The sequence below is a fragment of the Helicobacter suis genome (assembly GCF_902196125.1).
GTDB lineage: Bacteria > Campylobacterota > Campylobacteria > Campylobacterales > Helicobacteraceae > Helicobacter > Helicobacter suis_B.
On the sequence record NZ_CABIKG010000013.1, the window covers coordinates 1 to 50,150 of the forward strand.

51 protein-coding genes, 2 tRNA genes and 3 pseudogenes are annotated in these 50,150 nt (G+C 39.8%); 4 read left to right on the plus strand and 52 right to left on the minus strand.

What is annotated here, in order from left to right; all coding sequences use genetic code 11:
• The first annotated feature begins 191 nt into the window (after window positions 1–191).
• Entirely contained in the window at window positions 192–605 is a 414-nt protein-coding gene (locus tag G6Q00_RS05975; protein WP_163532416.1) for a phage virion morphogenesis protein, read from the plus strand.
• Window positions 606–688: 83 nt separating this feature from the next.
• Here G6Q00_RS05975 and G6Q00_RS05980 read toward each other — a convergent pair whose 3' ends face one another.
• The 38 genes and pseudogenes from G6Q00_RS05980 to rplU form a co-directional block, all read right to left on the minus strand.
• Entirely contained in the window at window positions 689–1,222 is a 534-nt protein-coding gene (locus G6Q00_RS05980) for a DUF1804 domain-containing protein (protein WP_163532417.1), read from the minus strand.
• 448 nt (window positions 1,223–1,670) lie between these two features.
• A complete protein-coding gene (locus G6Q00_RS05985; RefSeq protein WP_163532418.1) occupies window positions 1,671–2,573 on the minus strand; it encodes a hypothetical protein in 903 nt (300 codons plus the stop codon).
• Window positions 2,574–2,579: 6 nt separating this feature from the next.
• A complete protein-coding gene (locus G6Q00_RS05990) occupies window positions 2,580–3,140 on the minus strand; it encodes a hypothetical protein (RefSeq protein WP_163532419.1) in 561 nt (186 codons plus the stop codon).
• Between the two features lie 327 nt (window positions 3,141–3,467).
• Window positions 3,468–3,982 (minus strand): annotated as a pseudogene (locus G6Q00_RS05995) (RNA-guided endonuclease TnpB family protein); the annotation flags it as partial.
• Between the two features lie 299 nt (window positions 3,983–4,281).
• A complete protein-coding gene (locus G6Q00_RS06000) occupies window positions 4,282–4,431 on the minus strand; it encodes a hypothetical protein (RefSeq protein WP_163499588.1) in 150 nt (49 codons plus the stop codon).
• Window positions 4,432–4,475: 44 nt separating this feature from the next.
• The gene (locus tag G6Q00_RS06005) at window positions 4,476–5,864 is read right to left on the minus strand and encodes a phosphomannomutase/phosphoglucomutase (protein WP_163532420.1); all 1,389 of its coding nucleotides are present in this window, start codon (window positions 5,862–5,864) and stop codon (window positions 4,476–4,478) included.
• Window positions 5,865–5,872: 8 nt separating this feature from the next.
• Entirely contained in the window at window positions 5,873–8,221 is a 2,349-nt protein-coding gene (locus tag G6Q00_RS06010; protein WP_163532421.1) for a tetratricopeptide repeat protein, read from the minus strand.
• Between the two features lie 3 nt (window positions 8,222–8,224).
• The gene (locus G6Q00_RS06015; protein ID WP_430750794.1) at window positions 8,225–9,709 is read right to left on the minus strand and encodes an NADH-quinone oxidoreductase subunit N; all 1,485 of its coding nucleotides are present in this window, start codon (window positions 9,707–9,709) and stop codon (window positions 8,225–8,227) included.
• Window positions 9,710–9,717: 8 nt separating this feature from the next.
• Window positions 9,718–11,217, minus strand: a complete 1,500-nt coding sequence (locus G6Q00_RS06020) for a complex I subunit 4 family protein (RefSeq protein WP_163532422.1) — start codon at window positions 11,215–11,217, stop codon at window positions 9,718–9,720.
• A gap of 1 nt (window position 11,218) precedes the next feature.
• Entirely contained in the window at window positions 11,219–13,054 is a 1,836-nt protein-coding gene (gene nuoL / locus G6Q00_RS06025; RefSeq protein ID WP_163532423.1) for an NADH-quinone oxidoreductase subunit L, read from the minus strand.
• 4 nt (window positions 13,055–13,058) lie between these two features.
• Window positions 13,059–13,361, minus strand: a complete 303-nt coding sequence (gene nuoK, locus G6Q00_RS06030; protein ID WP_163499593.1) for an NADH-quinone oxidoreductase subunit NuoK — start codon at window positions 13,359–13,361, stop codon at window positions 13,059–13,061.
• Entirely contained in the window at window positions 13,358–13,903 is a 546-nt protein-coding gene (locus tag G6Q00_RS06035; RefSeq protein ID WP_163499594.1) for an NADH-quinone oxidoreductase subunit J, read from the minus strand. The genes nuoK and G6Q00_RS06035 overlap by 4 nt, the downstream gene beginning before the upstream one ends.
• Window positions 13,896–14,546: an NADH-quinone oxidoreductase subunit NuoI gene (nuoI, locus tag G6Q00_RS06040; RefSeq protein ID WP_163499595.1), complete on the minus strand. Its 651-nt coding sequence runs from the start codon at window positions 14,544–14,546 to the stop codon at window positions 13,896–13,898. The genes G6Q00_RS06035 and nuoI overlap by 8 nt, the downstream gene beginning before the upstream one ends.
• 8 nt (window positions 14,547–14,554) lie before the next feature.
• A complete protein-coding gene (nuoH, locus tag G6Q00_RS06045; protein WP_163532424.1) occupies window positions 14,555–15,544 on the minus strand; it encodes an NADH-quinone oxidoreductase subunit NuoH in 990 nt (329 codons plus the stop codon).
• Window positions 15,541–17,925 (minus strand): NADH-quinone oxidoreductase subunit G, encoded by a 2,385-nt coding sequence (locus G6Q00_RS06050; RefSeq protein WP_163532425.1) that lies wholly within the window; start codon window positions 17,923–17,925, stop codon window positions 15,541–15,543. Before G6Q00_RS06050 ends, nuoH begins: the two co-directional genes overlap by 4 nt.
• 2 nt (window positions 17,926–17,927) lie before the next feature.
• Entirely contained in the window at window positions 17,928–18,167 is a 240-nt protein-coding gene (locus tag G6Q00_RS06055; RefSeq protein WP_163532426.1) for an NADH-ubiquinone oxidoreductase subunit E family protein, read from the minus strand.
• On the minus strand, window positions 18,164–19,393 hold the full coding sequence (gene nuoD, locus G6Q00_RS06060) for an NADH dehydrogenase (quinone) subunit D (protein WP_163532427.1): 1,230 nt from the start codon (window positions 19,391–19,393) through the stop codon (window positions 18,164–18,166). Before nuoD ends, G6Q00_RS06055 begins: the two co-directional genes overlap by 4 nt.
• Window positions 19,393–20,190, minus strand: a complete 798-nt coding sequence (locus G6Q00_RS06065) for an NADH-quinone oxidoreductase subunit C (protein ID WP_163532428.1) — start codon at window positions 20,188–20,190, stop codon at window positions 19,393–19,395. The genes nuoD and G6Q00_RS06065 overlap by 1 nt, the downstream gene beginning before the upstream one ends.
• Window positions 20,191–20,201: 11 nt before the next feature.
• Window positions 20,202–20,711 carry a NuoB/complex I 20 kDa subunit family protein gene (locus G6Q00_RS06070; protein ID WP_163499601.1) on the minus strand — a complete coding sequence of 170 codons (510 nt, stop codon included), beginning with the start codon at window positions 20,709–20,711 and terminating at the stop codon, window positions 20,202–20,204.
• Complete coding sequence (locus G6Q00_RS06075; RefSeq protein ID WP_163532429.1) at window positions 20,693–21,082, minus strand: NAD(P)H-quinone oxidoreductase subunit 3; 390 nt, start codon at window positions 21,080–21,082, stop codon at window positions 20,693–20,695. Before G6Q00_RS06075 ends, G6Q00_RS06070 begins: the two co-directional genes overlap by 19 nt.
• A 114-nt stretch (window positions 21,083–21,196) precedes the next feature.
• Window positions 21,197–21,865, minus strand: coding sequence for a 16S rRNA (uracil(1498)-N(3))-methyltransferase (locus G6Q00_RS06080; RefSeq protein ID WP_163532430.1), 669 nt, complete (start codon window positions 21,863–21,865; stop codon window positions 21,197–21,199).
• Window positions 21,865–22,263: a hypothetical protein gene (locus tag G6Q00_RS06085; RefSeq protein ID WP_240331018.1), complete on the minus strand. Its 399-nt coding sequence runs from the start codon at window positions 22,261–22,263 to the stop codon at window positions 21,865–21,867. The genes G6Q00_RS06080 and G6Q00_RS06085 overlap by 1 nt, the downstream gene beginning before the upstream one ends.
• A 20-nt stretch (window positions 22,264–22,283) precedes the next feature.
• On the minus strand, window positions 22,284–23,018 hold the full coding sequence (locus tag G6Q00_RS06090; protein WP_240331019.1) for an outer membrane protein: 735 nt from the start codon (window positions 23,016–23,018) through the stop codon (window positions 22,284–22,286).
• Window positions 23,019–23,093: 75 nt separating this feature from the next.
• Window positions 23,094–24,104: a TerC/Alx family metal homeostasis membrane protein gene (locus G6Q00_RS06095; protein WP_163532431.1), complete on the minus strand. Its 1,011-nt coding sequence runs from the start codon at window positions 24,102–24,104 to the stop codon at window positions 23,094–23,096.
• Window positions 24,104–24,874, minus strand: a complete 771-nt coding sequence (locus G6Q00_RS06100) for a tRNA 2-thiocytidine biosynthesis TtcA family protein (RefSeq protein WP_163532432.1) — start codon at window positions 24,872–24,874, stop codon at window positions 24,104–24,106. Before G6Q00_RS06100 ends, G6Q00_RS06095 begins: the two co-directional genes overlap by 1 nt.
• 261 nt (window positions 24,875–25,135) lie before the next feature.
• A pseudogene (locus tag G6Q00_RS06105) lies at window positions 25,136–25,831 on the minus strand (TdeIII family type II restriction endonuclease); the annotation flags it as partial.
• 29 nt (window positions 25,832–25,860) lie between these two features.
• Window positions 25,861–27,387, minus strand: a complete 1,527-nt coding sequence (locus G6Q00_RS06110; RefSeq protein ID WP_240331020.1) for a DNA methyltransferase — start codon at window positions 27,385–27,387, stop codon at window positions 25,861–25,863.
• 71 nt (window positions 27,388–27,458) lie between these two features.
• Window positions 27,459–27,590 (minus strand): hypothetical protein, encoded by a 132-nt coding sequence (locus tag G6Q00_RS08730; protein WP_275896769.1) that lies wholly within the window; start codon window positions 27,588–27,590, stop codon window positions 27,459–27,461.
• A 23-nt stretch (window positions 27,591–27,613) separates the two neighbouring features.
• A complete protein-coding gene (locus G6Q00_RS08455; RefSeq protein WP_205426545.1) occupies window positions 27,614–28,144 on the minus strand; it encodes an arginase family protein in 531 nt (176 codons plus the stop codon).
• The gene (locus G6Q00_RS08460; protein WP_205426541.1) at window positions 28,145–28,474 is read right to left on the minus strand and encodes a hypothetical protein; all 330 of its coding nucleotides are present in this window, start codon (window positions 28,472–28,474) and stop codon (window positions 28,145–28,147) included.
• A gap of 108 nt (window positions 28,475–28,582) precedes the next feature.
• Window positions 28,583–29,542 carry a GTPase ObgE gene (gene obgE, locus G6Q00_RS06125; RefSeq protein ID WP_163532433.1) on the minus strand — a complete coding sequence of 320 codons (960 nt, stop codon included), beginning with the start codon at window positions 29,540–29,542 and terminating at the stop codon, window positions 28,583–28,585.
• Complete coding sequence (locus G6Q00_RS06130) at window positions 29,543–30,313, minus strand: ATP-binding cassette domain-containing protein (RefSeq protein ID WP_163532434.1); 771 nt, start codon at window positions 30,311–30,313, stop codon at window positions 29,543–29,545.
• Entirely contained in the window at window positions 30,307–31,164 is an 858-nt protein-coding gene (locus tag G6Q00_RS06135) for an ABC transporter ATP-binding protein (protein WP_205426542.1), read from the minus strand. The genes G6Q00_RS06130 and G6Q00_RS06135 overlap by 7 nt, the downstream gene beginning before the upstream one ends.
• Window positions 31,161–32,018 (minus strand): ABC transporter permease, encoded by an 858-nt coding sequence (locus G6Q00_RS06140; protein ID WP_163532435.1) that lies wholly within the window; start codon window positions 32,016–32,018, stop codon window positions 31,161–31,163. The genes G6Q00_RS06135 and G6Q00_RS06140 overlap by 4 nt, the downstream gene beginning before the upstream one ends.
• Window positions 32,018–33,022, minus strand: coding sequence for an ABC transporter permease (locus tag G6Q00_RS06145; RefSeq protein ID WP_163532436.1), 1,005 nt, complete (start codon window positions 33,020–33,022; stop codon window positions 32,018–32,020). Before G6Q00_RS06145 ends, G6Q00_RS06140 begins: the two co-directional genes overlap by 1 nt.
• A 1-nt stretch (window position 33,023) precedes the next feature.
• A complete protein-coding gene (locus tag G6Q00_RS06150) occupies window positions 33,024–34,592 on the minus strand; it encodes an ABC transporter substrate-binding protein (RefSeq protein ID WP_163532437.1) in 1,569 nt (522 codons plus the stop codon).
• Window positions 34,589–34,864 carry a 50S ribosomal protein L27 gene (gene rpmA, locus G6Q00_RS06155; RefSeq protein ID WP_163532438.1) on the minus strand — a complete coding sequence of 92 codons (276 nt, stop codon included), beginning with the start codon at window positions 34,862–34,864 and terminating at the stop codon, window positions 34,589–34,591. Before rpmA ends, G6Q00_RS06150 begins: the two co-directional genes overlap by 4 nt.
• Window positions 34,865–34,873: 9 nt before the next feature.
• On the minus strand, window positions 34,874–35,188 hold the full coding sequence (gene rplU / locus G6Q00_RS06160) for a 50S ribosomal protein L21 (protein WP_163532439.1): 315 nt from the start codon (window positions 35,186–35,188) through the stop codon (window positions 34,874–34,876).
• A 120-nt stretch (window positions 35,189–35,308) separates the two neighbouring features.
• Here rplU and flgL point away from each other — a divergent pair, with 120 nt between their 5' ends.
• A complete protein-coding gene (flgL, locus tag G6Q00_RS06165; protein WP_163532440.1) occupies window positions 35,309–37,840 on the plus strand; it encodes a flagellar hook-associated protein FlgL in 2,532 nt (843 codons plus the stop codon).
• Here flgL and G6Q00_RS06170 read toward each other — a convergent pair.
• The 11 genes from G6Q00_RS06170 to G6Q00_RS06220 form a co-directional block, all read right to left on the minus strand.
• Complete coding sequence (locus G6Q00_RS06170) at window positions 37,827–39,947, minus strand: alkaline phosphatase family protein (protein ID WP_163532441.1); 2,121 nt, start codon at window positions 39,945–39,947, stop codon at window positions 37,827–37,829. The genes flgL and G6Q00_RS06170 overlap by 14 nt on opposite strands.
• Before the next feature lie 3 nt (window positions 39,948–39,950).
• A complete protein-coding gene (locus G6Q00_RS06175) occupies window positions 39,951–40,754 on the minus strand; it encodes an HpaA family protein (protein ID WP_163532454.1) in 804 nt (267 codons plus the stop codon).
• A gap of 17 nt (window positions 40,755–40,771) precedes the next feature.
• Window positions 40,772–41,245: a cyclic pyranopterin monophosphate synthase MoaC gene (gene moaC / locus G6Q00_RS06180; protein WP_163532442.1), complete on the minus strand. Its 474-nt coding sequence runs from the start codon at window positions 41,243–41,245 to the stop codon at window positions 40,772–40,774.
• Entirely contained in the window at window positions 41,245–41,775 is a 531-nt protein-coding gene (gene mog, locus G6Q00_RS06185; protein ID WP_163532443.1) for a molybdopterin adenylyltransferase, read from the minus strand. The genes moaC and mog overlap by 1 nt, the downstream gene beginning before the upstream one ends.
• Window positions 41,772–42,212: a molybdopterin synthase catalytic subunit gene (locus G6Q00_RS06190; RefSeq protein ID WP_163532444.1), complete on the minus strand. Its 441-nt coding sequence runs from the start codon at window positions 42,210–42,212 to the stop codon at window positions 41,772–41,774. The genes mog and G6Q00_RS06190 overlap by 4 nt, the downstream gene beginning before the upstream one ends.
• A complete protein-coding gene (locus G6Q00_RS06195) occupies window positions 42,213–42,434 on the minus strand; it encodes a MoaD/ThiS family protein (RefSeq protein ID WP_163499618.1) in 222 nt (73 codons plus the stop codon).
• A gap of 10 nt (window positions 42,435–42,444) precedes the next feature.
• Window positions 42,445–43,638 (minus strand): molybdopterin molybdotransferase MoeA, encoded by a 1,194-nt coding sequence (locus G6Q00_RS06200; RefSeq protein WP_163532445.1) that lies wholly within the window; start codon window positions 43,636–43,638, stop codon window positions 42,445–42,447.
• 7 nt (window positions 43,639–43,645) lie between these two features.
• On the minus strand, window positions 43,646–44,230 hold the full coding sequence (ribA, locus tag G6Q00_RS06205; protein WP_163532446.1) for a GTP cyclohydrolase II: 585 nt from the start codon (window positions 44,228–44,230) through the stop codon (window positions 43,646–43,648).
• 34 nt (window positions 44,231–44,264) lie between these two features.
• Window positions 44,265–44,948, minus strand: coding sequence for a DUF3943 domain-containing protein (locus tag G6Q00_RS06210; protein ID WP_240329569.1), 684 nt, complete (start codon window positions 44,946–44,948; stop codon window positions 44,265–44,267).
• 18 nt (window positions 44,949–44,966) lie between these two features.
• Window positions 44,967–46,295: a TIGR00366 family protein gene (locus tag G6Q00_RS06215; RefSeq protein ID WP_163532447.1), complete on the minus strand. Its 1,329-nt coding sequence runs from the start codon at window positions 46,293–46,295 to the stop codon at window positions 44,967–44,969.
• Between the two features lie 76 nt (window positions 46,296–46,371).
• A complete protein-coding gene (locus G6Q00_RS06220; protein ID WP_163532448.1) occupies window positions 46,372–47,346 on the minus strand; it encodes an alginate lyase family protein in 975 nt (324 codons plus the stop codon).
• A gap of 117 nt (window positions 47,347–47,463) precedes the next feature.
• Between G6Q00_RS06220 and G6Q00_RS06225 the strand changes: the two genes are divergently transcribed.
• Together G6Q00_RS06225 and G6Q00_RS06230 are read left to right on the plus strand one after the other, a co-directional pair.
• Window positions 47,464–47,540 (plus strand) — tRNA-Ile (locus G6Q00_RS06225).
• A gap of 2 nt (window positions 47,541–47,542) precedes the next feature.
• A tRNA-Ala gene (locus G6Q00_RS06230) sits at window positions 47,543–47,618 on the plus strand.
• Window positions 47,619–47,836: 218 nt separating this feature from the next.
• On the opposite strand, the gene G6Q00_RS08605 is transcribed toward G6Q00_RS06230, so the two are convergent.
• From G6Q00_RS08605 to G6Q00_RS06240, 3 genes and pseudogenes are all read right to left on the minus strand, one after another.
• Window positions 47,837–48,433, minus strand: coding sequence for an HNH endonuclease family protein (locus tag G6Q00_RS08605; RefSeq protein WP_240331022.1), 597 nt, complete (start codon window positions 48,431–48,433; stop codon window positions 47,837–47,839).
• Between the two features lie 78 nt (window positions 48,434–48,511).
• Window positions 48,512–49,591: a DUF262 domain-containing protein gene (locus tag G6Q00_RS08610; RefSeq protein WP_240331023.1), complete on the minus strand. Its 1,080-nt coding sequence runs from the start codon at window positions 49,589–49,591 to the stop codon at window positions 48,512–48,514.
• 296 nt (window positions 49,592–49,887) lie between these two features.
• Window positions 49,888–50,150, minus strand: a pseudogene (locus G6Q00_RS06240) (adenine-specific methyltransferase EcoRI family protein); the annotation flags it as partial.

Below are 50,150 nucleotides of genomic sequence, written 5' to 3' on the forward strand. Positions count from 1 at the left end.
ATAGGCAACTAAAGTATCAATTTTACTTATTCCACTAATGCTAAAAGCTCTTAAATATTCCTCAAATTTAAAATTAGCCCCATTGGGGATTAGCTGGGGCTTTTTGGCTTGTAAACTGGCGATAGCTTCTAAGAATGGCATGGTTAACCTTTGGTATGATTTTAACCTATTTTAAAAAAGGAGGCTTAAGCATGTTTGATACATCTACTATCACAAGAGAGATCGCTAACATCATTGAGGACGAAGTTAGGCAGGCTTTTGAACAACAAAGAGACCCGGTAACTAATCAGGCATGGAAACCGCTAAAGGCTAAAACCTTAAAGTACAAACCTAGAAATAAGCCTATTTTAGAGCGTAGCGGGCTAATGCGTAGCGCGGTGCGTGTAGATATTGAGGGCAATAGCATAACCGCGCGGGTTAATGTGCCTTATGCCCCCTTCCACCAACACGGCACTAGTAAAATGCCACAAAGACGCTTTATGCCTTTTAAGGATAATGGAGAGCCTAGCGATTCATTATTGCAAAAAATAGATGACTATTTAGCCCCAGAGAATAGAGGCGGGCAAGAAGTGATCAATCAAGTTATTAGAATGCTTTTTAATTAATGGCGTTTAGCACCCGTTTAGCACCCATTTAGCACCCATTTAGCGCGCAATTGTTAGGGGTGGGTAGTATGTTAGTATTCTTTTTATGTCTCGTGGCTTGTAGGGCGTTTAAAAACACTTTTTACAATTAAATCAGCTGACTCACTTAAAAAGCTTACAACGGCTTTATTTTGTTGCTTTAATGCTAAATCAGCAATCACCTTAATAACGCGCATTGTATTTGCGTACAATTGCTCTTTATTTCTTAGATCATCTGTGTTTTTAGGTTGTTTTAAAAGATAGTAAAGCTTAGTGTATTTGGCTAAATCCTCTAAAGATAGATCAGGAGTTCTAATTAACTGCGCTTCAAAGCCTTCAATTAATTTAGCCACAAAATAGGCCTCACTCATGGCACTTTCTTGAGTGTTGCGTTTGTTATACATCAATAACGCGTCCCAATCATCGCCACTCTCTAGCGCTTTGTCTCTAGTTTCAATGATCGTTTTAGGTTTAATACCTAAAGTAGTGCAAATATAATTTAAGTCTTTGCCTTGCAAATACAGCGATCGTATATTTTCATGCAAAATTAGAAAATCTCTAAAGCCTAAAGGGTTATTGCGGCGTTTTCTATTTTTCATTGATCACGCTTTCAAACACACTACCTAAACTTTTAAGTAGTTCTAAAAGAAAAAGGCTATTAAAGTGATAATGCAAACAGGAATAAACACATGGAATGATCCTATGCGCTTTTATGACATTTGCTACAACCATTGTATTGTTTTGCATAAAAAGTTGACTATCTGGTGTATATGTTTTAAAACTTGCATGCGATCTTATCCTGCTTTGTGAGGTAGTGTGCAAAAACACGGGAGAAATTCCTTAAAGATGTTAGGGCAATCTTTTAAGAAAGCAAGGATATTTACTTACTTTGTGTAACTATTTTATTTCTCATATTTTTAGCTTTTGCTGACTTGGCTTATCCCAGAGGCAGTTGGAGAGTTGGATAAACAGGGTAACATAGAAATCTATTTTTTAATTTTCTGTACCTAAACTGTCTTATACCTTTAGATATTTTACATAAGTAAATTAGTCTTTAGGACTATTTTTTTCAAAAGCTGTAGCGATCCGTTGTTCTTTTTCCCCTATTTCTGTGGTGTAATAAGATTGCTGCATCACATAGTAGAGGGCATCTAAACCAGATACTTTGCGAATAACGAGTTTTCCATCTTCAATCATTTGGGGCTTATATTTTTTAGCATATTTTAAATATGCACCCCGTTTACTTTGATCGGCATCATCTTTGAATAACTCTAAATACCCCTTTTGAAGCAAAAAATCTATTCTCATTAGTTTTATTTTTGCCATAGTAGATTTAATGTCATCTAAATTCAAGTCTAAACGTAAATATTGGTAGCTAAGGTTCTCTTTGATGCTTTTAAGTTTTTGTTTAGCCTCTTGAACTTTACGTTCAAAGAAATCAGGGAATACACGCTCTAAATCCTCAATTTTTTTGAAATAAAACCTATTCGTCTCTTGACTCCAATAAACATCAGTATGATCTTGGATTAAAATGATCGGTCTATTTCCAATATACACTTTATCGTTAAAAGATATAAATTTTCTCTTAATGATAGAGCCCTGTCTGATCGCTTGGAAATATATTTTGATTTTGTTCCTCTCTCCTACACAAACAAACAGCACTTTAGGTGTATTCTCTTTGCTCTCTTTGTTTTTTATTAAAATATCCTCACTAGCAGTGTTGATGCTAGTTGTATCACCATGTATCACAAGGTTATAAGCTTTGAGAGTCTCAGGAGGGGCTTGGATACAAAACACCTCTCCTTTTTCCAGACTTTTCTCGTCCGTATTGGGCGTATAATTTATTTCTTTGCAATTATCATACACCTTAAAGTCCCATACTCCCTCTGGAAGTTCGCTAACCTTATAGATTTTTCCCTGCATCTGACAATAGAGCATTAAGTGTGGCATTGGGTATTATTCCTTTTTCTTATCTAAAAAAACAAAATCATTGAGTCTAATTAACTCTTTGAAATGCGTTTCTATTTTAAGCATTCCTCTTTTTGAAATTAAAAATACCTTAAACTTTGCATATGTATGTGGATCACTTCCTCCTTCTATTTTGCTAGGATCAATGGAAACCTCATAAAAATGGTAGCGAAAAAACAAAAGGTAGGGGTTAAAGTAGGAAAATTTACCCTTGAGAATTAAAAAATAAATAAGTAAAAACACCACCATAAACACTTTCCAATCCTCAATACTGACTGCAATCACAAAATAGGCAATATAAACAGGAATGTATTTTGGTTCAGCTATTTCTACCATTTCCACAGCGGACATTTTATCAGAGGGTTTTATATACCTTTCAATGAGATATATATAGACGTAAGACAACATGGCACAGACTATAGATCCCAGCACGACATAGGCAAGATTTAAGAAAGTGAACGCAACGACATGCAGAGTAAAAATCACCAATGCAGGAGTGAGTGCTATAAACACATAGACAAAATAAAATAAGCATAAAACTACCTCCACGTTGCACTCTCCTAATTCATACAAAAAATTAGCTCATATAACCCTAGTGTATAGATGTGAAACACCCCTCCCTGAAGGGAGCGGCTTTCTAACTGAAGCGTCCCAGCGGACACTAACACGAAAGGCTTTGTATTTAACGCCCACAAGGTCATTTCCTGACGGCGAATACGGCGATCTTAGCACAACTAAAATTAACAAGTGCTTACATCTTACGCCCTAAAGGACAGAGTTTTACGCGCAATCTGGATAAATATTTTGCTTATCCATAGATCATGATGGAGTTATGTATGCCGGATTTGCATGCCATTTTAGACGATACAAGGATTATTATACCACTCCTGCAACCCCATTGTTCACAGATTTAAGGAATAAGATTTTTATTGTATTCTTAGTTTCTACCATGCTAGTTACTAACTGATTTGTTTTTAAAACAGCTAATAGAGCCGTCATGTCCGCTAGGCTAATTCGGTAAGAGCTTTACCTACTAAATGTTTCACTAGATTTAAACTAGCATTATAATCTCTATCAAGAACTAAGCCACAATGAGAGCAAGAATACACACGATCACTCAAGCTTAGATCTGTTTTTAAATGCCCACAACCAGAACACGCCTTAGAGCTTGGATAAAAAGAATCAGCTCTTTTAATCTCTTTGCTAAAATACTTAGCCTTATACTCTAGCAAGGTGTTAAACGTAGAAATACTCACATCTGCTAAAGACTTAGCTAATTTATGGTTTTTAAGCATGTTATCCACTCTTAAGCTCTCAAGACAAAAAAGATCAAAATGAGACACTAAGACACTGGTCAATTTGTGTAGAAAATCTAAACGGATATTAGAGATGCGCTGGCGAAAGTTTGTAGGGGTATCTGTAGCCGTGTAGTTTAACATGTGCAAAGTGGTATCAAAAACGCTAAAAAAGATAATTAAACTCTTTCGTATAAATTGAGTCAATAGTTTTTATTCTTATTCTTTGCTAACTTTATTATTTTTAATACGGGCTGATTTAGTGCACCCGCTGGGCTAAAATAAGGGTTTAAAAGTTTATTTTTTGAGGCTTTATCCTGTTTTATCTCTATGTTTACTAAAGTAAACAGAACTTACGCTAAACTAGCCCCACGAAAACTTCCTAGGGCTTGGCTCTAGGGGTTTTCAAATCTTGATGAAAGGAGATTGTTATGAGCAGCAACAGCAACAACAGCAACAATAACAGGAACAACAGCAACAATAGCAATAACAGCAACCGCAATAACAGCAACAACAATAACAATAGCAATAACAGCAACAACCAAGACTAGTTATGCTATTCCCCCCTTGCTGGGGGGGCTTTAATCCCTTATTCTTTTTGTTTTTCTAGTAGGTTTAATACAGCCCTCTTATAGTTTTGCGCGCATTCTTTATCTTTGCCCTCAAAACGCGTTACTAGCGTAGGTGTGGTGTTACTTGCCCGCACAAGAGCAAAGCCATGTTCAAAGACCACCCGTACCCCATCAATTTCTATAATCTGTACAATAGGCGGAAAGTCCGGATCTAGTTTTGTTTTTAGCGCACTTTTGAGTTTTTCAATAATATTAAATTTTTCCTCTTCTTTGATACTAATTTTTTCCTCAGGGGTTTTATAAGAATAAGGTAGGGCGTTAATGATCTCTTCTAACTCCGTAGGCGTGGTGCGCACAAACAACTCTAAAAGGCGCAAACAAGCATAAAGCGCATCATCATAGCCAAAATAACGATCGTTAAAGAATAAATGCCCGCTCATTTCAGCGGCAAAATGGGCGTTTGTCTCTTTTAACTTAACTTTTAAATTGCTATGCCCGGTTTTATACATAATGGCCTGCCCTAGCGCATTGATCGTATCATACATCACCTGCGAACATTTCACCTCGCCAATGACAATGGGTTTAATCCCCTTTTTTACTAGGTCTTTAGCAAATAAAATAGCTAATTCATCGCCGGTATAAATGTGATTAGGGGTGAGTAAAGCGATGCGATCGCCATCTCCATCAAAGCCAAACCCTATAGAGATATTTTGTGTTTGCATATGCTGTTTTAAATCCTCTAAATTTTTAGCCTCGCTTGGATCGGGGTGGTGGTTAGGAAAAGTCCCATCGGGCTTAGCATACAAACTATCAAAGCAAATATTAAGGGCTTGTAATACAGGTATAAGCCCTAAAGCCCCTACACCATTACCAAAATCTAGCGCAATTTTATAGGGAAAGTTTTTTAAAGAGGTAAAGGCACTAATTAAATAGGCATGATATGCTTCTTTAGCCGGCAGTATGCGCGTTTTGCTTGAATGTGGTTTAAATGCTAGCGGTTTATACATGTGCTCTTTGAGTTCTTGAATAGCTTGCCCATAAAAGGGTTTTTGGTTGATCGTAATTTTAAAGCCATTGTAATTAGGTGGGTTATGCGAGCCGGTGATCATGATAGAATTTTTAAGGCATGTATCTTGAATAGGATAAAAGGTAGCAAAGTAAGCAATAGGGGTGGGGATAAGCCCTAAATCATAAACTTCTATAAAATTTTCTAACCCGCTTTTAAGCCATTTAAAAAGAGTAGGCGAGTGGGTGCGCGCATCATAGCCTACAGCTACAGAGTCGCCATCTTTAGCCATTAAAGCGCCTAAATGTAAACCTAATTGGTATACCACTTCCTGCGTGAGGTTGTAATCAAAAATGCCGCGAATGTCATATTCTCTAAAAATGCTAGAATCAAGTTGCATAAAAATCCTTAGGGTTTTAATAGATTAAGTGCCTGAGAACAGAGGTCTTTCCAAGGCGAATTAGTAGAGATCGCCACACAGGCTTTAAAAGTATCTTGTGCTTGTACTAATTGGTTATTTTGTTTTAAAATCGTGCCTTTGCTATAAAGTACATGTTGTCTATCCTTAGGGTCTAAAGATTTGTTTAATAATAAATCGCTTTGCTTTAAAGCTTCTTTGAGTTTGCCTTGCCGTATTAAGGCACTGATGAGTTGATTTTGGGCATAGGGGGTGTAGGTGTTATTTTGATATTTATCTTGCAAGGCAATGAGATTTTTAGCGTAGAGTTCTAAAGTTGTGGGGTTATTAGTACTCTTGGCTTCATTTTGCAAAAGCAAAGCATACACCTCAATCATGCGTACATCTTCTTTAAACCATTTTGCTAAATTAGCATAGACTTTAAATGCCTCTTGTGGGTTATTTGTTTGCATGTAATCTAAAAACACCGTAAAGGCAATATCATAGTGCTTTTTGCTTTGAGCGAGCATAGCCAAAGAAAGCGCATCTTTAGCGGCTAGTAAAGAATTTTGATAATCATTAAGCGCGTAGAGATTGCGCCCCTGTCTATATAACCAAGCTAGTTTATCCGTGGATTTATCTTTAAGAGCGCTTTGAGAAAAGATAGCCGCCTTTTGATAAAGCGCTGCTTGATAAAGGCAATCAAAGGCTTGTATTTGTTCATCAGCATTAAAGACATTGGGATTAAAGCCAGTAACGCGTACTAAGAAAGAATTAAAGCTTTTACAATCTGCATCTTTAAGCGCTCTTTTGCCTAATTCAATTAAAGCGCCTTGTACATAGGGGGAGTTTTGTTTGAGTTTGAGTTCTAAAACTTGACTGTAATACCGGTGTTCTAAAAGCAAAGCTGCCTTATACTCTAAAGCCTTTTGGTGTTCATCAGAACCTGCAGGATAATCTTTAAGCACTTGGTTATAACGGGCTAATTTTTCCTCATAATTGCCATGCATTAAAAAGAGTATCTTTTTATCGCGGGCTTTGACTAAAGCGATATGGATAGCGTTATTGTAATTGTCTATGTATTCTGAGTTAGCTAGGTGGGCTTCATTGGGTTGGTTATTTTTCTCATAGAGTAAGCCTAATTCAAAGGTGGCTTTTTCTTGGACATTAAAATCATTGCTTTGGTGGGAGAGAAGGGTGGCAATTTTAATTGCCGGTTTAAAAATGGCGCGATCTTTAAGCATAATGAGTAGTTCATAAGATTTAATCGGGTGTTTCATAAAGTATTCAGGATTACCATAAATGATTTTAGCCAAAATTAAAGCGGCATTTTTAGCACTTCCGGTTAGATCAAATAAACTCCAATTAAAAGCAATTTCGCTTGCGCTATCAATATCCTTAGCTTCTTGATAGGCCTTTTCAAACCCCATTAAAGCCCCGCTACGGTTACCCTCATTGGCGGCTTGTTGTGCTAAACGCATTTGTGAGAGAGGGGAGTAGCGACTTTTAGGGTATTCCTCCATAATGCGTTTAAAAGTTGAAATTGCTTGGGGCATGTAATTAATTTGGCTATAAGCATCGCCTAAAGCATACAAAACAGAGGGGACTTGGGGGTCTGAAGGGTAGAGTTTGATCCACTGGCTAGCTACTTGAATCACTAAATCTTGTTTTTTCTTAAGATGGCTTAGCGCTATGATTTCATAAAAATAGAGGTCTTTTCTAAAAAGCGTATCTGGATAGAGTTTTAAAATATTAACAATGGATTCTAAAGCCTCCATATAATAGCCATTATCAATTAAGCGTTTGACATTAAGATATTCTGCAAAACCTTGATCTTTGGTATGCATGATAGGCTGGTTATCCACATCTAATTCTGGAATTAAGGGCGTTTGGGCATTTTCAATGAGGATAGGAAAATTCAAACCCTCCGGATACACCGCTGTAGGGTCTTTTGTAGTTAAAAAGGGAATGGTGTGTACAAAACCCACAATTTGCCATGTTTTAGAAGATTCTAAGGATAGTCTTTGAATGGGGATACTTTGTTTATAATCATAGGGGAGTGCAAAGAGTTTTTGTTTGTATTGGGGCTGGATATGCAAATAAAAGACAAAATTTTTCATCTCATAAAAGACTTTAAAAAACTCTGTTTGGAAAGGCATAAAACCCATTGAAGGGATTGAGGCAATGGTGCAGATAATTTCTTGCATAGGGTATTTGACTTCTTTGCATTTGAAGGATTTATCATGGGTTAGAGTGAGGGTTGCAAAATTCTCCCCTTTTTGCTTACCATTTGTGATTGTAAGGCTGAGTGCGGGCAATAGCGCGCATGCTAGCATTAAAAGCCCTAAAATGCGTAGCATAGACTAAACTCTATTAGAACCCATATACGCTTGTAAAACAAAGATAGAAAAGACACATAAAAAAGCCATAGCAGTGGTAAGGGTATAAAGGGTGGTGTTTGCATTGCTTGAAAGAGGCGTATTAGATTTAACCGGTTCTTTAAAAAACATCGCCACTAAAAGGCGCAAATAATAGAGCGCGCCCACTGCGCTATTTAATATCATCACAATAGGCAAAAAGATTTGATGCTGGCTAATAACTTGTTGCAAGATAAGCACCTTACCCCAAAACATAGAAAAGGGAGGGATACCAGCTAGAGAGCATAAAAAGATCGCGCTTAATAAAGCTAAAAAGGGTTTAGTTTGAATCAAACCATTAAAGCGCTCATAGGGGTAGTTATAGGTGTGGGCCTTTGCATCATCTTGATTACTCACTATCCAAAGTACAGCAAATGCCCCGATGTTAGTGAATAAAAATAAAAGCCAATAGACAAAAAGAGCCGACGATCCAACAAAAGCGCAGGCAAGCGCAAAACCAGTATGAGAAATAGAGCTATAAGCCATCATGCGCTTAACATCTTTTTGTAAAAGTGCCATTGCATTAGGGATTGTAATTGTAAGGGCAATAAGAGTTATATAAAGGGCGGTATAAAGATGTCCGCTAGCCTCTGTAGCAGTAAAAACTGCAGAGTAGGCAAAGACATACAGTACCCGCAAAATCACGACAAACCCGGCTATTTTAGGCACAATAGAGATAAAACCAGCAAAGACCGGGTTATTGCCCTCATAAATATCAGGCATCCAAGTGTGGAAAGGTACAAGCGAGACTTTAAAACCAATAGCTCCTAGCATGCATGCAAGTGCTAAAAGGAAAATAGGTAGGGTTAGTGGTGTGGCTTTATTAAAAAGCGTACTTCTAAGGCCATCGCTAATTCCGGCTAAATCTAAACTACCGGTGAGAAAATAAAGTAAAGCCGTGCCCATTGTAAAAAATACGCTAGCCAAAACCCCCATGCTAAAATATTTAATCGCCGCTTCAATACCGGTATTTTTATAATTTAGTGCCATTAGCACACACATAGATAAAGAGGCGGTTTCTAGGCCTAAAAGAATAAGTAATAAGTGATCAGAAGAAACCATGAGTTCAAAACCGGCACTCATAAATAGATAAAGAGAGTAAAACTCTGGGGTTTGAAACTCAGTAAAGCGCTCTTGGCTTTGTACTAAAAGCAGCAATAAAAAACTAGCTAAGACTAATAATAATTGCCCATTGAGGGCAAAATTATCATTAAGAATAACCCCTACATTTTCTATAGGGGGTTTGTAAGTGTAGATAACCACCAGACTAAAGGCTAAAAATACAGATACTAAGGATACATTTAGCCCGCGTGAAAAACGCATAAAGGCATTAATTAATAAAAGACAAATACCCCCGCCTACGCTAATTAACATGGGCAAGAGGGCTTGTATATCTAACTCAGGGGATAAAGAAGAGAGGATAGAATTCATTATTATCCTTAGGAAATTAATCGCCCTTGCAGGGTTTGTAATAACACTTGTACGCTTCGCTCAATAGGAGATAAAAGAGGTTTAGGATAAATGCCTAAAAATAAAATAACAGCCACTAAACACGCCATAATGCTTTTCTCACGCCAGCACACATCTTTAAACGCCAGTACACGCTTATTTGGCAAACCAAAAAAGACCTTTTTATACAGCACTAGCATATAAATAGCAGATAAAATAATGGTAGTTCCAGCTAAAAGCGCAAAAAGAGGGGAAATTTTAAAAAAGCCTAGTAAACTTAAAAATTCGCCTACAAAACCGCTAGTTAAAGGCATGCCCACATTGGCTAGGAGAATAACCATAAAAAAGGACGCATAAGTAGGCATGGTTTGGGCTAATCCTTTAAAGGCCACTATTTTAGTAGAATGGCTGCGATCATAAAGCATGCCAATGAGCATAAAAAGCCCGGCGCTAACTAAGCCGTGTGAAAACATCGTAAAGATAGCCCCGCCAACACCCTCTGTATTAAGCGCATATAACCCTAAAAGCGCTACGCCCATATGCGACATAGAACTATAAGCAACTAGCCGTTTCATCTCTCTTTGGGCACAGGCTAAAATCCCCGCATAAATCACCATGAATAAGGATAAAGTACTCAAGGGTAATAAGAGATAAAGTACGGCATTGGGGAATAAGGGGAGTAAAAAGCGCACCATTGCATAAGTGCCCATTTTAAGAAGCAAAGCAGAAAGCAAGGCTGATCCGACAACAGGGGCGTTACCATAGGCATAAGGTAGCCAGCTATGGAAGGGAAAGATAGGGATTTTAACCGCAATGCCTAAGAAAAGCGCGCCAAAGACCCATAAAGGTGCATTACCGGGTAGGGCTTGGGGTAGTATCACTTGTGAGAAAGTGTTTAGATCAAAATCCCAGAAAGGATTACCTAAAAAAGTGAGGCAACTATAGGCATAATAGATAATCCCTAAAAGCATGATTAAAGAGGCAAAAAAAGTATAAAGAAAGAATTTAAGCGCAGAATAGATTTTATCCTTGACTCCAAAACGCCCGATTAAATAGAGTGCGGGTAAAAGCGAGGCTTCCCAAAACACATAAAAAAAGATGAGGTTAAGCGCGCTAAACACACCCATTAAAATCCCCTCTAAGAGAAGAAAGCAGATGAGCATATCTCTAGCATGTTCTGTAACATACAAGGATAGTAAAAAGATTACAAAGGCGGTAAGCAAGATTAAAAAAAGTGAAATCCCATCTACGCCTACATGGTAGTTAATGCCCATTTGTTTGAGTAATTCTACAGATTCTTCAAATTGCATCATGCCCGTGTGTTTATCAAACACCACCCATAACCCTAAGACTAAAAGCAACTCTAAAGAAGAAATCACTACGCCATAAATCTTAGCCTGTTTATCTTGCAAACCAAAGAGGGGCAAAGACGCTAAGATAGGCAAAAAGATCAAAACACTTAAAAAATGGTGTGGCAATAGGGCATCCATATTAACTCCAGAAACTTAACATCATTAAAAATGTGATAGCTAGCACGCCAAATGCCATCCATCTTAAAGCGCTGCTTAAATTTCCACTCTGCATAGGGCGCAAAGACGAACCCAACAAAACAGGGATTTTAGCCACAATATCTACAAGAGGATCTAAAACGCGTATCTCTACTTTACGCCACAAGATATAGGCAAACTGGAGGAAAAATTGGCTAATCTTAGCATAAAGCTTGGGGATATAATACTGGTTAAAGAGCAAATGATAGAAAAACCCGCCCTCTTTAGCGCTAATGCCTTTTTGGTATTTTTTAACAGCATAAACAATAGAGGCTAGTACGCCTAAAGTAGTGAGGATAAGTAATAATCCTTTTGGTACAGGATATTCTGCAAAGGAGGGTACAGAAATAGCCTTAGAAACAAAATGTAAAAAAGAGTGCTCAAAAAGACCGGCTATGATAGCTAAAATCCCTAAGGGTAACATGGCTAATAACATGAAATTAGGCGCTTCATGGGGGTGATCTAGCTGGTGTTTTTGAGGGGCAAAAAAGACAAGCATTAAGAGTCTAAAACTATAAAAGGCGGTAAAAAACGCCCCGATTAATAAAGCCAAAAATAGCCCATGGTGGCCGGTGGCAAAGGCCACTTCTAAGATTTTATCTTTAGAAAAAAAGCCAGCAAAGGGATAAATCCCACACAAAGCTAGCGAGGCTAGCCCCATTAAAATAGCTGTCATTTTTAAGGGTTGGTATAATTTGCCCATTTTAGTGATATTAAGCTCATCATGCATGGCATGCATGACATTACCCGCACCTAAAAATAAAAGCGCTTTAAAAAAGGCGTGGGTAAAGAGGTGAAATAGTGCCACCCAGTAAGCCCCAAGCCCCGCCCCTACAAACATATAGCCTAGTTGGGAGAGGGTGGAGTAGGCCACAATGCGCTTTAAGTCTTGATTAACTAGTGCCATGCTTGCTCCAAAAAGCGCCACAAACGCCCCTAAACAGGCAATGGCATAACTTACTTGTGCAATTACATGGTAGAGTGGATGGGCGCGTACAACTAAATAAACCCCAGCAGTAACCATAGTAGCCGCATGGATAAGTGCAGAAACCGGAGTAGGCCCCTCCATAGCATTAGCTAGCCAAGTGTGCAAGGGAAATTGTGCGCTTTTGCCCACCGCCCCAATAAAGAGTAAAACCCCAATCCAAAAGAGCAAATTAGAATCAGTATGCGCGATATTAGCAAAGACAACAGAGTATTGTAGCGAGCCAAAAGTCCAGTAAATAAGCAAAATTCCCATAAGCATGCCTAAATCGGCGATGCGATTCATCACAAAGGCTTCAATAGAGGCGTTGTTAGCACTCTTTCTTTGATACCAAAAGCCAATGAGTAAATAAGAGCATAACCCCACACCCTCCCAGCCTACAAAGAGACCTAAAAAATTATCGCTAAGTACCAGCACTAACATAGAAAATACAAAGCCAGAGAGATAACTAAAATAGCGATTAAATCCCCTATCCTCTTGCATGTAGCCTATAGAATAGACATGTACTAAAAAAGAAACAAGTGTTACCACTACGATCATGATTGCACTAATGGGATCAAGTGCAAAGGAAAAATTAACATGTAAACCGCCTAGATTGATCCAATCTAACAACTTTAGTTGTACTAGCTGCCCATGCAAAGCCCCTACCAGTAAACATATAGCCTCTATACAAGCAAAACCTAGTAAAGTTGAGTTAATCACCCCTACATGCAATCTCTTTGCATGCCCACCCCAAAAGCCCGCATAAAGCGCTCCGATTAAAGGCGCAAATAACACAACAAGCAGACTTTGCATTTTTCTAGCCTTTCATGCGATTAAGTGAGTCAATGTCTAGGGTTTTATGCTTTTTATACCACAAGATCACCAAACCTAGCCCCACAGCTACCTCAGAGGCGGCTAGAGCAATCAGAAATAGCGCAAAAACTTGCCCGTCCATGTTTTTAAGGCTATGAGAAATGGCTACAAAGCCAACATTGATTGCATTAAGCATGATCTCTGTAGAGAAAAAAAGCATTAAAATATTTTTCCGTCTAAGCATGCCAACTAGTCCCACACAAAAAAGTAAGCCCGCAAAAACCAAGTAATGCCCCAGAGTGATCACGCATTTTCCTTTTTGCTAAGATAACTTTTTCTAAGCGCTGTGGTGATTCCACCTATCAGTGCGGCTAAAAGCATTACTCCCCCGGCTTCAAAAGCAATAAGGTATTTAGTAAAAATTAAATAACCCATTGAGTTAACATTAGTGGTGGCTAGATTGGGTGTAATAATTTGTGGATTTTCAGCGCTAAGACTATGGGCATAGCTACTTAGTGCGGGCGCGCCTAGTACAACTACTAAGAGTAATGCAAAAATTCCGCCTAGCAAGTAAACTAACCAAGGTTTATGCGATCTCTCAACCACTTCTTCAGAGGCGTTAAAAAACATCATGCCAAAGGCATACATCACAATCACCGCCCCTACATAAACTAAAATCTGCACCACGCCTAAAAACTCCGCACCTAGCAAAAAGAAGAAACCCGAAATAAAAACCATGCTAGCAGCTAATGCACTCATGGCATATAAAATATTACTCGTACTCACCACGATTAAAGCCATGCTTAAAGTGAGGATTGCAAAGAAATAAAAGGCGATGGCCTCAAACATGGGTATCCTTAGGGGCTTCTGCCTTTTTATCCGGCTTTTCCTCTGTTTTTTCCTCTGTAGCATAATCTAGCGGGGTTTGTTGCATTCTTTGGCTAGCATGTTCACTAGGCGATCCAAAGCCGGCAAATTCTTTATGGCTGTGATCCTTAGCGCTTGCAATATCGGTTAAAAACTCCGCTTTGCCCCCAAACTGCGATCGCTGTACACTGCTATTTTCAAAGCGCTGTCCCATGACAATGGCTAGTTCTGGGCACACTTCTGCACACAACCCGCAATAAATGCAACGACCTAAATTAATCGTATAACTATCAATATATTTACGCTCATCAGGGGCTTTATGGGTGATAATTCTAATACAATTACTCGTACAAATCTTTTCACATAGCCCACACCCAATACAGCGCTCATTACCCGAATCTAAGAGTCTTTGGAGGTGGTGTACAGCACGGTAACGCGGGCTTAAGGGGAGTACTTCCATCGGGTAGTGAATGGTAACCTCTTTACTAAAAAACTCTTTGATAGTGAGCCCCAAACCTTTAAATAAATCCAAACCAAAGCTAGATTTAAGCGTACCGATGAGTTTAGCACTAGGGCTATTTTCTTGGGGGGCTTTGGTGAGCCATTTATAGGTTTGTTTTGCCATGTATTCTCCTAAATTAAAATAACAAGCCCGGTGATTAAAAGATTAATTAAAGATAAGGGCAACATGATTTTCCAGCACATTCTCATGAGTTGATCGGGGCGGACATGGGGAAAGGTCGCGCGTGCCCACATGGATAAAAAGACAAAAAAACACACCTTGATTAAAATCGCAATGCCACCCGGGATAAAGCCCCAAGCGTTATAACCCCCAAAGAAAATCAAAGAGATCACAAAACAGAAAGCAAAGAGATGGGCATACTCAGCTAAAAAGAACATTCCCCACTTAAGCCCGCTATACTCCGTACAAAACCCGGCCACAATTTCAGCTTCATGTTCGAGTAAGTCAAAGGGGGTACGGTTTAATTCGGCATAGCTAGCAATTAAGAATAAGAAAAAGGCTAAAGGCTGTTTAAAAACAAGCCAGTGAATCATACTGCCCTCTTGGTAGTGGTTGATTTCTACTAAAGAGAGCGAACCTACAACCATGATAGGGGCTAAAATGGTAAGCGTACTCACCACTTCAAAGCTAAGCAGTTGGATCGCTGCGCGCGCAGAGCCTAGTAAAGAATATTTGCTATTGGAGGCTAGGCCGGCTAAAAGGGGGGCATAAATGCCTGCTGAACCTACGGCTAGAAAGAAAAGCAAACCTACATTGATGTCTGAGATAATAGGCTTAATGGTATGCCCATAGAGGGTAAAATCGCCAAAAAAGGGAATGGGCGCCATAGAAACAAAGGCACTTACCATAGCAATAACTGGGGCTATAGCAAAGATAAAGCGGTTGGCATGCTGGGGGATTACATCTTCTTTAGTAAAGAGTTTGATCGCATCGGCGATAACTTGTAAAAGCCCAAAAGGACCCACATAAGTAGGCCCAAGTCGCCTTTGAAAATAGGCTAAAACCTTGCGCTCTAAATAAGTCCCAAAACCTCCCAAAGCAGAAAAAACCAACACCACAACCAAAATTTTTACCAAAGTTTCTATAATCTCAGCGCTCATGCTAACTCCCACTCTAGTTGTGCAAATAAAGCGCCATTAAACACGCCCTCAATATCTAGGCTAGGGCTTATCATAAAAACATCTTGATCAAGCCCATAATCTACATAAATCGCGCCTTTGATCTTGCGCCCCTCTTTGTGCAAACAGATCAAACTCCCCTCTTTTAAGCCTAAACTTTCTAAATATTTGGGTGAAGTGTAAATACCTTCTTTAAGTTGGAGATTTTGGCTAGTGAGGGTATGGGTGTTAAACTGGGTTTCGGCAAATTTTAAATAGCTATTAAAAGGCATGCTTTCTAGTGTAGCAATAGGCTCACTGGGTGTACTCTCTTGTATCTCTTGAGGCTTAAGTTTATAACCTCTGTGGTTGCTTTTATCATTGGCATAGAAGTTTTTAAAATCATCATAGGCAATAGGTAAAAAGCCCTTTTCTTGGGGCAAAAGGTGGGTGTACTCCACCAAACTTTCCCCATAAAGCCCAAAATGCTGGGCAATATCGGCTAAATCTAAACCTGTGTAGGCTAGGGCGGGTCTAATAGGCAAAACACGCCCCTCAAAGTTTGTGGTGGTGGCCTCTATTTGGTTGGGACTGGGCAAAATAAAATCCACGCGTTGCAAACTTTCTTGATTACATACACAATCTGAATCAAGCACAAAATCCCCCCGTGCGCGTACGCCTACGCTAGGGTGCTCCCCTTGATCTTTTCCTAGTTGGCAAATAGAGACAATGCCTAGCGCATTAGCCGTCGGTGGGATCAAAATGATTTTAACTTTAGGGTGTTGGCTAGCCTCTTTAAGCATTCTAGCGATATTACTTGATCGTTTATGTGTGTAGATTTCCTGACCTATGAGAAGTACAATACTGGGCGCTTTTTCTAAAGCGGTGGTGATTTTCTCATAAGTAGCACTATCTAGTTTAATATCCTCTAGCATTTGATAAACCGGCTTAGGTGGAGCTTTTTCTTTAACCTCAGTTTTTTCTTGATTTTCTTCTGCGCTCTGCTCTGTATTTTCTTGAGGTATCTCTATAGGTTTTTGGCTTGCTAATATACTTTCTAAACTAGGGCTTTGTACACCTAGCGCGAGTAAGATAGCCCCTAAAAAAATTTCCTCAGCATGGCAAGGATAGTTCACAGAAATAACACTACGACTCATTTTGTTAATCGCCTTGTCCGTGAGCGGGTGGCCATAGATAAGGGTTGTACCCTTATTGACTTTAAGCGCATTAGCAAGGGCGTATTTGATCAGCGGATTTTCATTGCGGATTTTAGAACCCACACTCACCACACAGCCCGCGTTTTTAATCTCTGAAATATCAGGGAAATTTGTAGGCTTAAATTCTTTTAAAAATTCCTGAAAGGCGTAGAGCTCCTCATTATGCAAACTAAAACCACAATGTTTACGCAAATACTCTAATAAATAGGCCTCCTCATTATTTACATCTCCGCCCACATAAACCGCCTTAGCTTCTTTAAATTTTTGCACGGCTTGATCAATGTTACTACTGCCCTCTTTGGAGGCATGTATATCAAAGGCAAAGCGCCCCGCCCCACAAATAGGGTTATGGTAAAAATCATTGCCCACTCTAAAGATTTTTTTCTCCTCGCCTAGAGTATCAAAGTGGCGTACATGATAATCTAGCAAACAACCCGCCGCACAGTGCATGCAAGTTGAATCAATATGGGTGAGTTCCCAAGCATTCGCGCTATAGCTAAAATCTTTATAAACGATCGCGCCCACAGGACAAACCGCGATACACTCTCCACAATCAAAGCAAGGTACTTCGCCTACAAAACTAATCATGCCCTTTTGTTTGCGACTCCACACGCTAAAAGGGTCTTTGGGCATGCTTTCTTTGAATTTGTCAGGGGCGTGTAAATTGGCTTTAGTGGCTTTAAGATTGCTATCGCCGATATTATCGCTACAAGTGGTAACACAACGCTCACACATGATGCATAAATTAGGATCATAAGAAGCCTGTGCCCAGAAAGCAAAGGGTTTAGCATCATCGCGCACGGCAAAGGGTTGGGTGTCTACTTGCATGCGCATAGTCATGTCTTGTAATTCACACTCCCCGCTTTTATCACACACCCCACACTCTAGCGGGTGGTTAACATCATAAGTTTGCATGATCATCTGGCGCTCGGCTTTAAGGGCGGGGGTGTTGGTGAGTATATTAGTGTTGGGTTTAGGTTTAGTATTACAGCTATAAACGCGTTTACCCTCCACCTCTACCATGCACATCTTGCAAGCCACGGTGGGCGAGCAACCACTCAAATAACAAATCGCAGGGATATATACCCCCGCACTTCTAGCCGCCTCTAAAATAGTTTGCCCTTCTTTGTACTCTACTTTGTATCCGTCTATGTTGATATGTGGCATGCCTACCTCTTTTTGACTACTAAAGTCCAATCTACACGGTTAAAGCGCAAAGAATTCATCAAAGTATCCCCCCTTTGCTTGACATACTCTGCGCTTTGCTCTACGATGTTAAAATCCACAACCTCTAGCATGAAAATCACCACCTCACCGTCCCTTACGCTACGATCTAAAATGCCTCCCATGTGTTTTAAAACTGCTTCATTTGGCTGATCTTTTAAGGGGCGCAGATCAAAGCGCTTCATCGATCTACCTCGCCAAAAACCGCATTACTTGAGCCAATTACGGTTACTGCGTCGGCTAGATACTGCCCTATTAAAATATCTTGTAAAGCGCCAATATGATAAAAACTAGGCGCGCGGATTTTAAGGCGGTAAGGGTAAGGATCGCCCTCAGAGTGGATAAAAAAACCTAATTCTCCCTTAGGCGATTCAGTGGGGGCGTATACCTCGCCTTTTGGGGGGCGCATGCCTTGAGTTACGAGTACAAAATGTTGCATTAAAGCGTAATTTTGCGTCATGATGTCCTCTTTAGGGGCAGAAAAATAATGCGGGTTATGTGCCATGATAGCCTTATCTGTGGGAGCGTGCATGGGAATGAGTTGTTCTAAGATAGACAAAGATTGTTCGATCTCTAGCATATACAGCTGGTAGCGATCATAAGAATCTCCATTATTACCCACCGGAATATCAAAGTCTAATTCGGGATAAAGCTCGTAAGGTTCCTCTTTACGCACATCATAGGCAATACCGGTGCCTCTAAGCATAATTCCACTAGCCCCCCATGACTTGGCTTGTTCTTGTGTGATCGTACCTACATTTTCTAAGCGCGCTCTCCAAATGCGGTTACTATCTAATAAACCACCTATAAGTTTATGCGTCTCTCTGACCTCTTTTATAAAAGCCTTTAAACTCTCTAGCCAGTTTGGCGGCAAATCTAAAGGTACGCCCCCGATACGAATAGCATTATGGGTTAATCTAGCCCCACAATAATCCTCCATTAAATCTAACCCGTATTCGCGGGTTTTAAAGCAGTAAAGAAAAACCGACATCGCCCCCACATCTAGGGCATGCACGCTTAAAAAAAAGATATGTGAGATCACGCGGTTTAATTCTAATAAAAGGGTGCGAATCACCTGAGCGCGCCTAGGAACTTCTACCCCTAATAAAGTCTCAACAGCGTGGGCATAGGCGTAATTATTGCTAGTAGAGGAGGTGTAATCTAGTCTATCGGTGGTGGGCATATACTCATTATAAGTCATGTTTTCGCCTAGTTTTTCACAACCCCTATGTAGATAGCCAATCTCAGGTGTGGCTTTGGTGATCTTTTCTCCATCAAGTTCTAAAATCAAGCGTAATTGCCCGTGTGAGGAGGGGTGTTGAGGCCCAAAGTTAATCACCATTTGGTTATCATCTCTCTCAAAAAGGACATTTTCAAACTGGGGTTTGAGTTTATTAAAGATCTGTGCCATTAGGGACGCTCTTTAAGTTCTGAGGGGTCTTTAGTGTGTAAGTCTTTAACAAATAGGGATTTTTGGAAAGTGTGTTTTTGGGGTTGATCTTCAAGTGGGAGGCCTTTAGATTGTTCATGCCCAATTTTAGAGAAGTTAAAGGTATCTTTTTCATTGACCCGTGCGCTATCTCTTTGCTCAGGCCCAATAATTTCGCGGTACTCTTTACCAAAAATCTTATCCACCTCATACCACGCAGCATGTTCATCACCCTTTAGCGGGTAGGATTTTAAAAGCGGATGGCCCACCCAATCCTCTGGCATTAAAATACGGATTAAATGCGGGTGGCGCTCAAAAACAATCCCAAACATATCATAGGCTTCTCGCTCACTCCACAGAGCCGATCTAAAAAGATGACTCAAAGTAGGGGCTTTAGCGCCTTGTTTAAGAGTGGCTTTTAAGCGTAGGCGTCTTTTTTGGGTAAAGTTAGGTAGATAAGAGACAAATTGATAAAAAAGTTCAAACTCGCCCCTTTGCTCTAAAAAATCTATCGCACTCATTTCACTCAAAGTTTCATAACCTAGATTTTTAAGTCTCTTGGTAATTTCTGCTACCTCTGCCACCTCCACTACAAATACAGCTGTATGTGTTTCTATGAAATGATCTAAAATTTTATGGTAGTAGCTAAGGTGGTTATAAATCACTTCATAAGCCGTACCGATAAGAGAAGTTCTAGGCGTATTTGCAATAACATGGAAGCGATCGGAGTAGTGGACATGTTTTTGGACATCAGCATTAGGGCGTTGTTTTCTAACCATTTTTTAATCCTTTAAACGAGTCGTTTAGGCGCTTCTTCGGGTAATGCTTTTTGGCGGCGGATTTTATCTTGTAAAACCATTAAGGCATACTGCAAAGTTTCAGGGCGGGGCGCACAGCCGGGCAAATAAATATCTACCGGAATCACGCGATCCACCCCCTGCACGGTGGCATAAGTGTTAAACATGCCGCCCGTGTTAGCACAAGAGCCCATAGAGATCACCCATTTAGGTTCAGGCATTTGATCATAAAGGCGGCGGGTAAATTCGGCGTGTTTTTTAGTAAGAGTGCCCGCGATAATCATCACATCAGATTGGCGCGGGGAGGCTCTAAAGATTGTACCAAAGCGATCAAAATCAAAGCGCGATCCACCCGTAGCCATCATTTCAATCGCACAACATGCTAGCCCATAAGTAAGGGGCCAAAGCGAGTTACTGCGCCCCCAGTTTAAAAGCTTATCTAAAGTGCTTAAAGCGATAGGAAGTCCGCCATTTTTTAAATAACTCACTGCATGGTCTGCCATTCTAGTGCTCCTCTTTTTAATGCATAGATAAACCCAATAACAAGCAAGCCAAGAAAACTTAACATCTCAAAAAAGCCAAATAAACCTAGTTCTCTAAAATCTAGTGCCCATGGGAACATAAACACAATATCTACATCAAAGAGAATAAAGAGCATCGCCATTACATAAAACTGGTGGCTTACACGGTTTTGTTGCTTTAAAGCAATGGGACCACATTCATAAGGGGCTAACTTGAGCTTTTCATTTTTCTTTTTGGCAAGCAACCGGCTTAAAAAGCGCTGGATACGCAAAGTCCAGTTAAAGACTAAAAAACTAAAGACTAGTAAGAAAAACGCCCCAAAATAAGGGTGTTCAAAACCACTCACTCCCACCGCTAGCTCCTTAGCAATTTCAACCCTATTAAAGCATAAATTAATTAATCAAAACTTTTATTAAAGTAGAAATAGGGTATCAGAAATTTATTAACATTTTGCCAGCAGAGTAAATTACCTATGTGCGGCTAAAAATAGCGCTGCTCCCTCACTTGTAAGGATAATAGAAGAGGGGCTATAAATTTCTCTTCTTTTAAAAAGTTGGCGCTCCTGGTTACAAAACCCTCCCTCAGGGCCTATAAAAATTCCATGTTCTAGGCTAACTGGCCCTTGAGTTTGATCATAAAAATCAAAGATACAGGCAGCAGGGTAGCACTCTAGGGCTACTTTTGTATTTTCTAAAACTTCTAATTGCATACATGCGCTACGGCCACATTGTTCACAAGATGCAATGAGAATTCTTTTAAAACGCGCTAATTTGGAGGCATCAATTTTTTCATTCTTTTGGCTAAAGTGGGCGTAGAAAAAGCTAATCTTTCCTACACCCATTTGGTTAAGATAGGGTAAAACTTTTTCAATATTTTTAGACGCAATGACAGCCCAGATTAAATGAGAAGGGCGTTTAGGACAAATGGGGCGTAATTCTTGGCCTAGTAGGGATAAATGCGCGTGGTGTTTTTTAACCTCTAAGGGTTTGTAAAAATAAAGAAAGTGATCGACTAGGTTTCTAAAAACAAGAATTTCTTGGGCATGCATGCGGCGACTCAAATAAACATGCCTATAACTCTGTGCGGTTAAAAGTAACTCTTGGCTACCAGCCTCTTTGTGATAAATAAATTGCATTAGAGGATATAAACAAGTAGGCACAATAGTAAATCTAGCCCATATAAGCCTTTAGACCATTTAATGTAGGCTAGCATTAACGATTCTTTTGTGCGAGCTAGTTTGAGTTTATATACCCGCATGATTTCGCCTAACATAACAACCCCTACCACAAGCCCCATAAAAGCAACTTTACCTGAGAGTGCAAAACTTTGCATGGCAAGTAAAAAAATACCGCTAAAAAAAGCCATAGCCACCCACGCAAAAACCATAGGCATCATGAAATATAGGCACTTATTAAGAGTGGCATAATTTTTAACTAGCCCTAAAAAAGCCAGATTGATCCCAAAAACCATGGGACCTAGAGCCATTAAAATAGCATGGAAACTACGGGCATCTTGCCACGCCTCAGCGACCATTTAGTGGCGTTTAGAAAAGATTAGAAGTTATAAACATAGTTGGCATAAAAGGCAATCACCCGCCTAAAAGAATAGGTGATGGTTTGGCTATTACTAGTTTGCGTGTAATAGGGGGTGTTAATCACAGGGACTCTAAAGCCCACTTCTAGGCCGTTGTGTGCTCCAAGATTAGCCCGAATCCCAAAGTTAAACATCCATTGTACAAATGTAGGTGAGTAATTGATATTATCATTGCCAATAGATTGTTTAAGGTAATAATGATCGGTGCTCACGCAATTAGTGTTAGCCACCATCGTAGTACACACACCATTAGATTTTCCCGCCCCTAAAGCCCAGCTACTCCCCCCCACTGCCATACCGACAAATGCCCCAACATCATATCCCTTATTGCGATAAAAATCCCAAAGCCCATCAATTCCCACACCATAGAAGAAATTACCCATAGAGCCCTGTGTGGGGTATTTATCGCCTGTTTTTTGTGAAAAAGCACCCCCCTCTAAACTAACAAGGCCATAGTAGCGCAAACCCCACCGCTTAGCTTTACCAAAGAATTGTTTATAACCCCCCACAAAATCCGCACCACCCATATTTGCTAAAAAAGGCTGTTGTGTAGTGGAATTTAAAGTCCTATCCGCATAAGATCCGGCTCCATGGGCGTACTGTAACCCGGCTTCTACATACCAACCATTTTTAGCCGCCCCTAGTGGCAAAGAACCCAAGAGTACACACAATCCTGCTTGATACCATTTACGCATGCTAAACTCCTTTCTTAAAAAGTGCCATTTTAGCAAATTTTACTCTTATGGATATTAAAAAAAACATTAAGATTTTTAATTAGCTGCAGGGTTTTTAAACACACTTAATAACACCCCAGCACCCAAAATTGCCAACACGATATAAAGGCTAGTAGTTGGGCTAATGCTTATACCTAAACCAAATAAATGAGAAGTGGCATCTAAAATGAGTTTTAAACTAATAAAGGCTAGTACCACAATCACACTTTTTTCTAAATAGATTAGATAGCGTTTTAAAACCTCTAGTACAAAATAAAGGCTACGCAAACCTAAGATCGCAAACATCATCGCGCTATAAATAATTAAAGGCTCTTTACTCACCGCAATCACAGCTGGAACACTATCAAAGGCAAACATCACATCGCTAAGCTCCATCACAGCTAGGCATAAAAAAAGCGGGGTAGCGATGATTTTAGCTTTGCTAAAGGCGCTTTGGTGGTGTAAAGCGTCTTTTTCTGTGCCCTCTAAAGAGTTTTCTAAAGTCTCTAAGCGCTCTTTACTAAGGAAAAAATCATGACCAACTAGTTTTGGATAAACCGGGAAGAATTTATAAACTAGGCGGTAGGCTAGATGTTTGGAGTAATCCTCCTGTGCTTCTTCTTCCTCTTTATCTTGGTTTTGAATCATCACCACACAGCTATAACCCACCAAAAGACCAAAGAGAATTTCTACATAAACTGAAAGGTGTAATAACCCGGTTCCTATCAAAACAAAGATCAGTCTAAAAACAATCGCCCCGATAATGCCATAATATAGCACGCGGTGGCGATAAACATCTGGGATTTTAAACCATGCAAAAACAGCCATCATCACAAAAAGATTATCTACAGAAAGGGCTTTTTCTAGCACATACCCAGTAAGAAATAAAGACATGTTAGTAGGGCCATCATGTACATAAAGATAAAGGGCAAATAAAAGTGCGGTAGTGATCCAAAAAAGCGACCATAAAGTCGCGCTTTTAAGAGTGATAACTTGATCTTGGCTATGGGCTTTAAAGTCAATCCATAAAGCAAGAGCCATAAAGATTAAAAATACCAGTAGATCCATTAAGCCCCCTGTGAATCTAAAAACACACCATCACTAAAGCTATTGGCATGTACATTACAAAAGGCATTTTTAAGAGAAGTAAAAAGGGTGGGGTTGTTGCGCTCCATTTCTTGTAAAAAATTTTTAGTCGCTGATCTAGCAATGGGGGGTTTATCTGAATCGGGTTGTTTGGCCGGACAATTACAATCAGGGGCGGTAGGGATATTTTGGGATTTAACAAAATCAATGCTTTGTCGTTCGCGGATATGAATAAGGGGGCGAATCACAAAGAGTCCATTTTCTGCTTTGTAAATAGGGGGCATGCTGCGCAAACTCCCATTGTAGGTAAAATTCATAAAAAAGCTTTCTACGGCATCATCAAGGTGGTGTGCTAAGGCAAGTTTGTTATAGCCATGTTCTAATGCGTAATTATAAAGCACCCCACGGCGCATACGCGAACAAAAACTACAATAAGAACTCTGTTCACGGCGCTTTTCACGGATTGTCTGGGCAATATTAGTATAAAGAATGGTATGGGGGATATTTTGCTCTGTGCATAAATCACTTAGCCATGCTAAGTCCTCTTTTAAGCCATAGTGCACAGTAGCGGCTTGAAATGTAAAATTAAAGGGGGCGTGTGCTTGCATGCGCGCAAGCAAACAAGAAAGCAAAATAGAATCCTTACCCCCACTCAAACCTATAAGGATACGATCGCCCTCACTAATTAAATTATAGGTAGCATTAGTCCTACCTACAACATTTAGAATTTTCTTACTGATGTTATAAGCCATGTATGATCCTTTAAATAAGTTGAGTAATTGTTAAAATTAATAGCATACCCTAAAAATCTCTTGTCTAATACTAACATAAAGGATCTGAATAAATCCGCATAGAGTGTTGTTGTATTTAAAATTAATAATTTTTGGTTAAAGATATTGGATAAAGAAAATTAAGTCTTAGAAAGGAAATTTTTAAAACGCTTATAAATTTTTTCAGCACGATTTTCAATATTTTCCTTTTCCCATGTTTTTCTGCTATCTAAGCTCATTTAGTTAATGTATAAATTTAGCAAAATATCTATCTATTTCTTCGCGTAGTTCTATACCTGCTTGCTCAAAAGCATTTAACAGTAGCTCATAACTCCCCTCTCCTCCTAAAAAATCCCAAAATTCTTTTGCAACTTTTAGCTCATATTTTAGATCTAACATACCTGCAATTGTCCACCTAGCATAAGGCTTTGGTTCATAAGGATTATATGGGATAGCTATCAGGCTATTTATTTTGCAGTCTTTAAAATCTAACATGGCAAGAGCAGACCATGTAAGTAGTGTGCGCTTAAATTCTTTAAAACTACCCTTATTTGGCTTTGCCGTTTTTAGATCTATTAAAAATATTTCCCTATCTCTTTTTAAAAATAAATCTACTTTTGTAGGTTTTATAGTGGATAAATCCCCACCTTGAGAGTTTGAAATAGCTTTTAGTTCATTTATTTTATCTGGCTTTGCATTTGCACTTTCTAGATTATCTATGATTTGCTGTATTGTTATTTGGCAATTTTTATATATTTTATTGCCCATATCATGCTGTTTTTGCACGACTTCAAAATTATTCTTTGCTAGTTCTTTTGCGACTGGTTCAAAACTCGTACCAAAATTTGTATTTAAACTCTGAATAAAACTAAAAAGCGCCATTCTATCACTTCCTAAAAGACGCGTGTGAAAAGGCATGTAAGATGTTTCCGGATTATAAGATTCAAACTTAAATCACAGGGCTTTAATTAATAAATCTTTGACATTTTGCATTGTTTTTCTTTTAATAAAAATATGCTTTCGTTGTAGCTTTTATTATCTTTTTGAGCACGATTAAGCACGGGTCTATCAAAGCGCTTAGCTATTTTCATCTCTGCTAGCTCTGCAATACTTGGGTATAGATTAAATTTATCATTTGCCACTATGAAAATATTGTAATCTTTTGCTAAAAGTGGCTTTACATTTCTTAGCGCTTTGGCGATGTTTTCTACATAGTTTTTTTGCGCACTCTTGCCTTGTCCCTCTTTAAGACTTCCTATTTCTAAACTATCAAATCTTGCTAGATTAAAAAGATCGTAAGCATAAGCATGTTGCTCGTGATAATCAATTAATCCAACATAGGGTGGAGATGTGAAAATACCTGCTATTTTCTGTGTTTTGATTAAGCGTTTTAAGTTTGTATCTTGTAGTTCTTTGAGTACATTACAATTTGTAGCATCTGTATTGATACAGATTTGTAAAGTGGGTGTTTTAAGCTCTTTAAATTCTTTTAATCTTTTAAGCGTATCTAGCGCATATCTTTTAAAATGCTTCTTAACACTAAAAAGAGGTTTACAAATACGCCCATGCTTTTTACAATAATAAGGCCAAGTGATAGCATGCTTTAGCGTAGCTAAATCACTGTGAGTAGTTGCGCGTACGCTCCTAGCTGTGCGGCTTAGAATAATTTTAAAAATATCATCTAGTGGAGATATTAAATCTCTTATAAAAAAGAGTTCTTCTTTTATGCAGGGTAAATACCATTTATCTAAAAAACTACCGGTTTGTTTGGTGTTTAAATCAAAACCTTTTACAATCTCGTTATAAATAACTAAAAATTCAGCCTCTTTTTTAAGCCCAAAATCTAGCTCGTTGATTTCTTTTAAAAAAACCTTTCTTTTAAAATCATGTAAGAAATTAGCCTTATTAAACTCACTTAATTTTTGATTTAATATTGCTTCAAGTGGGTGTGTTTGTTTATTTTCTAAATGATTTATAAGTTTTTTTATCTCGTTTTCTAAAGCAACAAGATCATAATCTTTAATCTTGGCATTTGAAAGCATTACATTAAAGCTTGAAAGCTCAATACCCAATGCGTGCATACCTAGTTCATTAGCTACAGCTAGAGTTGTACCAGACCCACAAAATAAATCCAAAACAATATCACCCTTTTTAAAGAATGGCTCTTTTAAAAAACGCTCTACAAGTTGGGGGATAAATTTACCCCTGTAAGGGTGGAGGCGGTGGACATGTTTTGTTGTTTCTGACTCTTTAAAATTAGCAAAAGAGAGAGGATTATCTAGTTCTATTTTTGTATCATAATAATTTTTAAGCTCAAGCAAAGAGATCAATTTTTTATTCTTGCTTTGGCTATGATTAACGATGCGTCCATAATTTAAAAGATAATTAAGATTATTTATCGTTACCTTTTTGCCCAAATATTTAGTGGCCCACAAACTCGCATCTTTTAAATTTAGTAATTTCATCTCATCTAAAATCAATGTGGTATTCCTCACAATTACCCTCTTTTTTCATCTCATCTTATGTTTATAAGTGTTTTAAAATTTTTCCTAAAGACTAGAGTAGATTATTTTTGTACATCAAAGGTACTATCTAAAACAAAAAGCAAAAAATACGCCCGCTCTAAATGGTACAAAAAATCTAAACCTAAACCCTTGCCCCTATATTCTTGGATAATTTCAGGGTATAGATTTGCCATTTTGCAAGGGAACTAATGGATTACTACACACTTTGTTCTCTTAAAAGATCTATCTCTGCTAGCATGTTCTGTAGTCTATACGCATCAAAGGGGAGATATTCAGTAATGCTTAGACCGACCACATCAGCCTCTTTAAAAATCACCCCTAAAATCTGGCTTAATTGATCCATTTGCATTTTGCCTCCCGGGCTCCCATCTCCGATTAAATCTTTATTAGCAAAGTAAGTGGAAAAAAACAAGCTAGCATCTAGTACATCTACATCTAAATGGATTAAAATATGTTCAAATTGGTTGGTGAATTCTAAAATTTCTTGTTGAGATAAAAACTCTTTGTCCTGGACCTTAAAATTGACCCCTCTTTGTTTAAGAAACATTTCTTGATCGGGAAATAAAGTTTGCAGACCTACAAAGAGAATTTCATGGGGTAAAAATTTTTGATTGCGCATTAAATGGGTGATACCCGTGTCTTTTTTTCCTAACAAAGAGCCCAATACAAAGGCATGTGCATAGGGATAATTCCCATGTATGGTAGCAACATCTGGATGCGCATCGATTCAAACAATGCCTAAATTTTTATATTTTCCATGCAGATAATCAAAGGGTGCTTGGGATACAAGACAATTCCCGCCCAGAGTGATGATCTTATCAGGATTAACCTCTCTTAAGATTTCTTCTACCTTTTGAATGCCCGCAAAAACAATCTCTTTAGCATATATCCCCTCCGTGGTTTTATAGGTTTCTTTAGAGGGTGGGGCAATATCTACCTTGTAAACCTTTTGGCTAGCATTTTCTGGCAAAAGGTGGGCGAGTAAATGGGCTCCTAAATAATAAGTCTCAAGCCCACCGCCTACAAAATCAGGGTATAAGAGACGAATCGTTTTCATGCAAACTCTTTTAAAATTTTTAAAATTTAAGCTAGAGGTTAGTTATGCAACAAATTGCTTAATTGTAATCTTATGAGGTTTTCTAAAAAGCAGGAATGCGGATAATTTTCATGTATTCTCTTTTAGAATTTGAGCTAGAGATTGGATTAACTTTTGCGTATTTTGCCCCGTAACTGCTGAGATTGGCAGAATAAAGCGCGCCTCTTTTAGCTCTAAAAAAACAGGGGATATAGCATCTATTTTATTAAGAACCACGCCAAATTCTTTTTGGGCAAGTTCTTTAGAAAAATGCACCAATTCATGGCGTAGCTTTTTATATTGCTCTTGTACATCAAAGGTACTATCTAGTACAAAGAGCAAAAAGCGCGTCCGCTCTAAATGGCGCAAAAAATCTAAACCTAAACCCTTGCCCTCACTAGCCCCCTCTATAATCCCGGGAATATCTGCTATAACAAACTCTTTAAAATCCCCCACACGCACCACCCCTAAATGGGGAATCAGCGTGGTAAAAGCATAGGGCGCGATTTTGGGTTTAGCATTAGAAATGGCGCTAATTAAGCTAGATTTGCCCGCATTTGGAAAGCCCACCAAACCCACATGGGCAATAAGTTTAAGTTCTAAGCGCAAAGAAAGCGTTTTGCCTGCTAGCCCCTTTTGGGCATAAGTAGGCCGTTGTTTGATCGCATTTTTAAAGCGCACATTACCTAGCCCGCCCTTGCCCCCTTTGAGCAAAACTACATTTCCCGGCTCTATTAAATCACAAAGAAGTTTTTCTCCCTCAAAAATCTGGGTCCCGGGAGGTACAAATAAAATTAAATCCTCCCCCCTTTTGCCACTGCAATTTTTAGGCCCTCCGGGGGCGCCATTTTGTGCCTTGTAGTGTTTTTTGCCCCTAAAGGCGCTAAGAGTGTCGCTATTAAAATCTACACTAAAGATCACATCGCCTCCATCGCCTCCATCGCCTCCATCAGGCCCTCCTTGCATGACAAACTTTTCCCGCCTAAAGCTTACACAGCCCGCGCCCCCCTTGCCTGAGGATATGCTAATTTCAACGCAATCTACAAACATTTAACCTTCTTGGAAGCGTTGGGTTTTTTCTAAATGGGGGATAGCGCTTAAAAGTTTTTGTGTGTAGGGGTGTTTGGGTGTATCAATTATAGCTTGTACCGTCCCCTCCTCTACAATAAGCCCTTTTTCCATCACTAAAATTCGATCGCTAATATGCTCCACCACCCCTAAATCATGGCTAATAAAAAGATAACTCAGGCCAAAATGTACCTGTAAATCTAAAAGCAAATTAAGAATTTGTGCTTGAATGGAAACATCTAAAGCCGAAACAGGTTCATCACAAATTAAAATACGCGGTTTAAGCATGAGAGCCCTAGCAATGCCTATACGCTGTCTTTGCCCCCCTGAAAACTGATGCGGGTAGCGCTTAGCCCACTCAGGTTTAAGCCCGGTTTGATTCATCATCTCTAAAACCTGCTTTTGTCGCTCTGTTTTATTTAGTTTGGTATTTAATAGCAAAGGTTCGGCAATAATATCCTCAACTTTCCAGCGCGGATTAAGGCTTGAATAGGGGTCTTGAAAGATCATCTGCACACTTTGGCGATAGGCTTTCCAATCTTTAGCGCTAAATTTTTGCATGTTATTCTTTTCAAAAAGTACCTCTCCCTTGCTAGGTTTTTCTATGCCCACTAAAATTTTAGCCACCGTGCTTTTGCCACAGCCACTTTCTCCTACTAAACTTAAAATCTCTTGAGGCTGGATCGTAAAGCTCACCCCTTTAAGCACAGCAAGTTGCCCATAAGATTTATAAAGATTTTTAACCTCTAGCAACGGATTTCCTTAGCAAAATCTAAATAATTCGTGTTTTCATCTACACTTTTAAGGCGTATTTTGCGTTTGCCCGGTTTAGGGATAGCCTCTAATAGCGCCTGTGTGTAGGGGTGTTTGGGGTTGTTAAAGAGATCAGAGGCGCGCGCTTTTTCCACCACCTCGCCTTTATAAAGCACCACGACTATATCAGCAAGCTGTGCGACTACGCCTAAATCATGGGTGATAAAAAGCATAGCCATGTGCTGTTGTTTTTGTAAAGTTTGCATTAACTCTAAAATCTGTGCTTGAATGGTTACATCTAGCGCGGTGGTGGGTTCATCTGCAATTAACAAGGAAGGTTTACAAGCCATCGCCATAGCAATTACCACCCGCTGGCGCTGGCCTCCACTGAGTTTAAAAGGATAGGCATCATACTTGCTTGCATCAAGCCCCACACTGCTTAAAAGTTCTAGGCTTTTTTGTTTGATCTGTGCGCTGTTAAGTTTACTTTGATGGATTTTAAACACCTCGCTGATTTGAAAACCAACTGTATAGCTAGGATTAAGGCTTGTCATGGGCTCTTGAAAGACCATGCCTATTTCTCTACCCCGCAGTTTTTGCATTTCTTTATCTGAATAGGCCAGCAGATTTTGCCCTTTAAAAAGAATTTCACCGCCTACAATTTTACCCGGAGGCCTAATTAAGCCCATAATAGACCACGCGCTCATGCTCTTTCCACTCCCACTTTCTCCAACTAGACACACAGTTTGGCCTATTTGAATGCTAAAACTCACCCCATCTACAGCCTTAATCAGACCGGTGCGGCTAGAAAAGTAAGTTTTTAAATCCTTAACTTCTAAAAGCGCATTCATGTAGATTTTTTGGGGTCTAAAGCGTCCATGATCCCATCTCCTAATAAATTAAAGCCCATCACCGTAAAAAAGATCGCACAGCCCGGGAAAAGCAAAGCCCAAGGGGAGGTGGTGATGTATTGTAAAGCGTCCATGAGCATCGCGCCCCATTCAGGGGTGGGTGGTTGTGCCCCTAAACCTAAAAAACTTAAGCCCGCCGCCTCTAAAATTGCCCCCGCAAAGCCCATAGTGGCCTGCACAATAAGCGGGGCGGTGCAATTTGGCAAAATCACAATAAACATGAGGCGCAAGTGGGAAGCGCCATTAAGTATAGAGGCTAGGGTGTATTCTTTTTCTTTTTCAAGGAGTACACTACCTCGCACAATACGAGCAAAACTTGGAATTCCCACAATGCCAATGGCTAGCATGGCATTTGTCAGAGAGGGGCCCAAAATTGCCACCACGATAATGATGAGTAAAATAGAGGGCAAGGAGAGCATTAAATCCATAAAGCGCATGATAATCATGTCTGTTAATCCGCCTAAATAACCCGCTACAAGCCCAAAGATCACCCCAAAGACAAGGGCAATCCCTACAGATACCACCCCGATAATCAGCGAAATACGCGCCCCAAAGATCAAACGAGAAAGAATATCACGGCCTAGATCGTCTGTGCCTAGATAGTGTGCTTTACTCCCACTTGCGCTAAAAAAAGGTTCTAAAAGCCGTGCTTGGGGGTTTTGTAGAGTTGGATCGTAGGGGGCTAAAGCAGGTGCAAAGATCGCACAAAACACAAGCACAACCAACAAAACAAGCCCAAAAAGAGCGGCCTTATTTTGCCTAAAATTTTCCCAAAAGATAAAAAAGCGTTCCATTAAGCCAGCCGGATTTTAGGATTAATAAACCCATAAAGAATATCTACAATCAAATTTGTCCCTATAAAGATCACCGCCACAATAAGGCTTGAAGATTGGATAATAGGAAAATCGCGTTGGTTAAGAGCATTAACCATCCAGCGCCCTACTCCGGGCCATGAAAAAGTTGTCTCTGTTAAGATACTTCCGGCTAAAAGGCCGGCTAACATCAGGCCAATAATGGTAGTAACTGGGATAAGGGCATTTCTTAGAGCATGGACAAACACCACCCGCAGAGCTGAGCAACCTTTAGCTTGCGCGGTGCGGATATAGTCCTCTTGTAAAACCTCTAGCATACTTGATCGTGTCATGCGCGCAATAATAGCAGTGGGGATAGTGGCTAGGGCGATGCTTGGCAAGACTAAGTGGCGCAGGGCATCTAAAAAGGCGGGAAAATTAAGCGCTAGCAAGCTATCAATCAGATAAAACCCAGTGGGGCCCTCTAAATCGTAGGCGTCATTGAGTCTTCCAAAAACAGGAAACCAACCTAATTTCACGCTAAAGACATAAATGAGCATTAAACCTAACCAAAAAACAGGCATGGAAACCCCGGCTAAGGCTGCACCCATGCTTACATGATCAAAGAGGCTATAACGCTTAGTGGCTGCGATCACGCCCACACAAATCCCCATAACAATAGAAAGCAACAAAGCGCTTAAAGAAAGCTCTAAAGTTGCCGGAAAGCGCTCTAAAAAGGCTTCTAGTACACTTTCACCAGAGACTAAAGAAGTACCTAAATCCCCATGTAAAATATGCCCCATGTAGCTAAAATACTGCTCTAAGAGCGGTTTATTAAGCCCCATTTGCTCACGCAAGGCCTCTAGCGCTTCTTTATTAGCATGTTCGCCTAAAATCATTAAAGCTGGATCACCGGGTACCAAGTGCACCATAGAAAAAACCAAGATTGAAACCCCAAATAAAGTGGGGATAGTCCATAAAATCCGTTTGAGTAAAAAAGCTAGCATATTATTTCCCAAAATACACATAAGCAAAGCGGTTGTTTTGCACCCCTTCTACATGGTAGCCTAAAACATTAGAAAGTCTTGCCACCACATTATAAGGGTAGGCAAGGGGTACCCAAGGGGCATCGTTGTGGAAAATCTCTTGGGCTTTTTCATATAAAGCCGCGCGCTTGGCTTGATCAGAAAGGTGTTTAGCTTCAGTAACTAACTTGGAGTAAGTTTCACTCTTATAAAAACAGCTGTTGCGGGTAGGAATTTCAGAGGCTGCCTCTTTGCTCCATAAGATATAAAGAAAATTATCTGGATCGGGAGTGTCTGCCATCCAGCCACTAAAGGCCATTAAATGCTCTCCCATTGCTATCTTTTTTAAATAAGTCCCCCACTCAAAAAATTCAATTTTAACTTGGATACCAATTTTAGCTAGCTGGGATTGTACAAATTCAGCGGCTTTTTTATTGTATTTAGAGGCTGTAAAAAGCGTCGTGCTAAACCCGTTTGGATAACCCGCTTTTGTGAGCAATTCTCTAGCTTTTTTAAGATCGTAGCCATAGGGTTTGATCTTTGTGTTATAGCTCCACATTTCAGGGGGGATAGGATTAATCGCCACTTTAGCGTAATTTTCATACACGATTTTAATGTAATCTTTGGTGTTAATTGCATGGTTGATAGCCAAACGCACCAGACGGTTATCAAAGGGCTTTTTTTGCATGTTTAAGCTCATCCAAGTTACAAAGAGGGCGGGTTTTTTATCTACAGAGACATTGGGCAGACTCTCTAAACGGGGGATTTCATTACGATGGGGCATGTTAATTAAAGACACTTCGCCTCTTTGCAAAGCTAAGGCACGCACAGAAGGATTAGCAATTACGCGCAACACCACGCGATCTAAATGCGCGGGTGTGCCCCAATATTCTTTATTTTTGAGTAAAACAATTTTATCATCTCTAAACCAAGTAGCTAGCTTAAAAGGTCCCGTGCCTATAGGTTTGCGGGTAAGCGCGTCCTCTTTATGCAGGCTTTTTAAATGGGCGGCATAATCAGCGCTAAGTATGCTTAAAAAATCCATGCCCAAATCTGCTAAAAAAGGCGCTTCGGGGTGTTTAAGAGTAAAGCGAATTGTATATTTATCAGGCGCTTCTATTTTATCAATGATAGAAGACATGCCCATACTTGCCCAGTAGCCATAAGACTTACCCCCCTTGTAATAGGGGATAGTACCCATTTGGCGCTCAAAGGAAAAGATCACATCTTTAGCGCTTAATTCTACTTTTTGATTCCAGTATTTAGTGGTGTGGAAATAAACCCCCTTGCGCAGATGAAAAGTATAAACAAGCCCGTCTTTAGAAATCTCCCAGCTACTAGCTAAAGATGGTTCGATCTCCGTACTACCATATTTAAAGCGTACCAGAGTTTCATAGATATTAGCAGTGGCGGCATAACTCTCGCCATCTACTACTAAAGCCGGATCCATTCCTGAGCTATCCGCCCCCCTAGCATAAATTAAAGTCCCGCCTTCTACCCCAAAAAGAAACGATACAGCTAGAAACAAACAGGGAAGAAGGCGCGTTTTCAAGGCGTAAAAACCTCTTTAACTTCAGGAAGTACAGAAACTTTTTTACGGTATTTGTCTTTGTGTTGGAAGTGCACGATGCCATCAACTAAAGCAAAAAGAGTGTGATCTTTACCCATGCCCACATTTTTACCCGGGTGTACCTTAGTGCCTCTTTGGCGTACTAAAATATTGCCGGCGCGTACAAATTCTGAGCCAAATTTTTTAACCCCTAAACGGCGGCCTGCAGAGTCGCGGTTATTCTGGGTACTGCCCTGACCTTTCTTGTGTGCCATTTTGATCCTTTATGCAAAAATTTTAGTGATTTTAAGTCGGGTGAAGTCTCTGCGAAAACCGCGTTTGGTTTTGCTATCCTTGCGGCGGCGTTTTTTAAAGATCACCACCTTTTTACCCCGCCCCTCATTAATCACTTCTGCCTCAATGTGTGCCCCCTCTATAAAAGGTGCGCCATAAACCATACCCCCCTCTTTACACACAGCCAAAACTTCCTCTAGCTTAATCTCTGTTTTAGATTCTAGACTCATTTTATCTAGCAAAACAATATCGCCCTCTTGTACTTTATACTGCTTGCCTCCATTCTTAAAAACTGCATAAACCATAAACCCACCTAAAAATTTGAGATGAAAAAGGGCATTTTAACATAGTAAACCTAAAAGTTAGCCCTAATGTAGTGGTATACATCTTGCATGTAATCTTAGTAGATTTTTTAAGGGGGTTTAATGCGCATTACTGATAGTAACCGCTATAACCAGATTAATTATTACCAAAACGCGCTCCAAAATAAACTCAACACGGCAAATAATAAGATCGCCTCGGGGTTAAAATCGGAGTATGGTTATCAAAATAGCCAAGTGAATAACCAAAATCTTAAATATGGCTTTGAAACCAACACCCTTGATCAAGCCCATGATGTTGCCAAAAGTGCTTACACCTCAACGCTTAACACCGATAAAGCTTTAGGTGAGCTCTCTAGCACAATGGAGCAATTTAAAGTTAAGCTTATCCAAGCAGCTAGTGATGTACACTCCACCACCTCCAGACAAGCCATTGCCCTAGATTTAGAAAAACTTAAAAATCATATGATCAATGTGGCTAATACCTCCATTGGGGGGGAATATCTCTTTGGAGGTAGCAAGGTCGATCGCCCTCCCTTTGATGCAGCGGGCAATTATTATGGCAATAATGAAAACCTTAACGCTTTAGTCGGCTCGCATAATCTTGTTCCTTACAATATCAGTGGGGCTAATCTCTTTTTAGGCAAAGATGCAGATAAACAAAAAAGCATTATCACTAATATTAAAAAATTTAACCAAAGCAAGCTACACCCCGATGTGATGGATTCTTTTAATAAAACCCAAAACCCCCAAGAAGTCTACATTACCGCTCAGGATACTTTGCGCGATCTAATCGGCGATGATGATAACAACCCAAGCAATGACAAACCCGAGTATTTCTATTTGCAAGGGGTACGCCCCGATGGATCGGCTTTCAAGGCCAAATTTTCTTTGGATAAGGCTTATTCTAATAAAGATAGCGCTACCAAAGTCCAAGACTTACTCGATCAAATCGGGCGGGCTTATGGCAACACTTCTATGAATAAAGTAGTTGATGTCTCTTTAAATGCTTGGGGAGAAATACAGATTCGCGATCTCACTCCGGGAAATGCCACCCTAGATTTTCACATGCTCTCTAGTGAGCAAAATGTAGATAACTTAGATGATTTGCGTAAAAGTAATGCCCGCGTTAGTAAATACGTTAAAAGTGCCTTTGTTACAGATAGAGGACTCTCTGAAATTCAAGGCGTACCAAATCTTTATGATCACCGCATGCTTGATTTTAAAAGCGCTTTTATCACGCAAGATAATATCCCCGCTACCCGTAACACCCCCTTAAGTGCGATCCTAGACCCCTCTGCTGTGGTTTTAAAAATAGAGGGGACACGGCCTAATAAAGAAGATGGCAGTGTGGATAATACCCCGCTAGAACCTTTCTTTTTGCCGGTTAAGGGATCAAGTATGCAGGATTTAATGGATGGAATCAAATCTCATTTTGGCGGAAAATTAGATGTAGAACTCTCCAATGATGGGCATTTACGCCTTATTGATCGCAATGTGCATAATAAAACCCATGATAGCCAAACCCCCCCCTTTGATGGGCAAAGAGGCCTAAGCATGAAAATTACAAGTCTAGATGATAAAGGCCTACCCACAAAAGCCCTACCCACAGATTATGCTAGCGCTTATCAAAAAACCTATTTTGCCAAACAAGGCGCGCTTTTATACAGCAATGTTTCTCAAATTGTGCCAAAGAGTATGGATTATGCCACAGGTTCTACCACCCTTGCCTCTGTAATGGGCGCTAACATCTCTGATCAAACTTATATAATGCAGATACAAGATAATAATGGCATTCCTCTTATGGCTAAATTACACCTAAGCCCACAGGGAGCGTTTTTAGAATTGCCTAATAAAGAAGGGGGGCCAGCCTATCAAATTGCGCTTTATGATCGCACCCAAAAAACCCCTACCTTGACTAAGCCCAATGATTTTACCTACCGCCAATTAATGGATGCCATTAGTCTAGCTCTTAATTATAGTAACGCTAATCCACAAGAATACACACAAGCACAAAGCAACACCCCCTCACAGGAGAGCAAACAAGCCTTTCTTTCTCTTTTAAAACAAGCCGATGAAAGGGTAGATGTTAAGTTTAATGATAGAGGACAAATTAATATCCATGATAAAATCCACGCCACTACCCCCATGCAATTTATGTTTTTTGATTCAAAGGCCAATGACTTTAGCCCTGAAAGCCTTAAAAAAGACACCCCAAATATCCGCCTTAATGCTAATAACGCCCTCACCATAGATACCCCCCATATCCACTTTTTCAAACAATTAGATAGCGTGATTGAAGCGGTGAGTCAGGGCATTGATCGCCCCGATGCTTTGCCCGGTTATGGCAAAGAAATACGCAATATTGGCATGCAAAATGGAATTGCATTAGTTGATCATTTAAGCGATCACATTGAAAAGATCATCGCATCTAATGGGGCTCATAGCCGCAGTTTTTCTAATGTAATGCGCCGCAATGAAGTACTTAAAACCCAAGTAGACTCGATTCGTGCAGATACAGTGGGTACAGATGTAGCACAGACTTATAATAAATTTGCCCAGTTACGCAACAACTACAACGCCTCTTTGGCCTCTGCTAGCAAGATTAACCAAATGAGTTTAACTAATTACCTTTAATATCTTGCAAAATAGGGCCTTTGAATAAAAAGTACCAACTTAGGCCATTGGCAATTTTATCTTTTTCCATGAGATTTTTAGCCCGTCTTAGATCCACTGGCAAGGGCGATTTTTTAACGCGCTGGTTGTTTGAAAGATAAAACAAAGGCCTGCCCTCTTGGTAGACAAAATCAAGCCCGGGGCTTATTGAAGGTGCGGCAATGGATTCAAAACCTAGCGCAAAATTAGAATCAGAGTTACAATTTAAAGAAGTGGGATTATTGCTAAAAAGAGGTTTACCAAAGCTCACATAAGAGTAGCCCTTAGGTGCGACAAGTTCCATAATAGTAGGCGCGATGTCTATATGCGAGCCAATGCAAGCGATCTCTTTGGGGGTGAGGTTTGGGGCATAAAGAATGAGGGGTACGCTTTTTGTCCAGTAAATATTATCTTTAGCGTATTCAAAACTGCGATCAAAGTGATCGCCGGTGATAATAAAAAGCGAATTGGGGAATTTAGCGCTAGCTTTTTTAATAAAGAGTCCAAGGATTTTATCATACCAATAGACATGGCCTAAAAAATTGGCATCAGGCATGTTAGTTTGTTTAGGGAATTTTTTAACAAAATGCTCAATTTGAAACACAGGTACCATAAAAGCTTTAAGGTTGACATTACGAGTAGGGTGGTTACTTAAGGTCATCACCATACTAAAGGTTTTTTGATTAACCGGGGTTTTCTCTAAGATGTAATCAAAGAGGATATTATCATGTACACCCCAGTTGCTCTCAATTGGCTCAGGATAGGCTTTAGAATCATAAGGCTTGCCTTTATTAGGATCGTCTCTAACATATTCAAGTAGCGGGGTGTTAAAAATCAGCTTGTCAAAGCCTTGTGTTTTAGTAAAACTATCTAGGCGATTCCAAATCCCACTACCTCCATAGTAAAACACATTATGAAAACCTAGCGCTTTCATTTGATTACCAATAGCAGTAGGCAAAGGGGGGATTTTCACACCCATTCTAACAAAATTTGTATCATTGATGTTAAAAAGCCCGGTGATTTGTACATCTAAACTTTTCACCGTACGCCTGCCATTTTCTAAAAAGAGCGGTAAAATAAAGCCATGTTTGCCATCTTGGAGTTTTTTTAAACTACTAACTAAATCAATGGCATCAAATTGGGGATCAAAATGCCAGCTAGAAAGCGATTCAGAAACAATATAAAAAACATGGGTGATGCTAGGTTTTAAGGGGTTTTGGCTGGTGTGTTTGAGAAGTTGGCGCAAATCTAGGGGAAATTTTGTGTCTTTGGGTAAATGGAAATAATCAATACTTGCCTGTAAAAGGGTTTTAGAGGTGAAATCAGAGAAGTGAATGGATTGGCTTTTTCTATAATCGCGAAAAACTAAATAGAGGTTGCGAAAGGCCCCGGGGGTGATTTTGCGTAAAAAAGGATTTTCTACGGGTTTGATGTGTAAATCAAGGGAGATGGCTGTGAGGGCTAGGCGGGCGTTGATGCCATAAAGAATCCAAAGAGAAAAGCCTAAAAAAACAGAGGTTAAAGTGGGCTTGATAGGCATGTCTTGCAGGATTTTAAAGAAAATACTAGCCCCTCTCATGGTTTTTAAATAAAGATAGTAGCAAAGAGCGCTACATAAAAGCCAGATACAAATTTTGCTGCCTATGCTGTACTCCCCGCTAATAGCCATGCTCCAAAGAACTTGAAAGGTTTGGTTGAAAGCATCTAATAAATTAGCGTCAAAAGTATCTCCATAAATGCCATAAAAGGTAATATTAGCCACTTGTAAAAACAAAGAGAGAGTGATAGCAAAGAGCGCATAGAGGTTTGGGGTGGATTTAGATCGCAAAAGTTGTAAGATCAAAAAGATCAAAGAAAAGGCGGCCACCACGCGGTTATCGTATTTAAAACCATCTAAAAAGACCTGTTTTACTTGATCCCAGGGGATTTTACCCACCAAAGCGTCTTTATAAACCCCCATGTACAGAAAAAACCCTAAACGCATGCCTACAAATAGCAAACTTAAAAAGAGACTAAAAAAAAGAGAGTTTAGCAAGAGGCGTAAAAACCTCTGACCTAAAGAGAGTTTAGAGGAAAAAGGAGAAAACACGAACTAATACTTGTGTTGTGCCTTTAAATCTGCAATGTCTCTAGCATAGGAGCGGATTTTTTCCCGGGTTATTTTAGTGTCAATTTCTTGCATAACCTCTGCAAAAATCTTATTAAGAGATGTTTTTACCGCATCATTAGAGTCGTCTTTGCCCTTATATAAAGAACCTAAAAGCCCTCCTGTATGCTCAGATCTGCTAGAGCGGATAAAGGGCTGTCTGATGTCTAATTCACTCAAATCTATCATAAATGAATCAATAGCCTCCCCGCTACTTGGTTCAATAAACACAACTTTAATATAGCCCATAGAGAGGAGAACACCCTTTGTAACATCCATGCCAGTAGAAAAAATCAACCCCGGACTAGATTTTTTCTGTTCGGTGTTTTTAGGATCGGGTCGCAAAACAATTTCCCCGCTTAACTCCAACCCTAAATAGCTTTCTTTTTTCTGAGCAAAGGAGAGATCATCTTTATCGCTCACATCTAAGATAGAAGTTTTATAACCCCGATTATTAAGTATCGCTTGGATTTTGAGCATGATTTGTTTTTTAAACTGGTTTGCATACTCTTTAGCAATGTTATCGCTATAGCGCAATGTGGGTTTGAGTAAAATGATCTCTTGATTAGTGGCTCTAGCTTGGGGGGATTTAGATTGATAGGCCAAGCGCAAGGGGACATTATTAGTTGTGATAATATTTGGCCCACAGCCTGCAAAAAGAGTGATAATAGCCATTCCTATTAGCCATGTTTTAAGTTGCACGATTCTCCTTTTATTTGAATACACCTGAAAACTCTTAGCATACTTGATCTTAAATTAGAAAGCTTTTAAGATCGCAAATACGATCCGCTCTTGCCTCCCTCTTTGCTTAAAAGCTTGATAGAACCTATTTCCATGCTTTTATCTAGGGCTTTAGCCATGTCATAAATGGTTAAAAGCCCGATAGAAACCCCTACTAAAGCCTCCATTTCTACCCCCGTTTGCCCTTTGTATTTGACCTCTACCTCTAATACAAAAGCACATTCTCTTTCACACTCTATAACCCTCACCTCTACATTGCTAAGATTAAGGGGGTGGCAAAGAGGAATGAGATGGCTGGTTTGCTTAGCTCCCATGATCGCTGCAATGATAGCGGTTTGTAAAACAGGGCCCTTAGCGATGTTTTTTTGCACAATGGCCTCATAAGCCTGTGCTTGCATGCTAATTTTCCCGCTAGCTATGGCTTTGCGCTCTGTAATTTGCTTACCCCCCACATCTACCATAGTGGGGTGGTTGTGTGGATCTAAATGGCTAAGGGGCATCACTTCTTAGGGCGGAAAACTTGGATATTTTGCGTGTTAGCCTCTAAAAAGGGGCCACCGATTAAATCAATGCAGTAAGGAATAGCCGGAAAAACTGCCTCTAAACATTCGCGGATACTCTTTGGTTTTCCGGGTAAATTAAGAATGAGGCTAGAGCCTCTAATCCCTGCGCTTTGTCTGGATAAAATAGCTGTGGGGACATATTTTAAACTAGTAGTGCGCATAAGCTCTCCAAATCCGGGTAACATCTTAGAACAAATAGCCTCTGTAGCCTCAGGGGTTACATCGCGCAGAGCCGGACCCGTGCCCCCCGTTGTTACAATGAGCGCACAATTTGCCACATCGCTTAATTCTATCAAGGTTTGCTCTAATAAATCTTGTTCATCTGGTAGAAGGCGGTAGACAAACTCTAGCGGGTTTAAAAGATATTCGCTTAAAACTTGCTCAATGGCTTTCCCGCTCTCATCTGCATACAACCCAGCAGAAGCCCTATCGCTAGCCACCACCACCCCGATTTTTATAGAAGTCATGCTAAAAGCCCACTGCCTTTAAGCGGGTGGCTTCTTTGCCCGGCATAAATGCGCTCCTTGCCTATGAGATCGTATTTCCAAATGGGGGCGTTGTGTTTGAAATCCTCTATAAAATCTGCATAAAGCTCTAAGGCATTTTTGCGATGCGGACTAATCAAACCGGCCATATAAGAACTTTGCCCTATGAGTACATCTCCGCTAGAGTGTGCCATGCATAGCTGCACGCCTAAAGAGCTAGCCTTTTTCTCCCATGCTTTAAACCAGTTAGCTAACAGGGGCGGATAAATATCAAAGCTTAAACCTTTAAAATTTTCCCCCTCAGCGCGTACCACTCCCGTAAAAACACATAGCGCCCCGCAGTTTTGCTTAGAACACAAAGACTGCCAGCTTTTATAAAGCGCTTCTGTATTTAAAGCCCCTGTTATAATTTCTAACATTTAGCCCCCACAAACAGGTGGGAGAAACACCACTTCATCGCCTGCTTTTAAGGGGGTGTGGATATCCTCTATAAGCTCTCCATTGATAGCAACCGCGCTCACAGAAAGCCAAGAGTGCAGATTTTGTTTTTCGTGTAAAATCTGTCTTAAACCCTCTAAATTACTTGCTTCTACTTCAAACGATTCTTCTTTAATTGGGCCTAAAAATTTCACATAAACCATGTTAACTCCTTTAAAAGATATGGTGCAATAAGAGGGGTACAACCTCGCCTTGCTTGTATAAGCGACCCCCTTCTTCTAAAACCAAAAGCGCGCTTTCACTCTCATGCAAGTGGGAGCGTTTGGGTATGCTAGCGTAATAGACCCCCTCTTTTAAACGCACATGGCAGGTTTTAAATTCCATGCGTAACTCCTTTTTCTCTAAATCCTGCTCTAAAATGGCCTGCACAAAGGGGGGAGTGTAGGGCTTTTCAAAGAAATGTGCCCAGATTGCATGCCCAAAGAGATAGAAAGTTAGGGCTACTGCGGGGGGATTGCCCGGTAGGGCCAAAAGAGGCTTATGTGTGCCGTCTTTGGCATAAATACCATAAGCCACAGGTTTACCCGGTTTGATCCTTGCATATTTAAAGGCTATTTCGCTGATATTAGCGATGGCATGTTGGGTGTGATCTAAATCGCCCTTACTCATTCCTCCGGTGGTTATGACCATGTCACAATCTCTAAAGGCGTTGCAAATAGCCTGCTCTATACTCTCTTGATTATCTGGTAATAGCGCATAAAGTACCCCCTCCCCTCCCATTTTCTCTACCATAGCCTTAACCATGTGGTTATTCACACTGCGTACCCCCTCACCCGATGCCCCCACCTCTATAATTTCCTCCCCCCCGCTTAAAATCCCCACTCTAGGCTTTTTATACGCCTCTATAAAAACTCGGTTGATGTCTGCAAGCAAGCCTAAAGCATAAGGATTAATCACAGAGCCCTTTTTAAGCAGAAGTTCTCCTTTTTGCTGGTGAAAACCTACAGGTCTAATCCAATCATAAAACCCGCTTTGCTCTTTTAGAAAAACCCGATCGCCCTTAACTTCTACTTCCTCCACAATCACTAAAGAATCGCTATTAAAGGGCATTTTAGCCCCTGTGAAAGTTTTGATTGTGTAGTTAGGTTGTAGCGTTAAAGGGGGCTCTAAATTAGCCGGGTTAATGGCTTGTAAGATCAAACCTTGACTTTGTAGGGTGGAGAAATCTGCTTTTCTGAAAGCATAGCCGTCCATGCTAGATGTAGGGTGATTAGGGTTGTTTGTGGGGGCGTAAATATCTGTGGCTAAGACTCGCCCTAAAGCTTCTGAGAAAAAGACTTTTTCAGTGCCCAGTGGGCTTAAAAAAGCCGTTTGGATTGCCTCAAGTGCTTCGGCAAAACTTAGCATACACACCTCATAGCAAATGCCCCATTTTATTTTTCTTGGTTTGTAAATACTGGTGGTTGTAGCAATTGCTTTCTACTAAAATACTACATCTTTGTACTTGTACAAAAGCCCCAATAGCTTCTACTTTTTTAGGGTTATTGGTGAGTAGTTGGATCTTGTGGATGCCATAGTACTGCAAAATGTCTTGCACAATGCCATAATCGCGCTCATCATCTTTAAAGCCAATAGCCTCGTTAGCCTCTATGGTGTCATAGCCTTGATCTTGCAAAGCGTAGGCATTGATTTTATTAAATAGACCAATGCCCCGCCCTTCTTGGCGTAGATAAATGATCATGCCCCCTTGTTTGCCACTTTTGGCAATGCGCTCCATAGCCATTTTAAGCTCGCCCCCGCAATCACATTTTTGTGAAGAGAACACATCACCGGTTAAACATTCTGAATGTACGCGTACAAGAGGCATTTCAGAAAGTGTGGGTGTGAAGAGTACTAAATGATCAACAGCAGATCCATTTTTATTTTCTCTAAAAGACTGGATACAAAACTTCCCAAAAGGTGTTGGAAGCTTAGCTTGACTAGAAACTTGAAGATGCATAGACACCTCGCTTATATAAAAATAGGGACTTATTTTAGCATTCTGCGGTGGTATTATGGTAAACAGCAGGGGCGTTTTTATTATAGATTCCACAGGCCTTTGCCAAGCCAAAATTGCGAATCACAAACCCGATAAAATCCATTGCAAATAGGGCTAGCCCTGTTAAAAATTTTGTGATTAAATATTTTCTTTCTTGATTTTGTAGGCGCTTGCTGGTGTGGTAGAAAATTTCTCCAACTAGTGGACCTAGTGTTGGCGTGCAGATGAGGTCTTGAATACTAGGGATTTCAACAAAAGCCTCTAGGCCAAATTCCCAAAAAAAGGTAGAGACTAAAAAAGTAAAGAAAACTCCAGTTGGGAAGCGATAGCCGGCTGTGCGCGCTTGCATGTAATAAATGCCCCCAAAATAAGGGTGCATAACCCAATTAAAGATAAAGAGATCGTCATCAAAATGGGGCCCCAGACTGACATTTTCAAGCCAACTTAAAAAGCCAAATTTTTCCTTAGTCCAGTGGGTAACACTCTCTGGCATTAAATACATTCCTATAATGCCTAGCACAAAAGCAACCCCCAAAAGCCCCACACTTAAAGCCAGATAACGCAAACGGCTACTAGGCACAAAAAAATGAATGTCTTGATCCATTAGATAACAGGGCGGTAACACAAATAACTTAGCGCTCGCATAAAATCCTCCATTGCAAAAAGGCAATTCTTGCACAAAAAAACTTAAGTCAAGCTATGTTAAAAAGTACAAACTGCCCATGCTAACAAGCCCTGCATACACAAATCCCACCAATAAATACCCGATAATGCTACGGACATCTAAACCAGCCAATCCTAAAAGAGGCAGAGCAAAGAAGGGTTGAATCATATTTGTCCATGCATCTCCCCAAGCAATGGCCATGCTAGTAACAGCCGGATTTACCCCCAAAGCCACCCCACTAGGGATTAAAATAGGGCCTTGTACCGCAAATTGCCCGCCCCCACTGGGGATAAAAATATTAAGTAACCCTGCGCTTAAATAACTTAAGAGGGCAAAGTTTTCTTTAGAAGCAAAGTGGGCTAAAGAGTTAGCTAAAGTGCTAGCAAAACTCACACCTGCGCCATTTTTCACGCCCATAATCCCGATAATGCCTGCATAAAGCGGGAAGAGTAAAACAATACCGGTTGTGGCTTTAAGATCTTGCTCCATGGTTTTAAAATAGCGCTGCGGGCTAGCATGGGCTAATAATCCTAGAAATAAAAAGAGCAAGATTAGGGTATTAAGATTAAGAGAAAAGCCCTTGTTAATAAAGCTGATGATCAGATAAATTACACCTAAAAAGCCTAAAAATAAACCCAAAAGAGGGCTATCATCTAGGCGATCTGCAAAAGAAGTAGGCAGAGACAAAGAGGGGGGTTGCTCTTTAAGAAGGTTTGGATCAATAGTAGTGGGGTTTTTAGGATGCATGGACATATTAATTAAAGGCAAGCCTATAAGTAAGAGAATTACCATTGTTAAATTGAAAGGCGCAAAAAGGGTATGGCTAAGAGGAATGGGAGCATGGAGAATTCCTGCGCTTAATTTTTCTAAGTCTCCGTCATTTGTGGCTAGTTTAAGAGGAATGCTCCCTGATAGCCCTCCATGCCAAATTAAAAAGCCTGAGTAAGCACTAGCCACTAGTAGGGGATAATCTACGCCTCTAACCTGCCGGGCTAAAGCCTTAGACAAAATTGCCCCCACAATTAGCCCAAACCCCCAACTCAAATAACAGCATAAAAGCGAAATAAAAGTAATGCTCCAAATGGCCATTTTAGGGGTTTTAATGCCAGAGATAAGAAAGTTAAGGCCCTTTTTAATCCAAGGAGATTGGGCTAAAGCAATACCGGTTGCTAGTAATAAAAGCATTTGCATAGAAAATTTAAGCAGCAAAAACAAACTCTCTCCCCATTTATCTAGCAATAATGCAAGACTTAGCCCCGTACTCAAAAAGGCCCCTAAAATCGCAATAGCGGTTAAAAGAATGGCAAAAATAAAAGGAGAGGGGAAGTAGTTTTGTAGCGCCATAACCAGCCATTTAACCATTAAAATCCCTTTGAACAATTCATCTACATAACCGGTAGCTTTAAACCCTAAGCGCTCTTTTAAGCTTTTATTTTACTCAAGGCGCTCTAAGTTTAAGTCTAAAACCATCGGCGTGTAAATCCCCTTGCTTTAAAAGTGTGTTAGCGCTAGGGCTATTGTAATGTCTGGCTAAAATAATGAAATAGGCGTTGTTATGAACACCCACTAAATTAGGTTGGAAATAGGGGAAGGTTTGGGGGTTTAGTATCCATGTTGCTATTTTATTGTAAGCAATGGCTAATCTATGGCCCGCCTGACTTTGCCATAAATCTATCCCATTTTCAAAGAGTAATTCAGCCGCAACACTAATAGGGAGCAGAGCAAAATTACTATAGGCAATGCCCTTAATACCCTTTGTGGGTCCGCCATGGTAGTTGTTTGTATCGCTCCTAGTAATTGCATTTTCAATCACTCCATTATTATCTATGGCTGTTAACACCCACTCTTGCCACCTGCGCGCACTTCTTTGTAAGAGTGTATGATCGCCTAATGTAAGTGCAGAACTCACATCAAATAAAATTCCCCATGCGCCATGGTTAGTGTTCAAATTAGATTGTGAATAATTTAACATCTCTCTTACAAACTCTTCATACTGGGGGCTAGGCAATTCTTTTTTGATAAACAAATAGGCCATGTTCATATAGGGCATGTAAAAGTTAATGTTATCTTGGCCTTGTAGTGTATCTGCACTTTTAAGTTCTTGAGCCCAGCTTTGCAAAAACTCCCTAGCTTTTAAACCATATTCTTTATTTTGAGTTACCAAAAAGCCAAGCGCTAAATCATAAGAAAGCGTGGCTGATTTTTTAAATTCTTTAGTACATTTATCCGGCTCTCTAACTCCGGTTGCTGTGTAATGAGACTTGGCTTTTAAATGCGCACAAGGGTGTGGATTTTCTGTAAGTTTTGAGGCTAAGTTGAGTTTTTGGGCTAAATTTGTCGCTTTAAAATCTTTAAAAAATCCCGGTTGTGCGTGGATATAGCCTAGTAATAGAAGTAAAATAAGTTTTCTCACTAACTGCCTTTCGTGCTTTTCAAGTGAAAATCACTGGGGTTATGTTACTTGATTCAAATTTAAAAAGCAAACTTTTAGAAATAACAAAGTAGAATTCTAGCTTTTATGGGCTTATACGGGCTTATAGCTCAGATGGTTAGAGCGCACCCCTGATAAGGGTGAGGTCAGAGGTTCAAGTCCTCTTAAGCCCACCATTGGGGGATTAGCTCAGTTGGGAGAGCGCCTGCTTTGCACGCAGGAGGCCAGCGGTTCGAACCCGCTATCCTCCACCAAATCCAAAGCTTATTGTTGGTATTTTTCTTACCAAAATTAGAGATTTTATTAGAAGTGACTCAAAGTTGTCCAAAGAATAATCAATAAATTTTAAAAAAACGCGCCAACTAGAAAAACTGGCGTAATATAAATCTTAAAAAAATTTAATACACACCACCTCAAAACACACACACAACCCCATATACACGCTAATTTATGCTGTTGTAAGGTTTAATACTTAAACAGCATACTCTTTGAAAAACGCATACAAACGCTTATAGATTTCCTCCGTACGCGCCTTAATATCCTCTAATTTCCAATCGCTTTTGGAGAGTTTGGCTAAATTCTTGGCTTCTAAGAATTTAGACTTTGCGTACTCTTTCTTTTTAGTGTCAAAATACCCATTACTAGCTTTGATATTAAGCTTTTTTTCTAAAAAGATTTTATTACCAATGGATTCGACTAGGGTATTTACTTCTTTCTCAGCTTTTTTATTATCATCAAAATAATTTGATTTCCACTGCTTAGGGAAAATGTGCTCGATTTCTGGCTTAGAACACACGCCTACTGGCTGTGCTGGGTATTTTAAATACATATGAAGAGTTAAGAGGGTTTTTGTGAGTTTTTTGCTTGTTTGTGCGGCTTCAAAATAGGCGCGGAAAGTGCCCTTATTCTTTTTAGTGTATTTTATACCCTCTAAAATTTCTTGGCTTCTCGCTTGGAAATTTATCTCACCGGTTTTATATAAAGAAGTGTAGGCATTATAGATTACATCTCTAATTTTTGCTGTATCTTTGCTGATAGTATAGACTAAAAAATGCGCACATACACGCATTAAAAACGCTTCAAGTCCCTTAAAATAATCCTTGCCCTCTTTTAGGCAATAGGTGTAATAAACAACATCTAAACATTGCTAATAGTTATTTTCTAAAGTCCGTAGGACATCATAAAATTGCCGCGAGCGGAGTGAAGTTTTAGAGGCGCCCTTTTTGTGATCCAAAACTTCTATATATTCCTGTATCGTTTTAATCTCTTTCATAATCAAGCCATTTTCTAAAAGATCGCGGTGTTTTTCATTAAAAAAAGAGCGTAGACTTACTTCACGGCTTTTATCATCTTCGCGAGCACGCACTACATGCATATAAAGTCTAAAAAGATGATCTAAATTACTTTTTTCCTCCTTGCTTTTTTTCTCTAAATCTTTCCATTGCTGGGCAAGAGTATCCATTTCTTGTTCTTGATGAGAAAAAATCACGCCTTTAAAGATATCCGCATCGCTTAAGGGAAGTCCGCGTGCATTGAGTGTATTAAAGACTCGCAAGGCGTAGTCTAGGCGTTTTTCTTCATTTTGTCTTCCACACTCAACCAATAACACGATGCAAGAGTGCAACACACATCTACACCATTCTTTAAAAGTTGTTGTCTCACTTTTAGCATATTCGTCTAATTGTGTACAAAAATAGCTGTAATTTTTCTCATAATTTGAATTACCTTGTATTTTATCTTGCTCTAACACTCCTTCTAAAATGTTCTGCAAAATCTTACATTTGGTATCGACAGCAGCTTCACTTGTTAAGTGGGTTTTTGTATAATCTGGCTGACCTTCAAGGTCGTCGACATTCCATAAACAAGAAGCGATATCGCTTAGTAATTTTTGTATCTTCCCGTTATTTTCGCGTGTGAGTTTGGCATGTATGGCTTTAAGCAAGAGCATTAAAGTTGTAGTGCGCTGTTGCCCATCTACAACATACTTTCTAATGTAGCCTGTATTTTTATCCTCAACAGGATAAACAACAATCGAACCTAAAAAGTAGGGATTTTGATCGGAGTATTTACCTTCGCCAAAAAATTCCGCGATATCCTTCCACAACTGTTCGCATTGCTCTGATTCCCATTCATAAGTTCTTTGATATTCAGGAATTACAAACTTATTTTTAGACAAATAGTCCAAGATATTTATTTGGATGGTTTGCATATCCAGCCTATAACTCATAGCAATCCTTTGTTGACAGAATGGAAAGGCTGATTGTAACAGGTGTTAATAAGATATGTAGTTTATGGATAGCCTGTATCCAACAAAAACAAGATTTTTGTCAATCAATAGTGTTTTTAAATTCTTTTATTACCCACATTCTGTATAAAAATAAGACTCTCTCCTACCACCGCCCTTTACTCTGCGCCCTAGCCTCGTTTTACTTTTGAGTGTGCCTGCTATATAGGTGTTGTTTGTTATTTGCACTCACAGATCAACCGCGCTAGATAAAAGAAGCTTTATCAAGAATACAGGCTTTATTCCTTACAGAGTAAAACTCTTTTAAATTTTCTCTTGCCCTCAATGTAGGGGGTATATTCCTTTGCAACGGCGACTTTAAACCCACACTCCAGCACACCATTTAAAATGGGATTAGTTGACACTGCAAAAGGTAAATCGTAGTCGTTTGGGATATAGCTATTATCCACGAGTAAGATGCCGCTATCATCAAATCTTTTATACACATCGGGGATCTCCTCAAGGGGGACAAACTTTAGTCTAGCAACATTGGATCTATTTT

Bases quoted from the DNA above. Each gene is read 5' to 3' on its own strand.
- G6Q00_RS05975 (WP_163532416.1), top strand. From the start codon at position 192: ATGTTTGATACATCTACTATCACAAGAGAGATCGCTAACATCATTGAG.
- G6Q00_RS05980 (WP_163532417.1), bottom strand. From the start codon at position 1,222: ATGAAAAATAGAAAACGCCGCAATAACCCTTTAGGCTTTAGAGATTTT.
- G6Q00_RS05985 (WP_163532418.1), bottom strand. From the start codon at position 2,573: ATGCCACACTTAATGCTCTATTGTCAGATGCAGGGAAAAATCTATAAG.
- G6Q00_RS06005 (WP_163532420.1), bottom strand. From the start codon at position 5,864: ATGCAACTTGATTCTAGCATTTTTAGAGAATATGACATTCGCGGCATT.
- G6Q00_RS06010 (WP_163532421.1), bottom strand. From the start codon at position 8,221: ATGCTACGCATTTTAGGGCTTTTAATGCTAGCATGCGCGCTATTGCCC.
- G6Q00_RS06015 (WP_430750794.1), bottom strand. From the start codon at position 9,709: ATGAATTCTATCCTCTCTTCTTTATCCCCTGAGTTAGATATACAAGCC.
- G6Q00_RS06020 (WP_163532422.1), bottom strand. From the start codon at position 11,217: ATGGATGCCCTATTGCCACACCATTTTTTAAGTGTTTTGATCTTTTTG.
- nuoL (WP_163532423.1), bottom strand. From the start codon at position 13,054: ATGCAAAGTCTGCTTGTTGTGTTATTTGCGCCTTTAATCGGAGCGCTT.
- G6Q00_RS06035 (WP_163499594.1), bottom strand. From the start codon at position 13,903: ATGTTTGAGGCCATCGCCTTTTATTTCTTTGCAATCCTCACTTTAAGC.
- nuoI (WP_163499595.1), bottom strand. From the start codon at position 14,546: ATGGCAAAACAAACCTATAAATGGCTCACCAAAGCCCCCCAAGAAAAT.
- nuoH (WP_163532424.1), bottom strand. From the start codon at position 15,544: ATGAGCGCTGAGATTATAGAAACTTTGGTAAAAATTTTGGTTGTGGTG.
- G6Q00_RS06050 (WP_163532425.1), bottom strand. From the start codon at position 17,925: ATGCCACATATCAACATAGACGGATACAAAGTAGAGTACAAAGAAGGG.
- G6Q00_RS06055 (WP_163532426.1), bottom strand. From the start codon at position 18,167: ATGAAGCGCTTTGATCTGCGCCCCTTAAAAGATCAGCCAAATGAAGCA.
- nuoD (WP_163532427.1), bottom strand. From the start codon at position 19,393: ATGGCACAGATCTTTAATAAACTCAAACCCCAGTTTGAAAATGTCCTT.
- G6Q00_RS06065 (WP_163532428.1), bottom strand. From the start codon at position 20,190: ATGGTTAGAAAACAACGCCCTAATGCTGATGTCCAAAAACATGTCCAC.
- G6Q00_RS06070 (WP_163499601.1), bottom strand. From the start codon at position 20,711: ATGGCAGACCATGCAGTGAGTTATTTAAAAAATGGCGGACTTCCTATC.
- G6Q00_RS06080 (WP_163532430.1), bottom strand. From the start codon at position 21,865: ATGCAATTTATTTATCACAAAGAGGCTGGTAGCCAAGAGTTACTTTTA.
- G6Q00_RS06085 (WP_240331018.1), bottom strand. From the start codon at position 22,263: ATGGTCGCTGAGGCGTGGCAAGATGCCCGTAGTTTCCATGCTATTTTA.
- G6Q00_RS06090 (WP_240331019.1), bottom strand. From the start codon at position 23,018: ATGCGTAAATGGTATCAAGCAGGATTGTGTGTACTCTTGGGTTCTTTG.
- G6Q00_RS06095 (WP_163532431.1), bottom strand. From the start codon at position 24,104: ATGGATCTACTGGTATTTTTAATCTTTATGGCTCTTGCTTTATGGATT.
- G6Q00_RS06100 (WP_163532432.1), bottom strand. From the start codon at position 24,874: ATGGCTTATAACATCAGTAAGAAAATTCTAAATGTTGTAGGTAGGACT.
- G6Q00_RS08730 (WP_275896769.1), bottom strand. From the start codon at position 27,590: ATGGCAAATCTATACCCTGAAATTATCCAAGAATATAGGGGCAAGGGT.
- G6Q00_RS08460 (WP_205426541.1), bottom strand. From the start codon at position 28,474: ATGAAAACGATTCGTCTCTTATACCCTGATTTTGTAGGCGGTGGGCTT.
- obgE (WP_163532433.1), bottom strand. From the start codon at position 29,542: ATGTTTGTAGATTGCGTTGAAATTAGCATATCCTCAGGCAAGGGGGGC.
- G6Q00_RS06135 (WP_205426542.1), bottom strand. From the start codon at position 31,164: ATGAATGCGCTTTTAGAAGTTAAGGATTTAAAAACTTACTTTTCTAGC.
- G6Q00_RS06140 (WP_163532435.1), bottom strand. From the start codon at position 32,018: ATGGAACGCTTTTTTATCTTTTGGGAAAATTTTAGGCAAAATAAGGCC.
- G6Q00_RS06145 (WP_163532436.1), bottom strand. From the start codon at position 33,022: ATGCTAGCTTTTTTACTCAAACGGATTTTATGGACTATCCCCACTTTA.
- rpmA (WP_163532438.1), bottom strand. From the start codon at position 34,864: ATGGCACACAAGAAAGGTCAGGGCAGTACCCAGAATAACCGCGACTCT.
- rplU (WP_163532439.1), bottom strand. From the start codon at position 35,188: ATGGTTTATGCAGTTTTTAAGAATGGAGGCAAGCAGTATAAAGTACAA.
- flgL (WP_163532440.1), top strand. From the start codon at position 35,309: ATGCGCATTACTGATAGTAACCGCTATAACCAGATTAATTATTACCAA.
- moaC (WP_163532442.1), bottom strand. From the start codon at position 41,245: ATGCCCCTTAGCCATTTAGATCCACACAACCACCCCACTATGGTAGAT.
- mog (WP_163532443.1), bottom strand. From the start codon at position 41,775: ATGACTTCTATAAAAATCGGGGTGGTGGTGGCTAGCGATAGGGCTTCT.
- G6Q00_RS06190 (WP_163532444.1), bottom strand. From the start codon at position 42,212: ATGTTAGAAATTATAACAGGGGCTTTAAATACAGAAGCGCTTTATAAA.
- G6Q00_RS06195 (WP_163499618.1), bottom strand. From the start codon at position 42,434: ATGGTTTATGTGAAATTTTTAGGCCCAATTAAAGAAGAATCGTTTGAA.
- G6Q00_RS06200 (WP_163532445.1), bottom strand. From the start codon at position 43,638: ATGCTAAGTTTTGCCGAAGCACTTGAGGCAATCCAAACGGCTTTTTTA.
- ribA (WP_163532446.1), bottom strand. From the start codon at position 44,230: ATGCATCTTCAAGTTTCTAGTCAAGCTAAGCTTCCAACACCTTTTGGG.
- G6Q00_RS06215 (WP_163532447.1), bottom strand. From the start codon at position 46,295: ATGGTTAAATGGCTGGTTATGGCGCTACAAAACTACTTCCCCTCTCCT.
- G6Q00_RS08605 (WP_240331022.1), bottom strand. From the start codon at position 48,433: ATGCGTGTATGTGCGCATTTTTTAGTCTATACTATCAGCAAAGATACA.
- G6Q00_RS08610 (WP_240331023.1), bottom strand. From the start codon at position 49,591: ATGAGTTATAGGCTGGATATGCAAACCATCCAAATAAATATCTTGGAC.